We start from the raw sequence: 57,671 nt of genomic DNA, 5'->3' as shown, positions 1-57,671 counted from the left end.
AGCTGGTCGCAGGACCGCAGCCGGACGATCGTGTGCTGCAGGTGCCGCCACGGCACCCTCCTGCTGACGACCACCCTGTCCGCGAGCCGCTGCGCGCCCGGGTCGCCCGGGCCCCGCCCCACGCTGTCACCGATGCGCGCCGCCGCCGTACCGAGGCTTCCGTAGCCGTAGGCGGGCGTCGAACGGCCCTGGTGGTAGAGCGCGAAGAGGAAGGCCATCCGCTCGAACAGGTCGCGGTGGTTGTCGCCGCCGTACCAGCCGGCCCGGATGTGCGCGTTCGTCCGGCCCCCGGCACGGCGCAGGTTGGCCAGGGTGCCGTACTCGCGGTTGCGCACCAGGGTGGTGAGCCAGGCGACCAGTGCGGTGCTGTCGTGCGGGAATGCGTCCTCGACGGGGTACCCGTCTCGGGAACTGTCCTCAGTCATGGGCGGTCTCCCCCCGGAGTTCGGCCGGGGCCTTCGGATGGCTGATGTCGTCCTCGAAACGCTTCAGGGCAACTGCCCTGGCCTGGAAGCCCCGCTCGTTGGGCGGGAGGGTGTCGAGGCGGTAGACGAGGTGGGTGCGGGCCACGTCGGTGAGGGTCTGCGTGTACTCCAGGAGCAGGGCCGCGACCGGGTCTCCCGGGTTGTCGTACCCCTCGTCGATCACTGCCTCCAGCAGCTGGTCGAAGGGCTTGGCAGCCTCGGGCCAGAACATCCACCTCGCGTCGAACCGGGACATGTGCCGGGCCTCGTCGGCCGGCCGCGCTGCCGAGTGGACCTTCTCCGAGGCGAGGATCGCCGCCCGTTTGAGACTCCACGCCAGGTACTCGGCGATGCGCGAGCCCCGCCGGGACGCGCGGTAGAGCTGCGCCTCCATCGCGGGGGCGTAGGGGAAGTAGCCGTCCGTCCAGGAGACGGGCAACGTCTTGTTGGAGACGAGGCCGACAGCCCACAGATGGTAGGGCGCGCCCTGGGAGTCCCGCTTGCGCGGCAGCGAGCGCAGTCGTGCGTACAGGCCGGGCTGCGCGTCCTTCACCGCGCTGTAGAGGGCGTGGGCCTCATACCAGAGGGCGCGCGTGGGCGACGGCCACAGCGGCTTGAGCTCTCCCCCGGTGGTCCGGCTGAACACGGCGTCCTGCAGGTGCTTGTCCGGATCGAGTTCGAGGACCTCGCCGGCTCCGATCAGCACGCGGTCGACGACGATCCCACCGTCCGCACCGCGCTTCGGTCGCAGCAGGACGGAGCGGCCGAGCGCGCTGTGCAGGTCGGCAGGGCTCTGCGGCACCCGGGGGCGGGCCCGCACAGCGAAGTTCCGGCGGTTGACGGAGCCGCTGGTCCAGGAGGTGTTGAGCCGGCCCGGGTCTCCTTCCGGCGGATAGAGGTTGAGCCGCAGGGTCTCGCCGAACGTACGGCCGAGGGGGACGACCCGGATCCGTCCCTGCAGCCGACCGGTGGACAAGTTGGTGACGGTAGGCCCGAGGATCCGGCCTGAAATCCTCGCCCTGCCGTACGTGCCGTACACGTGCTGGGCGAGCATGGCCCGGAACGCGTCCGCCGCGGGCAGCGGCTCGCCGTCCTCCAGGTGGTGCTGATCGAAGAACTGGTTGTAGTCACCGGCCCGCTCGATGACCAACTGCGCGGTCCCCGTGCCGCTCTCGCCGAAGGAGGAGGCCAGGAGGGAGTTCTGGCCGAGAGGCGTATCCGGATGGAACAGGTCCCAGTCCTCGTCCGGCTCACCGGCCAGCCACTCGGCCGCGCAGCGGAGGCTGTGTTCGTCACGGATCCATTCCCGCCACTCCTCGGGCGTGGTCGGGCAGGTACGGGAAGCGAAGCAGATGGCCATGACGAACTCGATGACGGCAACGGTCTCGCCCGGAGTCGGACAGTCAATCGTCGTCAAATCATCTGCTCGATCGAGGAGTTCACACAAGGAGAGCGCAACCCTGGCGCCATCGGGCGTCACGGAGGGAATGCACGGCTCTCGCCGCGGGTCCCAGCTGAGGCGCTGCTCGACCGGGGCCGAAGGGTGCGTTGGCGGCAAGGCTCTGCCCATCACTTCATATGATCGCCGTTTTCTGCAAGGGAGTTGACATTCCCGAGCAGAGCCCGACGCTAGCACCCCGGATTGGATCGTGTAGGTCGATCGACCGGATTGCCCCGCCATCCCGGTCGGGGATGGCGGGGCACCGGACAGCCCCCACAGATGCAGAGGAAAACGGCAGTCGGCACCGCGCCGGACGCGCGCAGTGTGCAGCGGCCGCCCTCCACGCGCTGCGGGCGCCCGCTCACCTGGACTGGCGGCGCCTGGCGAGAATGGCCAGAGTGGACCGGGCGTCGCGGCGGCGGTCCGGGGTCCGGGCCAGGACCGAGGCGAGGGCCACGATCGCGAGGACGACCCCGTACAGCAGGCCGGCGATGGCGGCCAGCACCGCGGCCGCGGTTGCGTCCTGGGTCAGCATGGAAAGCACGCTCATGGGGAGGTCCTTCTGTCGGGGGCCGTCTGCGGCCCGCGGTCGATGGGTCGAGCTTCTGACGACGTGCCGGTGCGCCTCCACGTCCGGGCGGTATTTCCGCTGGTCAGGGGCGCTTTATTCACCAACGCGGGAGCAGAAGTGGTCAGTGGTAGGGCGCCCGGGGCGGCACGCAAGCGCCTCGGTGCGATGCTGCAGGAGTCGATCGACGCCCGAGGTATCAAGCGGCGGGCCGCCGCACGACTCGTCCCGGACGGCGCGTTGCGGGAGTCGGTCCTCCGGAGCTGGTGCCACGGCAAGGCCGCTCCTCACGCGACGGACTCCTTCTGGAGCCTGATCGAGCACTTGCAGGACCCGGACGGCCGACACCTCTATCCCCGCGAGGAATGGGAAGCGGCTCTCCGCGCCGCCCAAGGGGAGACCACCAGGGGTCGGCACGTTTGGAAAGCCGCATCGGAAAGGCGCGGCAGGAAAGGCGAGCGCGCCGCGATGGACGCCTTCGTCCGTGATCGGAGCCCGCAGGCGGCCTCGTACCTGTGGTGGCACGCGCAGCTGCCTGTGGGAAAGACAGCGCTGCTCACCGACTACGCAAGGCAGCCGCCGAAGGACGTCGACCCCCTGATCTGCGTCCTGTCCGAGGAGCACGGGAGGAACACCCGTACCGGATTCCTCGCCGACCTGCGCCAGCAGCTCCAGGTGCCCGAGCCCCGGCGGAAGCAATCCGACGAGGCGGAGTTCACACACCTGCTCACGAAGGCCGCAGGTCGCAGCCGAAAGCAGAAGCGGCAGCTCCTCCTCGTGGTCGACGGCTTGGACGAGGACCTCGCCTGGCCGACGGCCGGGGCGCCTGGTGGGACCGGGGTGGCGAGCATCGCCGCACTCCTCCCGGCCGCTCCTGCGGCAAACGTCCGCGTCATCGTTTCCAGCCGGCGGAGCGGGCCGCTGCCCGCCGACGTCCCCGAAGGGCATCCGCTGCGCGGGCGCGAGTGCCTTCGCCCGCTCGCGGCCGGCGACTGGTCGGAGGTGGTCGAACAGGCAGGCTTCGCGGACCTGGAGCGGCTGCGTACGACCAACCTGGGCCGGGCCGTCACCGACCTGCTCGCCATCACGGACGGCGGGGGCGGCCTGCGCGCGGCCGACCTCGCGGAGCTGACGGGCGCCTCCGTCGAGGACGTGACCGGTCTGCTGCACAGCAGGGAGCGGCGCTGCATCGTCTCGAACGAGGAATCGGCCGGGGCCCAGCTGCTGAGCCACCCCGACATGCCGCACGCCATCCGGCGGGAGTGGGACCAGGCCACCAGGGAGCGCTGCACTCGTCGGCTGCACGCCTGGGCGGAGCGCTGGCGCGAGGCCGGCTGGCCCGAGGGCTCTCCGACGTATCTGCTGACCGAGTATCCGCAGATGCTGGACACGGCCGGTGAACGCGGACGGTTCCTGCTCGACCCGTTGCGACAGCTGCGGGTCAAGGCCGCGTTGGGCCCTCAGGTCGTGCTCGACCAACTACGTCTTCTCAAATCCGAGCTCAAGGCAGTCGAGGTATCGGACCCTGAACAGCAGGAGGCCGGGACCGCCGTCCGGCTGGCCGCCGCGCTGGACCTCGTGCAGCGCCGGGTCGGGCCGGTCCCGCCTCGGGCTCCGGTACTCCTCGTACGGTTGGGGGACGTCGTCCGCGCCTGCACCGTGGCCCGCTCGGAGCCGGAACTCGTGGTGCGGGCCGCCCGGCTGGCCGAAGTCGCCGTCGAAGCGGCACGCGCCTGGCACCCCGATTTCACGGCGATCGCGCGAGAGGCGGCCGACTGCATGGTCCGGGCGGGCCGGTTCACTCCGCGGGCCGGTGGCTTCTTCGAGGACGCCTGTGCGGAGGTGGCCGAGGCAGCGCGCGCGTTGGACACGATCGGCAGGAGGGATGAGGCGAAGGCGCTGTTCCGAGCCGTGGTGCTCAGCGACGCGGCCGACATGGACGCTCTCGCCGACGGGGCGGTCCTCCTCTCCGCAGGCAGCTGCGAGCGATTCGTGGAAGTCCTGGAGGAGCATGCGGAGGAGCTGAGCGAGGCCGACCCTCGGGCCCAGGCCATGGCTGTGGACATCTGGGCGACCATCGCCCGCGCCTCCGGCTCCCGAAGCGTCGCGAACCTGGACCGGATCGAACGCCTCTGCACGGCCATCGACCTGTCCGACGGGCTGATCGTGGTAGACGTTCTCGCCATCGCGGCCCAGGCCCTGGCGACCATGGGCCGCCGGTCGAAGGCCTGGGACGTGCTCAAGACCGCGCGGGACCGGTTGCACGCTGCCCTGGTCGGGCTGGACTCCCCAGCCGACCGGGCCCACCGGGGACGCGAGTTCTCCGGCACGATGGACCGTATGGTCCGCGCCGAGACGGCGGCCGGCACCGGCCTCACACCTCACCTGGACGCCAAGCTGCTGGTGACCGCCCTTGGCCAGGGGGTTCGCACCGGCGTTCTCGGCGACGACCAGCTGGAGCGGGCGGAGGCCTTTCTCTCAGCAGTCGACGAACAGGTGGCAGCAGAGCACGCCGCCCACCTCGCGGCGAAGAAGGAGGAACGACGGGCCCACCGGGCGAAGGTGGAGGCGAGCGCGAAGGCCCTGAAGGAGGAACGGGACGCCAAACGGAACCTCGCTCAGGCTCCCCCGACCCGACGTACACGGCCTCGTGCCCAGGCGGACGAAGTACCCTCACCCTCCACAGTCCCAGGCCGAAGCCCGGCGCTCGGGAACCACGAGCCCGTCATCGGTCCGGTCACCCGGCTCCAGTACGCGGAACAGCTGGTGCACGACGGCAACGTCGAGCTCGGGCGCGAGCAGGTGGAGGCCGCTGTCCGCTCCTCGCTCCCCGACTCTCCGATCGTTCTGAGCCCCCGCTCGGCCGAGGAGTTGCTCCGGGCGCTCGGTACAGCCGGTGAGTTCGGGCGGGCCGAACAGCTGATCAGCTTCTCGACGGAGCCGGGCGACCGCACTCGGCAGTTGGCCGCGCTGTCCATGGGGTGCTCTCTCGGCGGGCGTTCACCGGAGGCGGTTGCTTACGCCCACGAGGCCGCCCGGCTGATCCCTCCCGCTCCGCACTTCGCCGTGCAAGGAGCCGTCGCGCAGGCCCTGGCCCATGCGGGGGACGCGGAAGCGGCACTGTTGGTGGCCCGGATGGACGAGTCGGCGGATGTCAAGGCGTCCTCTTCGGCACGGGGCAGGCGGACTCGACGCGCGCTGCTTCTCGTCGCAGTCGGCCTGGCACGGCACGATCCGGAACGGGCCGCTGAACTGATCGGGCCAGCGGTCCGGCTGGTACAGCGGCGCATCGGCGTCGGCCGCCCGGTCGGCCAACTCCCGGCGCTGGCAGAACTGTTGCTCGCAGTACCCGATCCGATGCGACCGGATCCGGAGCTCAGCGAAGCGATCCGGCTCGCCTCGAAGTTCGTGAACGGGCCTCGACAGACCTGGGACCGGGAGGAGACGGTGCTCCTGGCCCTGCTGCGGCGGCTCGGCTGCGCACCCGCACCGGGACGCGCCGCGGGTGAGCTGGACGAGTGGCTGCGCTCCCTTCGACCCGAACGGGCTCCCCACGCTGAACTCGCCTTACTCAGCGCCCTGGACGGCGATGCCGCGAGTGCCTTGCGCGTCGCGAACGCAGCACCGACACCGACGGCGCGTGCCGTTGCGCTGGCTGCTTCCGCCCATGTCCTGGCTGGGGCGCCCGCAGTCCTGCCCGTCGAGGAGCCTCAGGACAGCACTGTTCGGCTCTGCCTCGCACTCGCTCACGCTCGGGGAGACCGTCACGGCCGCACGGACGCAGACAGGGCGGCAGCCCAGGGCCTTCTCCAGGAGCTGCTTGCCGACGGCGGTTGGACTCAGGCGATCCCGTTGCTGCCGCGGTTGGTTCCCGAGTCCCTACACCCCCTGAGCGAACTCGTCGCCGCACATATCAGCAGCCGAACAAGCATCTGACGACGGAAGCCACCCCGTGAACGGCCAGTGAGTCACAACCAAGGTCTACCTGGGCGACAGACGCAGCAAGAAGACCCGATAATGCACTGCTGGGTATCGGCCCCACGCTCGCATGGGTTGCTCCAGGCAGTCGTGGTGGGGGTTGGCGCCCTGATCGTCCCGCCCCGCCTTCGCGGGGGTTGCTCCGACGAGCTGGTGAACGATCCGCAGTTCACAGCGTCGGCCCCGCACTTGCGGGGATTGCTCCGCGGCGTCGCACGGGCAGCCGTCCAACCGAGTCTTGGAGCGACGGGGGTGTTCCCGTGGACTCCGGCTGGCCGGAGGCGGCCGTGCCGGGGGGTGTGGCACGGCTTCCCTACCTGCCGGCCAGGAACGACTGTAGTGAGGCCGCCTTGGCGCAGACGCCACGGTCCGTTCGGCGGGAGCTGGCCGGCGTGACCGGGGCGAGCCAGTGGGCGTAGTGGCGGGGCGGGCCTGCCCCGCCGCCGCCCGGGTCACCGGTGGTTGCAGTGTCGCCCTCAGACGGTCTGGTCGATGACGGCCCGGGCGGCGCGTTGTAGTGCCTCGTCGTCCTTGACGCTCCCGAAGAAGCCGCCGCTTCGGCGGGCGAGGGCGAGTTCGGCGTGGATCCGTGAAAGGGCAGGTGCGGCGGCGGGTCCCATCCGCTGGAGGCAGTCCACGACGGGGCCTGCGGTCGAGTCGTTCTCCTCCCATGCCTCCAGCAGCACAGGCAGGACGGCCTCGGCCGGGCCGCCGATGTCGTGGATCGCGGCGGCGGAGTGGACCCGGATCCCGATATGGCCGGCTTCGGACAACTGCCGCAGGCGGGGCAGTGCTGCGGCCGCAGGCCCTCCCATCCGGCTGAGGACGTCGGCGGCGTCCTGGTCCTTGCTGGTGTCGAGCAGGGCGATCAGCCGCGGCACGGCATCGGCGGGGTCGCACTCGATGTCCCACAGGGCCTTCACGGCCGCGAAACGTAGGTCCGTGTCCTGGGCGTCGACGAGCGGCCGGACCGTCGTGGGACTCTGACGGCACTTCTCGACTATGGCTTCCGCTGGTTCCGCTTCGACGGATGAAACCGGCACCACGTTCCCGGGCAATCGGCCGGCCCGCCCGAAGACTCGGCGGGCCGATACCTGCTGCTACGCGCAGGTGTCGAGCTTCTCGACGAGCGCGGCCCTCTCGGATGTGGTGGTGCTGAGGCCGTAGAGATACTTGTCGACCCACCGGAGTAGGTACACAAGTACGACCGGAGCGACGGCCGCCAGGCGGCCGGCCCCTTGTCGGCCTTCGCACGTCTCCCGGAGGTGGCCCGTGTCACCGACCTGGTCAACGCTGGCTGTCTCCGCGGTCACGGTGGCTGGAGCGCACCCCCACCATGATGTCTATAGATCGTTTATATGCGTCTTTTGTGTTCTCGGCGTTGCCTGCGAAAGTCGCTCGACGTGAAATTCCAGGATCACCTGAGGTCACTCCTCCCGGGTCGGTCCTCGCACGCCGTCGAAGACCCGCCACCGGTCGCTGGAAGCCCCTCGCGCACAGGCACCGGCCTGACAGCATGTCGGCGTGACTGAAGAAGTGCACAACCACACCCACAACCACAACGAGGGATCGCCTCAGTACCTGCTCCAAGCACACAACGTCTACGGCGCCCATCTGGGCTCTGCCCCTGCCTCCCGGGAAAGACCGTCGGCCTCCGACGACGCCGAGAGCGACATCCTGGATGGATTGGCCCGCAAGGTTCTGGATCAGTGGCGCGACGAGGCCAGTGTCCGTGGTCTGCACCACCGAGTTCCGATGACGATCCCCTGGGAGCTGGAGCAGGCTCACTGGAGCACTCCGAACGCAGAGCGCCCCGAACTGGCCGGACTTGAGGATCTGGTTGCCTGGGTCCGGTCGCTCACGCCACGCCAGCTGGTGGTCACCGGTCCCCGCGAAGCGGGGAAGTCGTCCTTGGCCGTCCTGTTGGTGGTCGAGCTGCTGACAGCCAGGCCCCCCGGCTCCCGGGAGAGCGTGCCGGTCATCCTGTCGATGCCGGACTGGGAGCCGGGCGGCAGCATCAAGAACTGGGTCATCAGTCGCCTCGTCGAGGAGTACGGGGGCCGCGTCAAAGGTCTGGACCGGCCGACCGTGGAGTCGCTGGTGCAGGATCGACGGATTGTTCCCGTGCTCGACGGCCTCGACGAAATGCCACCGCTGGCTCGCGAGGACGCGGTGAAGGAGCTGGAGCACGCACTCGGCGCGACGGACCCCGTGATTCTGACCTCCCGGCCGGAGTCCTTCCAGCCTTTCGCGGACGAGTTGCCGGTGCTGCGCAATGTGCCCGTTCTGCGTCTCTGCCCGGTGCCTCCCGAGGCCGGAAGGGCTTACCTCGCCCAGATGCGCCACCCGGATCGCCTCGGCCCCTGGCAGTCGCTCTTCGACACGATGAAGGACGATCCCGAAGGCCCGGTCGCCGCCACCCTCTCCTCGCCCCTGATGCTCTGGCTCGCGGCAACGGTGTACGCACCGAAGAACGCCGATCCTCGGGAACTGCTCGATGCGACACGGCTGCCCACCCGGACGGACATCGAGGGCCACCTCCTCGACAAGCTGATCCCGACCGTCTGTACACGGGGACCCCGACGGTCCGACCCCGCCAGGCCGGTGCGCCGTTGGAAGTCCAGCAGAGCACCCGGATACTTCCAGTTCCTGGCCGGCGAGCTTCACCGCCGACGTACCCAGGACATCGCGTGGTGGCATCTGCGGAGCCGACTGACCGAGCCGGGTATCTGGGGAACCGTCGTCATCGTCGCCGTCGGCGTCTACGGCACGTCGGTGAGCTATGCGATCGCCGGGCTGGCCGCCCTCGCGGGAGTCGCTCCCCCGCGGCCCGGGCTCGGGGTCCAGGGAGTCGGCCAGGTGCTCGGGGCCGTCGCCGCGGTCGCCATCATCGCAACGGCATTCGGGAGGACGCTCACACGGCACCTGTTCAGCGGCTTCGACGATCGCCCACGACGGCCGGCGCCCGGAAACAGTGGCTGGCTGTTCCTGGCAGTGGCGGCCGCGGCCACGACAGCCGTCGGCATGGCCCTGCCTGGCAGCACGTCGGCGAGCGTGTGCCTCTTCCTTCTTCCTCTGCTCTCCGGTGTGCTCCTGACCCGGTCGGCCGATTCCGACATGGCGGCCAAGCCGAGGCAGTTGCTGCGCGACGAGCGCAGGATCGCGCTTGTCGAATCCGCAGTGGTCGCACCGGCCGTCGCGGGAACCTCTCTGGCGTTCTTCCACTGGCTCAACGGCAATCCGCTCCTCATCGCGGGCGGTCTCGTCATCAGCTGGTCATGCTCGGCGGCGGTGCTGATCGCCCTCAGCCGATGGGGTCGTTGGACGGCCGCACGCCTCATCCTGGCGAAGCGTCGATGCCTGCCACGCGATGTCCTCGGATTCCTTGAGGACGGCCACCGACTGGGCGTGCTCCGGCGGTTCGGCGGGGTCTACCAGTTCCGGCACGCCGCGTTGCGATCGCGGCTCATCGGTGAGCTTCCAGGCCGGCCGCCGGAAGGTGCCACAGGACCACGCGAAGTGGTGCTCAGGAGCAGCGTGCGGAGCATCGGGGCCCTGCGGACCTTGGCATTCGATCTGTGGGGGCTGACCGCCGTGTTCCTCCTGGTGGTCTCCCCGGTGTCCTCGGGATCGGGATTCCAGGGCGACTTGCGCCAGACCTGGCTGCTGACGGTGCGCTGGTGGCCTCTGCTGCTGGGCGTGCTCGGCGTTCTTCTCCTCGGGTCGCTGGCCTTGCGGGCGGTCGCGACGCGGCTGCGCGTCGACAGCGAGGGCATGCTGATCAACGAGGGTCGCAAGCTACGGCTGCGGTGGGAAGACGTGGCGAAGGTACAGGTGATCAGAGTCGGATCCCATAGGGACGGAGGAGCCGGCTCCCCTGGGTTGAACGTCTCGTACTGTCTCGCGATCACGCGGGTGGCCGAACAGGAGACCGGTCGTTCCCTCACCGGCTCGGACGACTGGATCCGGGTATGGGACCTGGGCCCCACCGAGGTGGTGCCGCTCGACCTGGAGGTCGCGCTGACCCGGTTCGCCGGCGACCGCTGGCGCCGTGACGTCTGAGGTCTGAAGGCTGTGGCCCGCGCCAGGAGTGCTCCGGCCCGCCGTGATCGGACGCCCCGCGGAACCGACGGCGGCGGAACTCCCGCAGCTCAACCCTGACCGTCCGCACAGCGCTCCGCGGCTGCTCGGGCCGCCTTGCCTCGCCGCCCTCCGGATGCCTCAGGATTTTCCGCGGAAAATTCCAAGGCATCCGGAGGGGCCCGAGCAGCACCAGGGTGTCGGGGTCCCGGTTCACGCGCTCGTGCGGGGGAGGCTGGACACGTCACTGCCGTGGTCGCACCGGGCACGAGAAATTTTCCGCGGAAAATCGTGTCCGCCTGCCGAGAGCCGCCCGGCAGGGCGATCCGTTCGGTACGGCTTGAGCAGCTGTCGCCACGTGGCTCTGCCGTACGGTCGGCTCCTGCGAGGACCGGCGTCTGGGCGGCCGATCGCTACGGGCCGGGGCATTCGGCGGACATGTACTCGTCCGCGATGGTGAACACGCTGGCACAGCGTGGGCATTCAGCACGGCCGAAGAGATACCTGATCCCGGCGGCGAGTGCCTCCTGCCCGTCCCGGACGGCAGTGTCGTGCATCCATCGGCCAGTCCCCGAGAGTTCCTCACCAGCCGCCGACCGCAGGTCGCGTCGCTCCACGTCGCCCAGGTTCCAGTCCCGGATCGCCGAGTAGCGCCCGTAGTCACCGATGGAGATCGTCACCTCCGCACCGCAGTGGGGGCAGGCCAGGTGGTAGAAGTCGTCCGTGAAGTCCCCCAGGGCGGCGCTCCAGTGGTACTGCGCATTGACCGCCAGCAGGTCGCGGAACGCCGCGAGGTAGTCGTCCGGCCGCGACATCAGGTACTGGTCCAGCAATACACGGAACTCGGCGATCGTCCCGGCGCAGTCGGCGAACAGATCGTCGCAGCCGTGGTGCCCTGCCGCGCGCCGTACGATCGTGCCGGCCAGTGCGCGCGCCCGAGGATCGCTCGACGCGAGCCGCACAAGGCGGGGAAGGGCTGCGAAGCTCGCGGGGAAGACGAGGTCGCCTTCCAGGCACAGCCGGTATCCGAGTTCCATCCACGCCTCGGCATCGCCATCCTGTTCCACGCGTTCCAGAAGCTCGGGAACGCGATCGGCGTCCCCATAGCCGTCGCACATCCGTGTCCAGTTCACCACCCGGGCATTCAATCGTCTGGAGGCCCCCGAGATGAATCCCCGGGTACCGGCCGGCTCTCCTGGTAGCCGATCGGCGGGCCGACCGATGACAGGGACGGACAGCTTCGACCGAACAAGAGCCGCAGAATTTTCTGCGGAAAATCGGTGAGGCCGCGAAACGGCCGACCCCTCGGCGCCGGGAGTGGAACCGCGTCCTGCCGATCCGGGCCGGGCGCGCAGCGCGGCCTGCGGGCACTGTCCGTGCCCGTCCTTAGAGTGTGCCGGTGTGAGATCACCTGAAGAGCTGCACACGATCGACTGGCCGTCTCTGGGACACTTCTTCGGCGACGGCCGTGACGTCCCCGGCTGGATACGCGCCCTGTACTCCGAGGACCGGCACCTGGCGGACAGGGCGCTGTCCGAGTTCTTCGGCCGGGCGTTGCACCAGGGGTCGGTGTCCTCGGCCGCCGTGGCGGCTGTTCCCTTCCTCGCGCACGCGGCGGTGCACGCCCGCCACGAACGGGTGCACGTGCTGGCGGCTCTGGCCGGATGCGGGGGCACCGAGGCGGAGCCGGTGTACGAGGACGAGATACGGGGGTGTGCCCGGGTCGCCGCGGAGGTGGCGGGGCTGCTGCACCTGCTGCGCGACGAGGACCCGCTGGTGCGCCGCAACATGGTGCGCGTCGCCCGCCGTGCCACTGGCGAGACCGTCCCCGTTGTCCTGCGCGAGCTGACCGCCTGCTACACCTCCGACCCTGCCGCCGCTGTCCGCGCCGAGGCGCTCACCGTCCTGACGCTGCTCGACCCGGACGGCGATGCCGCCCGCCGCCGCCTCCGATCGGCCCTGACGGACCCTGTGTCGGCCGTCCGCGCCGCCGGCGCTCTGGCCCTGCTGGAACGTTCAGAGGCGCCCTACCCGGCCGACGTGGTCGCCGTCCTGGCCGAGGCCGGGGGCGACCCCGGCTTCGACGTCAGTGCCGGTGAGTTCGTCCCGGGGATCGGCAACACCGACGAACGCACCTGGATCCTGACCGAGGACGCGGACGCTCTGGCGGTGGTGGCCCGCGGCTGGATCACCCACGGGGACCACCAGGGCCGCGGCACACGCCGAGCCCGACACCTGTCCGGGATGTGGCGCGACCGCGAGGACGAGACCGTCAGCCTGCTCACCGAAGCCCTCCGCCACGAGCACGACCTCTGGGACCTCGGCGGCCTGCTCGACGTGATCTCCCAGTGCCTGTTCGGGGATTCCCGCCCCGACCCGGCGCTCGCCGACAACCTCCTCCCCCACGTCCACACCGACACCCTCGCCGGCCGCCGCGCCCAGACGATCCTCGGTCAGCTCGGCGATCCGCGGCTCCTCGCCCACGTTCCCGAACCGGCGCCGGAGGCACTGGCCGCGCTCGCTCTCCGTACCCGCGCCCCCGAGCACCAGCGCCTCGCCCTGCGGCACCGGGACGCCACCCACCTGGACAGCCTCTACGACGCTCTCTCCGCCGAGGAGGCCCGCACCCATCTGCCCGACCTCACCCGCCTGCTGCGCGACCGCCCCACCCTGACCCTCGTCCGCCGCTTCGGCGATTGGGCGATCCGGGACGCCGGACTCCTCGGCTCTCTGGAAGCCCTCACCCGCGCAACCGATGACGAACTCGCGGCCGCGGCAGCCGTCACCACCGCCCTCCTCACCGACGATCCGGGCGCCGTCCTGCGCCTGCTGGCACACCAGCTCGCCGAGAACAGCCGGCGGCTGGAGGAGGCCGGACGCCTGGGCGATGCGGCCGCTCCCCTGCTGCCGCTGATCGAGTGCTACCTCGACGACGGCTACGACTGGACCCGGCTGCACGCCGCCGAGGCCCACTGGCGGATCACCGACGATCCGTCCGTCGCGCTCCCCGTTCTGACCGCGCTGCTGGATCCGTCCCGCCCCGTGGGTGTGCGGGCCCTCCAGGCAGTCCACCGGATCGGGCCTCCCTATCCGTCCGACCTGCAGCGGCAGCTGCTGCACTGGGCGACCAGTGAGCGCCGCCTGCTGCGCGAGTACGGCACCTGCTTCCCGGCCCAGCGGCACCGTGACGACCAGCTGCGCGAGACGGCGCGCCGGATGCTCGACTGACGCCACCGGGGGCGTGGGGCCGGGCCCCGGAGTTGAGCACGGGTACTCGCTCCCGCGACCACACACCCGTGACATCCGAGGGGGAGTCGGCGCACCTGGCCCACCTCTCCGTACCGGCTCAGGTCCGCCGGGGATGGCCCGCGACCCGCGCGCCGAATTTTCCGCGGAAAATTCGGCGCCCCGGAAGCCCTCACCTCAGGGAGGATTCGAGGGTGATGCAGGATTTTCTGCGGAAAATCGGAAGCCTCCACCAGTCCCCGATGACCAGGCCGACCGGGGCAGCGGTACAACGGTGCAGCGGGCCCCCTGCCTTCCAGCCGTTCCGCCGGTCCCGGATGGATCCGCCGGTCCGGGGGCAGCGAGCAGTCGCACGGTACCGGGGGTTGAGGCCGACGAGGTGTACCGGGAAGGCATGGCCGATAGCCGCCGGACGGTAAAACCGGGAAGCGCACGACTCACCGAAGCACCGCCGACTCCCAGGGCCGGACGCTGGTGAACGGAAAGCCGGCCCGGTCGGTCGGTTCGACGGTCCGGCGCTGACGGTACGTTTCCTACGGCTGAGAATTTTCCGCGGAAAATCGTCCGGCTGCATCCGCGGAGCGACACCGCCGGCCGAGGAGAGGATCTGGGGTCCTCCTCCCGACTGCGCAACCCTTCCCGAGTCGGCTTCCCGCGACGATCATGGGCGGCATGAACAGTGGGCTTGGCGAGGACAGCAGTTCGAACAGCAGCATCTCCCCAGCGAGCTGGATCGAAGAAGTGAGCCTTCGAACCGTGGAGCCGGATGGCTCCCTCCGGCCTGTCGTCCTTCGCATCGGTCCGCCTTCCGGCGCACTCATCGCGCTCCTCGACGACGATGTTCTCACCGAGATCAGCGGAACCGACTACCTCGACTGCCTCGCCCAGGCCCGGCGGCAGCTGGAGCGCGACGGCCGCCTGCTCTGCTGCCAGGGAGCCCGTCCTGACGTTCATCCGTCGGGACAGTTGCGCCAGTTCAGTAACGGACGGCAGGCGTACGTCCGCTTTCCGGACCTTCAAGGCGAGCCCCCTGAGATCGTCGACATCTTCGCCCCGGCCGAGCCCGGAGACGTCGTCGGTCTTGAGGACCAGCGAGCCGCCATCGTCCGAGCCTGGAATACACGGCACCCGGGACATCAGATCTGACCGTCAACCAGTCACGCATGGCAGCACCCGCGTGTCGTACAGGCGGAATTCGGTGGAGGACCGCGACTGGGTCGGGCCATGATCCATGCCATGGAGACGATCGTGGATCTCGACGAGGCGGCTGCGGAGGTGGCTGCGCGGACGTCCGGTTGGCGGGCCGCTGGTCTCGTGGTGGGCGAGATGACATGGCGCGACGAGACGGCACCGTGGCCGCAGCGCCTTGAGACGGACAGGATGCGGGTGGCCAATCCCGACTCGGTGGGGGTACTTGTCTCCGGTCCCGAGGAGACCCAGCTGTCGGTGGTGCTGTTCCGAGGCGGCTGGGCCGACGTCGACTATCTCGCCAGCATCGACGACGCCGGGACGTTTCCGGCTTCGGGGATCGATTCGGCGGTGGCGTTCGGCATCCGGCTCGACGAATGGGTGGTCTGCGTGTTCGGTGAACGGGACGTGTAACGGAACGCCTTCCTCGGTGCCGCGGGTGGCAGCCGGGGAAGGCCCTGCTGTTGTCAGGAGAGATCGCGCCGAGGCCTGACGGACAGACCATCACGCGAACCACTCAGCAGGCTGTCGCCCTTCCTCGATCCCCTTCCGGAGTGAAGGTGACGGAACCGGGTTCGGCCCGTGGGGTGCCGCAGTCCGAACGCGCGCGGGCCCCACAACTGCGCGCCGCGCACGTCCGGGTCGAGCACCGCCGGGACGGACGGCGGGCCAGGCGCGGGCGTGTCCTTGCGTGCACCGACAACGCCATCTCTCCGGGGGCCGTGGAATTTTCCGCGGAAAATCGTCCGCCCTCAGCCTCGAAGCAGCCCCTGCAACCAATGGGGGGAGAGGTGACGGAGGAGGGAGAGTGCGGGGACGGACCCCCGGAACAGGATCCGGCAGAATCACGACCGTGATCGAGAGCAGGAACACCAGTGCGACAACCATCGAGTCCAGGCCCCCGCTGACGGCCGGCCTCACCGGCGACGAACTGCTGCGCTGGTACTGGACGCTGGACGAGCTGACGGCTCTCGCCCGCTCGATGGGCGTCGCGCGGCACGGCGGGAAGGCGGCGCTCACCGCCCGGCTCGCCGCGGCACTGGACGGTCTGCCGCTACCAGCCGCCCCGGCGGGCCGTTCCCGGGCGACCGCGCAGTTGGCCGCGCCCGTTGACGGCGGCACGGTGATCCCGCCGGGCCAGCGGTGCAGCCAGGTCCTACGGAAGTACTTCGTCGAGGCGATCGGCCCCGGCTTCCACTTCGACGCCTTCATGCGCGAGTTCATCGCCCGGGGAGCCGACCTGACCCTGGCCGATGCGGTGGCCCACTGGCATGCCACGCGCCCTGAGACGCTCCGGCCCCGCGAGATCGGGGAGCAGTTCGAGTTCAACCACTTCACCAGCGCCTGGCACCGTACGAACCCGACCGGTACCCGCGCCCAGGCCCGCGAGGCCTGGTACGCCCACCGCGCACTCCCCAAAACCATCACCGGCGGCTGACGGCACTCACTCGCGGGAAGAGCCGAGGGAGCAGGGCATCGATCCGGTGCACGGCCCTCGCCGCGCGCGGGCGCCCAGCGGGCAGGAGCGCGGCGGCCCGAGGAAGCCCCGGCCTGTACGGCATGACTTCGCGGTGCGGGTGGTCGAACGGGGCCGGGCAGCGACAGAGCTGTGAGTCGTGGCTCCGGCCGATCCGGATGCCGGTGTCCTCGTCGGTGTCCCGGTCTTCGACGGGATCCCGGCCGCTGCCGTCGGGAGCACTGGACCTGATCGTCAGCAGCAGGTCCATGACCGGGAGCGGCAGCGCTTCCGCCCTGCCATCGGGACAGGGGGGCGGGGTGCGGTCAGTCCGCGGGACCGGGCACACCGCGTCCGTCGTGCCGGGGGCGGAAGGTTCCGGGCTGCCTCGGGCGTGCAGCCGGGGGTGGTCAGCGGGTCGCGGTGAACAGGCTGTTGAGCTCCGGGTAGTCGATGGTCTGCCGGAGGTGGTCGTAGCCGCCAACGCGGTGCAGTTCGAGTGCCGCATGCCGTGCCACGGCGTAGGCGGCCTGGGCCACGCTCGAACCGAGGCTGACACGGGCCACGCCGAGGGCACCCAGCTCGTCCACCGGCACGGTGTCCGACCCCGCCATGAGGTTGAGGGGGACCGTCAGCCCTTCGGCCAGGTCCTTGATGACGCCGGGGTCCGTGACGCCGGGGACGAAGATGCCGTCTGCGCCGGCGTCGATGTAGGAGCGTGCCCGTTCCAGTGTGTCCTGCAGCCGGGTGGCGGGGTCGCCCAGTCCGAGCAGGTAGGTGTCGATGCGGGCGTTGACGAACAGGTCGACGCCCGCCCTCTGCGCTGCACCGCGGGCGGCCGCGATCCGGTCGACGAGCGTGCCCGGGGGGCGGGTGCCGTCCTCGATGTTGATGCCCACCACGCCGGCTTCCAGTACCCGCGTGACGGTCTCCGCGACCTCGGCGGGGTTCTGTCCGTAGCCGCCTTCGATGTCTGCGGTCACCGGGACGGCGACCGCAGACGCGATGCGGGCGATGGCGTCCAGCACGGTGCCCCGGGGGACGCGGTCCCCGTCCGGGGCGCCGAGCGACCAGGCCACCCCGGCGCTGGTGGTGGCAATCGCGGTCGCCCCCGCGGCTTCGATGACGCGGGCGCTGGCGACGTCCCAGGCGTTCGCCAGTGCGAGTGGGCGAGCGGGCGTGTGGAGGGATCGGAAGAGCGAGGACTTGCTTGCGTTGGACATGCCCCTCAGAGAACCAGCAGGTGAAGCCGTTGTCCGGCGGGAAACCGACACGAACGTGCGCGAGCCCTGGCCACCTCCGATCGACGGGCTTCGCGGTCACGAGAGGCTGCCGGTTCTGGTGATCGGTTCGGTCGGACGCTGCTCGATCTCATGAGCAGCGCCACCGCCGCCGTGCCCAGCGCGGTGATCACGCTCGAACAGCTGTGGCGCGGGCACATCCAGGAGCTCGCCGGCTTCCTCACCGGGACGGTCAGCATCGACCCGGGGATGAAGCGGCCCCGGAAGTCCTGGAGCCGCTCCAAAATCCGCTGGATCCTCCGCCGTCGGCGAGGCACAATCCCGGTGAGCCGTAGCGGGGGAGCTTGTTTGGACGTGTTCGCGTGTGCGGGGTGCTGCACCGAGCTGACGGCACCGGTGTCCCGGGTCGCACTGCCTGTCCACACCGACCACGGTGCCTGGGAGGAACTTCATCCTCCGCTGATGGAGCCGGGGACGTACGCCGTCCACCCCCGGCCCACCGGGCCGCCCTGGCGGTTGTGGCAGGAGGTCGGAGAGGAAGCGGCTGCCCGGCAAGGGGTGTACGCGCCGGTGTACTCCGTCTCCTTCGGCGCGCGGGGCAGGATCGTCATCGCGCCCGGTGACTCCCGGTCGATGGCTCTGATCCTGGAGAAGTGCGAGGGCTACTGCCAGGGCGTGGACGGCCGGGCCGGGCCCAATCTGGCCTGTACGGGGTGCGGACGGGCCGTGGCGACCCGGATCGACGATTGCGGCTCGTGGCAGACCGTGTGGCTGGAGCCCGACGCGGTCGTCCGCCGTTCCTCGGGGCTCCCGGACGGCCCGTTGCCCGGCTGGGCGGACCTGGAGCGTGCCGAACACCGCGTCCCGCCCGTCGAACCCGACGGGTCGTGGAGCCGCCGCTGGGAGGCGGCGGTCGGCGTCGCGCTGGCCCACCTCGTGGCGGCCACCGAGAACCACCCGGTGACCCTCCCCTCCGGCCCTGTCGCCGAGCTGCTCGGCCACGCCGTGGCCCGCTACCTCCCGTCCGGGCCCGACCCCCGCTCGGTGGGACTGGCCGGTCCGGGCATCCCCGAGCCCCGGCCCCGCCCCGATGTCCTCCTCGTCCCCCGCCACCCCGGCACGGGCGAGCCGTGGCGCCCACCCGACCGCGAGGCCACGGTAGTGCCGCTGGACAGCGGAGTCTGGGCGTACCTCACCGGCCCCGGGGAGGAAACCTCACCGACACCCGCCACCGGGGTACTCCCGGCGGGAGTCCTGCGCGACGACTACCCCCTGCCATCGCGCCCCTGGTACCCCCTGGAACCCCACGACGACGCCTTCACGCACACCCTGGTCCGGCTGCCCGCGATCCGTAGCCCCCGGCTGCGCCGGTATCACCACACCGCGTACCAGTCGTGAGCGCCCGTGAGGCGATGTGGGGGGCCGCTCGGGACCATCTCAGCGCCCCTGACCGTCCCTTCGCGGTTGCGGGTGCGAGCTCGGTGTTCGGGTCAAGGAGTCGTTGTCGACTGGCTGTCGGCCTGCGGAAGGAGCTGAAGCACGCTGATCCAGGGGGAGTTGCCGGTCTTCTGGAACGCGCGGACTCGCCGGCGTCCTGCGGGTAGGTGGACGGGGGCTTGGGTCCGGTTCGCCTCTGCCGTCCGGGTAGGGCATGCCGAGGTTCGTGCCGGCCTCGGCGGAGTCCATGAGGACCGCCGGTCCGTCGGTCTCCCAGAGGCCGCACTCCTCCCGCGGCGTCGCCGGGTCGTTCAGCGCCGTTTCGGCAGCGGCGAGCAACTCGGCGGCGGAGTCGGCAGCGAGCCAGCGCATGAAGGCCCTCTGCTCGGGCAGGTAGCGGGTGGTGGCGGGCTCATCGCCCAGCACCAGCGCGGAGACGTCGCCCCGGCCACGCGGGCCGATCACCTCGGCCAGGCCCTCGACCCCGCTGGCCCGGTCGTAGTCGTCCGGCTGGTCGCTGTCAGGTCTCGCGAGATCGTCTGGAAACTGCCGGTGCTGAGTGGGTTCGGGCTGATGGTTCTGGGCTGTGCGCGAGGTACTGCTCCGGCTGGGGGAGCTGCTCTTCCTGTCGGCTCCGGGGATCAGGGTCAAGTCGGTGCAGGACGATGGCGAGGTTCCGAGTTGGTGTCGGATGCCGGACAGCCGGGGCTCGGTGCCCAGGCTGCGGTAGCTGGTCCGGGCGGGTGCACGGCTCCTGCCTGCGTTATCCCGCTGGCCTGCCCGTGGCGGGACGGCGGGTGGTGCTGCGACTTCGTATCCGGTGCTTCACGTGCGAAGTCGTCTCCTGCGGGCGGCGGACATTCGTCGAGCAGGTCGCGGGCCTGACCCGGCGATGCAGCCGACGGACCGAGCGAATGCGTTCGGTGCTGGCCGAGGTCGGCCTCGTCCTGGCCGGTCGCGCCGGTGCCCGGCTGGCCGGTGTCTTCGGGGCGAGGGTCAGCCGGAACACGGTTCTGCGACTGGTCGACGCTCTCCCGGAATCCCCGCCACAGGTCCCGCGTGTGGTCGGCGTCGACGAGTACGCGATGCGCAAGGGCCGTGTCCACGGGACCGTGCTGGTCGACGTCGAGAACCGCAGGCCGGTGGACCTACTGCCGGATCGCGAGGCTGGCACTGTCGCGGCCTGGCTGGCCGAACGCCCGGGATCGAAGACCAGCCCGTGCCCGTCTCGCCCGGCCGAGGGGAAAGCCGTGGACCGCCCAGACAAGGACATGGTCCACTGCGCGCATGAGCTTGTTGGTCGATGTGTTCACCGCTGACGAGAGCGGCGAGTCCCGCTTCCTCGACGTTCCCGAAGGGTCGTCGGATCTTGCTGGCTTCGAGAGCTGGCGCACCGCGGTCTGGGGATCGGACACCGTCTGTTCGCTCGGCGCTCGGTTCTTCCCTCAACTGGCCAACGACACGCTGTGTATCGCCCCAGAAGACGTTCCGGACTTCATCCAGGAAGTCCTCCTACTCCAGGACAACATCGAGTCCATCGCCGCTCGCATGGAGTCGCCCAAGCCCGTCGCGCAGCGCGCCGGCGAGATCAGCGATCGACTGAACAACATCCTCGATGCCGCTCAGCGGGCGTCGCAGATCCGTGGTGGAGTGCAGATCTGGTGATCGAGGACCTGGAGCAACCAAGCAGATCATTCACCGCAACCGACCACAGAAGTCGGCCAGAAGTTGGACCAGGACCCGAGTCGTGAAGTCAGTTCGTCACGAGAACGGGAGGCACCTGCTGGTCCCCGGCAACGGCGCGGGAGTCGCTGCCTCCTGCGCCCGCAACCAGCGCTTTTGCCCCACGCCCCAAGCGAGCAGTGGTCGGTGTCGGCGTACGTCTGAACGTGGCTCTGGCAAGATTTTCGTAGCCGGAGATCATTTCCTGCCGATGGTGGGCAGCCTCTGACGGTGTTCCGTTGACCTGCCCCCGCTGTTGCCGCACTTGGCCGATGTGTCGGTGGTCTCGGTCGATGCGTCCGGTCCCGTCGTGATGGTCCGGGCCCCGAAAGGGCTCAGTTCCCGTGCTGATTCACGCTCGCCGGATGCGAGGCGGCCCGGCGTAATCGGGAGGCATCACGGGCAGGTGATGCGGCACACTTCGCCGGGTGATCGTGATACAGCCCGTCCTAGAGACCCGCGTCCGTGGCGGCTTCGACCTCTGGCCCGTCGCCGAGGTCGGGCCAGGCGCCTTCCTGCCCCTCAGCGGTGGGCTCTTGCCCACCGAAGTCGGGACGGCCGTGATGCGCATCGCCGGCTGCAACGACATCGACCCCGAGGACGGCACCGACAACGACCGCCCGCCCCGGCCTGCCGATCCTCTTGGTTCTTTCCTCCACGGACTGCTGACCTTCGACACCCTTTTCGCAGCCGGCGGTCTGCGGGTCACCGACGACTCCACCGGCACCACGTTCCTGCCGGGCTGCTGCGACGGCCTGGAGGACTGGCGTACCTGGCACCAACTCGTCGACAAGGACGGCGTGCTCTGGTTCGGCCACGACCCCGTGTCACCGGTCGCGGAGCGCTTCGGCGGCACCGTCCGGCTCACGGTCGACGCCGAGCAGAGCGACAGCCCCGTGATCGAACTGTCCGTCACCGAACTCCGCCGCCTGCTAGCCGATGCCGAACGCGACCTGGCTGGCTTCCTCACGCTGGCCACCGACTGGACCCACCGGCACCTACCGCCCGGCCACCGGGCTCCCGTCACCGCAGCCCTCGCCCGGGTCCTCGACCTGCCCGGGCCTGTCGTACCGCCGGAGCAGTAGAACCGCCGGCCGTTGCGTCGGCCATCGAGGATCGGGGCGCCGGTACGGTCGTCATACGTGCCGTGATGAGGATGTTTGCGGCTCTGGCAAGATTTTTCGTAGGCGGAGATCATCCCGGGTCGATGGCAGGTCGGCCCGTGTGCCTACGGCGTAGGCGGGCGATCAGTACGACTCGGTGACGCAGGAGCGGGACACCGGCACCGCCTCCCATAAACCGAACTGCGGCCTCTCTCAGCGGGAAGCGACGACTTCCCAGCACCTGCCCTCGTGGGCCGGCCGCCGAGTCCGATTCGCCGAGTTCCGCTTCGGTACATGACAGAGGGGCGGCTCGTTTCCGAGCCACCCCTCTCCCGCCCCCGCGTCGCCGGGCCGGCCGTCAGGCCTTCGGAAGCGTTATCCCCAGTTCGAGCATGGCGGGGGAGGCCGGGCCGCCCTCGGAGCGCTCGGTCTTGTAGCCCTTGACGCCCGGGGCGACGGTGCGCGGGTCCACGGCCTCGGAGGGGGCGCCGGTGGTGTAGAGGCCCTCGGGGTCCTGGTCGCGGTCGTGCGGCAGGAGCCAAAAGACGCGGCGGCGGAAGGTGCCGGAGGCCCGCGAGGACTTGGCGTCGGGGCCGAGGATCGCGTAGCCGACCATGCGGCCGTCGCGGTGGTAGGCCGGGCGGCCGCGGCGGGTGGTGAGGCGGTCCAGCGACTGACGGACGTAGTCGAGGTCGGAGGTGTCCTCCAGCCAGACGAGGTCGGTTTCGTGGGCGAGCTCGGCCGGGTCGATCAGCGCGCTCACGCGTTGTGCTCCTCTGTGTCGTCGGTGATCAGGCCGATGCCCGGGTAGTACTTGCGGCTGTTGGACAGGACCATCTCCTTGGGAGATGTCATACCCAGTGTCTCTCGAACTCGTGCGGCGAAGGCACGCCCGGATACGGGATTGGCCCCCTCGAAGCCGCACCAACGGGTGTAGGCGCCGAAGAGCTGGGACTGTTCGGCACGCATGCCCTCGCCTGTGACGCACGCCTCCTTGAGGAAACGGCCGACGTGGTCCTCGGTCTCGGCGTAGGCGGTGGTGGCGGTCTGGACGGCCTGGGGGCCGGCGAGGTCCTTCTCCCCGGCGAAGTAGCGGCGGGCGCCCTCGATGAGCCAGGCCAGGATCCCGGGTCCTTCCTCGGCGACGAGGACGTGGGCCAGGTTGTCGATCTTGCGCTCCTCGGGCACGACCCGTTCGAACGGGATCAGGCGCATGCGCCGCCAGAAGGCGAAGCCGCCGGTGCCGACCTCGGGGCGGTGGTTGCCGAGCAGCCAGAGCTTGTGGGTGGGCTCGAAGGAGAAGAAGTCCTGGCGCATCCGGCGGGCCTTGATCTTGTCACCGCCGGTGAGCAGCTTGACCCGGGCCTCGTCGAAGCGGTCGCCGGGCTTGAGCTCGGAGCAGACGATGATGCGGCGGCCGTGGAGCTCGGCGAGGTCGGTGGGGTGGCCGTCGAAGGTCTTGGCCATGAGGAAGCCGGGCGGGGCCGCGTCGGCGTAGTCGCCGAGGAGCTGGATCATGACGTCGAGCAGGACGGACTTGCCGTTCTTGCCCTGGCCGTAGAGGAAGGGCATGACCTGGGCGCCGACGTCGCCGCTGATGGAGTAGCCGAGCAGCAGGTGGAGGAAGTCGCGGGTCTGACGGCCTTCCTTGTCGTCGCCGAAGGTGTCGGTGAGGAAGCGGTTCCAGCGCGGGGTGGGCATCCGGGACGGGGCGAGGGTGGTGGAGCGGGAGTGGTGGTGGACCTTCGGGTCGGGCGGCACGATGGCGCCGGTGCGCAGGTCGACCACGCCGCTCGGGGTGCACAGGGCGTACGCGTCGGCGTCCAGGAGAGCTGCGTTGAGGACCATCCCCGGGGCGGACTTGGCCTGGGCGAGCATGGCGTTCATACCCGAGGTGGACAGGGCGCGGCGGCGGTGCCGACGCAGGTCGGTGTTGGTGTAGACGCCGCGGGGGTCGTGGGTGGCGATGCTCTCGGCCATCTCGCCGGCGGCCCACAGGACGGTGTCGTCCTCGTCGAGCTGCCAGCGGTGGGCGGCCCAGCGGTACCAGCCGAGTCCTGGGACGTGGCGGTAGTCGCGTCCGTAGAGGTGGACGAAGAGCTTGGCGTTTCCGCGGTCCGACAGGGAGTCCGGCAGGAGGCCCTGCGGGCTCGCCTGTGGGCCTGCGGGGGCGGGGGTGGACTGAATGACCGGTGAGGCCGTCGAGGGGCCCTGGACGGCCTGAACAGGCGTCTGCTGGGCCGCCACGGGGGCAGGTTCCTCCAAGAGGCTCTCCTGCACGGCGGTGCCGTGCCAGGGGGCCTGCGAGGGACCCGGGACCGGCGGGTACTCCAGGATCTGCTGCGCTGCGGCCACGGGGTCGAAGACCGTCCTCTTACGGGTGCTGTCGCTCATCCGCGCGCCTTCCCGATGTGCAGGGGCTGCCGGGCACCGGCGGCGAGGCCGGAGCGGATGACGGCGGAGCTGTGCCGGTCCTGGGAGGGGCGGGCGGTGTGTGCGGCATCGGTGAGCAGCCGCTCGGCGGCTGCGTGGGTGAGGTGCCCGGCGGCGACCAGGCCTCCGGCGGTGAAGGCGGCGCGGTTGAGCTTGCCGGTGAACCCGACCCCTTCGGCCGTGCCCGCGCAGTCGGTGACGTCCTGCAGAACGGTGTCGAGGACCCGATCGGCACCCCGCTTGCCGCCACCGGCGGCCACGACGGCCTGACGGCCCCGGTGGGGGACGGCCTGCTGGGGGACGCTGTGCGTACCGGGCTGGTCCTTGAGGTGGCCGGTGCGGATGAGTTCCTCGGCGAGCCACCTGGGGAGCGGCGCGGGGACCGTGGCACCGGGCAGCGGGGTGTAGACACCGTTGGCGGTCGCCGTGACGGGAGCGACGATGTAGCCGCCGTGGGCACGGACGTCGACCTGCCAGGCGAGGGCCCGGCCGGCGGAGGAGCCTGCGGAGCAGGCGAACCGGTGGTGGGCCTGGTCGCGGTACCAGATGTGCAGGCCCCCGGAGGGGGTTCGCACCCTCAGGGTCGCGGTGTCCCCGGCCGGGTCGGGAGCTCCGCGCAGAGCTGCCAGCAGAGCGAGGGTGTGGTAGCCGTTCTCCAGGCCGTCGAGGTTGACGTGCTCGTGGATCGGGATGCCTGGCAGGATCCGGTCCCGGGAGGGGACAGGGCCCGGGTGGCTGTCGACGTCGATGACGACCAGGCCCGCAGGGCCGCAGGCGACGCCCGTACCGAAGTCCGGGTTGACTCGCCACCAGGCGGTGATGACGTCCTGGTCGACGGTGGCGGCGTGGAAGCCGTGGCACCAGCGACCCACCCGGGGGCAGATGCACTCGGTGGGGGAGTGCGGGGAGTCCTGGCAGGCCTGACAGTTGGCCGGCGGGGTCTTGCGTCCGGGAGCCAGCGGATGGACGGGCCACCCCTGGGCGGCACACCAGCGAGCGACGGCGAGCGCCTCCGGCTGACGCTCCGCTCGGTCGCTCCCCACGGCCTTCGGCGCCGTCACGCTGGTCCCTTCCCCTTGGTTCGGTAGCTGATCGGTAGCTCGGTAGCTGCCCGGACTTGAGTCGCTGGCTGAGTCGCTGAAGGCAAAAAGCCAGGTCAGAGCACTGGCGGATGCCGGATCAGCGACTGAAGCGACCGAAGTCCAGAAGATAGCTCACACAGACTAGCCGAGCGAGGACATACGAGCCCGAACCGGCGGAGCCCGTGGGAAGACTGAGCGACCGAACCGTTGGCCAGCGACCGAGTCGCTTCGGTCGCTGGTTCCGGTGCTCCGACGTTTCCGCAGGTAGAAGCCATTTTCCGAGCCCATCAGCGACTGAAGCGACTCAAGCCCGGGTCTATAACGCACACACGCACACGGGAATGTCTTTATATACCCGAGCTTGAGTCGCTTCAGTCGCTGATCGGGTGAGTATATGGGTTCTGACCTGGGGTTTTGTCCAGCGACTGAAGCTCAGCGACTGAAAGCGACTGAGCCCCTCCGGACAGAACGGCGGCGTGTCGCGCGTGTCAAGCACGGCTGAAGGTGTCGGGTTCGGTCGCTTGGGTCGCTTCAGTAGCTCCACCGAGGACGAAGGGAGCCGGCGGACTGCCCAGGAGTTCTGCTGCCGAGGGTTGCCGAGCCGCCGGCACCGGAACCGGTGAACCCCCGTGGGCAGCGACCGAGCGACCGAAGCGACTCTGGTACCGACTTGCCGCAGGATCCGGTTCCGGCTGCCCGGCCTCAGCCGAGGGGAACGAGTCGGTACCGGCCCGAGAGGTCCTCCGGACCCTGCAACGCCAGCACAGGCCGTCGTTCGCCGCGGGCCGGTCGCAGCGTGCGCTGCCGTCGCCGGTGCAGCGTTCGGCCGGGACTGCCGTGGCGGTGGTGGCCTTCGAGGTGTGCCGGCACCCGCCGCACAGACCTGACGTTCCCACCGGGCGGGGGCGTTCACAGCCGGGACAGCACTGGCCGAGCCTCGGGAGGCGGTCAGGCCCGGTGGGGGCGGTGTCGGCGGGTGCCAAGGGCACCACCGGTGGGCGGGACGCGGCCCGGCGGTCGGTGATGACTTCCCGGCACGTCCGGCACGCAGTACCGGAGGACCACAGCACTCCGGTCTCGCAGTCGGGGTCAGGGCACCCCCAGCGGGGCAGTGCGACGCCCAGCAGCCAGCGGCCGACGTCCCGGATGTCCGATGGCGTCGTGGCGGCCAGGCGGGCCGTCAGGCGGGCTCGAAGCCTCGCGTCGTCGGTGCCGGTACGCAGCTGGCGGCCGGCCTCGCGGCCGATGAGCCGCTGGGTGAAGGTGTTGGCCCGGGGCAGGAGCCAGCGGACGGGTTCGAGGGCAGCGTGGATGCGGGGGCTGTAGGTGAGTTCGGGGGCGTTGCTGTCGGGGTGCTGCCCCGCGCGGAGCGCGAGACGCGGGCTCGGCAGTCGAGCCGCCACCGGCTCACCCGGGGGCACCGGTTCCGTGTGCACGGCCGGGCGGCCGTGCACCGACGCATCTACCGGTATCTCGCCTCCGGCGGGTGGGACAAGCGGACGTTCGTCCTCGGGTCGGTCAGTCATAGGGTCTTCTCTGTACGCGAGCGATCCGTCATCAACGCGGGGACCCGATCCGTCACCAACAACAGGAGACGCGGGTGTGGCGAAGAGGTCGAACGGGTCGCCGGGGCGGGGTTCTGGTTCGACCGTGGCGAGGGTGAAGAGATGCCGGCCCTGGGTGCCGGCGCGGCGCTCGACGGTGATCCAGCCGGTGGCCTCCAGGCCGTCGATCACCTTCCCGGCGGCTTCCGTGGTGATCGGGGTGCCCGCGCGGCTGCCCGTGTGGTGGCGCAGGTAGCCGGCGAGCTCGGCCTCGGTCAGGGCGATCTTCAGGGCCACGGCGTAGGCGATGGCGGCGTACGCGCGCAGTTGGCGCGACGTGAGGTCCTCGCAGGCGGCGACGGGCAGCCAGACGAAGCGCTCCGAGGACGTCATCGGCCGCACCCGGCGCAGGCAGGTGGTGCCCCAGCCGCCGGGCATGGAGCGGCGGGTGTTCTCCGGCAGTTCGATCACGCCGTCGGGCGCGCTGGAGCGGAGCTGGGAGATGCCGCGTTCGACGGTGGACTTCGACAGCCCGAGGTAGGACGCGAGGGTGCGGGCGCCGGCGGTGCAGCCTTCGGGGCGCTGGGCGAGTGCCTTGATCTTGACGTAGACGCTGAGCGCCGCGTCCGCGTAGAACGGGGACTCCACGATGCGGATGGGGACTTTGACCCGTTGTCGGCGCTGTCGCGGGGGCAGCCCGTTCCAGGCGGCGATATCGTGCGACGGCTGGAAATCGCGTGGATTTTGCTTCATTATATTGCCTGTACATGTGACATGTCTGGCCCGTACGGGAGTTGGATCACTCCAGTCGGGTGGCACGGTCCCTGTGTTCGTGTCATGTGGATGTCTCCGTATCGGGAGGCAGAAGCCTTCATCGGCTTCGGTTCGGCAGAACCTCGTTGTTGTCCGGGTTGGCGCCCGGACGGGCTCGGCCCACTGAGTTGGCGCTCGGTGGGCGGTTTGATCTCTGGACCGCGTTCCAGGTGCCTGGCAGCGCCTGAAACGCGGTCGTCGGGGCGGCGGCCACCCGTGGCGGGGGCCGCCGCCACCCCGTTTCTGCGGACTGTCAGGCGAGCGGGGCGGTCGCGACCTTGGCGAAGAACGCGAGACGCTCGTTCTGCCAGGCCGTGACGTTCACACAGCGCCCTTCGCCGGAATGCGGGGCGTTGGAGGTGGTCTTGATCCAGCAGGGGCTGTCGAACTCGACGTAGCGGTGGAACACGGCGTCCATCGAGACGGGGACGGTTCCGCTCCTGCCCGGCTCCAGCGAGTGGAGGGCCTGGCGCGCGGCCTCCAGCAGGACCATGCCGGGGACGTGGTCGACGGGGTGGTCGAACAGCACGGGGTGCGCGGTGTCGACCCTGAGCTGCCACCTGCCGGACTGGTCGGTGGGGCTGAGCACGACGTCCCGGGCCCGGTCGCGGCCGACGATGCTCGGGGTGACGGGCGTGGTGGGGGCGGGCGCGTCGGCGAACATGCGCTCGACGTCACCGCGGCCGGTGCGCAGCCGCTGGTAGAGCGCGGGCGCGTGGTTGCCGAAACGGGTGCTGGCCGTGGCCAGCGGGACGCCGTCGCGAAGGACCTGGAAGTCCATGGTCAGGGCCACCGGGACCGAGCGGCGGTAGCTGATCTCCGAGGCCGTCACGTGGAGTTCGATCTCGGCGGGGGCGTTCGTGACGGACATGGCCAGGGCGCCGGGGCTGAGCTCGTAGGAGAAGTGCGACCAGCTCATCTGGTGTCCGAAGGGGACGCCGTAGGCGGTGTGCGTCAGGAGCAGCAGGGTCTGCCGGACCGTCTCGCAGAGCATCAACGGATCGTGCAGTCCCTGCTCCGAGAGGTAGAAGCTGTGGCTGCGCGGCCACTGGGCGGTGACGACGAAGGTGTCCTGGCCGGTGCTGCGCCAGCCGCTGAGGAACACCTCGGAGAGCGCGGCACGGTGGACGTACTCGCGGGCCACCGTGGTCGTGAGGACGGGACCTGTGGCCGTGACCGGACGAACGTGTTCGAGCAGCATGATTGCCTCCCCCTAAGCAAACCAAGGCCTCCGGACGGCAATGACCGGGGCCGGATGTAAAATAAAGGGTGTTCGTTATGTTTGTCGACCGAGGGCGGGAGGACTGATGGCGGAACCCAAGCAGGAACGGGCGCTGAGGACGCGGGAGGTGATCCTGCGTTCGGCGGCGGAGGTGTTCGACGAGTGCGGCTTCAGCGGTGCGAGCATCAGCAAGATCATGGATCGCGCCGGCGTGACCCAGGGCGGGATGTACTTCCACTTCAAGTCGAAGCAGGGCCTCGCCCTGGCCGTGATGAACAGCCAGCAGGACCACGTGGAGATCCCGGCGGGGGAGGAGGGGCTGCAGCGGATCATCGACATCACCTTCCACGTCGCCCGGGAGCTGCGGCGCAACGTCGTGTTCCGGGCCGGTGTCCGGCTCGCCGTCGAGCAGGGGGAGATCGGCCTGCAGGACGCGACCCCGTACGAGCAGTGGGTGGACCAGTTCCACGAGCAGCTGCTGGTGGCGCGAGGCCGCGGCGAGCTGCTGCCCGACGTGGACGAGAAGGAGTTCGCCCAGGTGGTCGTGGGCTCCTACAGCGGCACCCAGCTCTTCTCGCAGATCGCGACCGGGCGGGAGGACCTCGCCCACCGCGTGGCCGCGCTGTGGCGCTACCTGCTGCCGGCGGTCGCCACCCCGGAGGCGCATGCGCGCCTTCGGGCCCGGGTGGAGGAGGCGGAGTGGGCCAAGGCGTAACGGCGCGTCGCGTCGTGCTGACCGGTGCCACCGGCTTCGTCGGTTCGGCGGTGCTGCGCGAACTCCGGGGCCGGCGCGCGGGGGACCGGTCGGATGCCGCCGCGTCACGGACGGTCGTCCGGACGGTCGGCAGGCGCCCTGCGGCCGAGGCCGACGGCGAGTGGTTCGCCGCGGACCTGGCGGACCCGGCCTCGCTGCGCGGGGCCTGCGAGGGGGCGGACGTGCTGCTGCACCTGGCCGCGTCGCTGAGCCCGGACGAGTCCGAGTGCGCCGCGGTCAACGTCGCCGGGACCGAGGCGCTGATGGCCGAGGCCATACGGGCCGGTGTGGGGCGGATCGTGCACCTCTCCACGGCGGCGGTCTACGGGCCGGGGCCGCACCGGGGCGCCGCGATCGGTGAACTCGATCCCGCTCCGGTCTCGGCGGCCAGCCGGACCCGACTCGCCGCCGAGCGGCCCGCGTTGGCTGCCGGGGCGACGGTGCTGCGGCCGGGACTGATCGTGGGCCCGGGGGACCGCTGGGTGGTGGCCGCGCTGGCCGAGCTCGTCGAGCGGGTGCCCGCGCGCTGGGACGGCGGGCGGGGCCTGCTGTCGATGGTCGGCGTGACCGACCTCGCCCGGCTGGTCACCGACCTCGCCGCCCGGCCCGCCCCAGGGGCCGGCGAGGTGTTCCACGCCAGTCATCCGGTGCCGGTGCGCAACCGGGACCTGATGGAGGTGCTGGCCGGACACGGGGTCCTGCCGGGGGTCGAGCGGGACCTCGGCTGGGCCGAGTGCGTGCGGCGCCTGGAGGAGGTACCCGGGCGCGTGAGCGAGCGTCAGTTCGCGCTGCTGGCAAGCGATCACTGGTACCGGTCCGAGGAGGTGTGGACCACGGCCGGATGCCGGCCGGGCCCGGGCCCCCTGGTCCGGATCGGGGAAGCGGCGCGGTGGTACCGCTCGCACCTGGCGGCGCTCCGGTCTGGCTGATCCCGTCCTCCCACCCTCCCGGGTACCCGGGAGGGCGCCTCACCGGCCGGGGTCGGAGATCCGCGGCCGGACGAGGCGCCACACCCGCGTCAGCTCGGCGGTGACGGCCTCGGGGGACGCGTCGGGCCCGTCGTCCCGGATCAGGGTCTCGGCGCCCGCGACGAGCATCCGGGCCAGGGCCGTGACGTCGTCGGGCGCCGCGGGAGGGAGCAACTCCACGTTCTCGTGCGCCAGTTCGGCCAGCCGCTTGATCTCGGGAAGCCAGAACGTCGACCAGTTGGGCGAGTCCGACCGCTCGCGTCCCAGCCGCGCCGTCGCCTGGACGAAGACGTCCTTCTCCAGGAGGCGGGACAGTTCGACCGTCAGGTTGGTGAGCAGGTCCAGCGGCGGGGCCGGCAGCGCTGTCACCCGCTCCAGGGTGCCCTGCACCGCGAACCTTCCTCTCTCCTCCACCGCGTCGGCCAGTTCGCCCTTGGTCTTGAAGTGGAACGTCAGCGCTCCCATCGACAGGTCGGCCGCCTGCTTGATCTGCACCAGGGACGTGCCCTCGTAACCGTTGTGGGCGAACCGCGACGCCGCCGCCCGTACAAGGACGTTGCGGGTACGCATCGCCCTCTCCTGCTTCACCATGCTCTCTCCGAGCCCAAGACCGTTAGCCAGTAGCAAGACTGCGCAGCGCACGAGCCTCCCGGCAAGCGCGAGTTGCCGAAGATGTGCCGGGTTCGATGGAAACCCGGCCGGTTCGGCCGACCGCCGCTGCCCGCGGAGGCGCGCTCCACCCGACGATGCGTCAGTACGACAAGGTACCCCCAACAAAAAAAAGAGGGTGTTCGCTATTATTTTGCCGTGCGCGCCAGTCTAGTGCGAGCACGGGGAGGTCATGTCATGCTCACAACCGCACTGCCGGGCTCCGGTGTCTCGGTCCTGGGGTTCACCGAGAGGATCTTCGACGCGCTGCCGCGCGTGGACCAGCGCCGCTGGGCGCACGTCTACCTGCGCGGCATGCTCGACACCCCGGGGCGCAAGTCGGTGCGGCGCCTCGCGGCCGGGGCCGAGGACGCGCCCAGGGTGCTCCAGTCGCTGCACCAGTTCATCAACGGCAGCCCCTGGGAATGGGCCCCGGTTCGTGCGGAACTGGCCAGGTGGACGGGGCAGGGCCTTGCCGCCCGGGCGCTGGTGATCGACACCGCCGTGCTCCGCAAGCGGGGCGAGCACTCCTGCGGAGTGCACCGCCGCTTCGTGCCCGCCAGCGGCCGCTCGGTCACCTGCCAGGTCGGCCTCGGGGCCTTCCTGGCAACACTCGACGAGGCCGTTCCGGTCGACTGGAGACTGCTGCTGCCGTCCTCGTGGACCGAGGACGCCGAGCGCAGGGAGCGCACGAGGATCCCCGACGACGTGGGCCGCTGCTCGGCGGCGCGGCAGGCGCTCGAACTGGTCGACGCGGTGGCGGCGGCCGGGGCCGCTCCCGTGCCGGTGGTGGCCGACTTCAGCGGCGAGGGCGGGGCCGAGGCGCTGGTGCACGGACTCGGGCTGCGCAAGCGGGACTTCGTGGTCGCGGTCCCGGCGGGCCTGCGGGTCACGGTCGGCGGCCGTGGTGGCGTCCAGTCGCAGCGTGCGGGCGCGGCGCAGCCCGCCGTGGCGGAGGTCCGCTCCCTGCCGTCCGGCGGGTGGGCGGACGCGGCGGGGCGCAGCGCCGTGGTCTCCCCGGCCGGGCAGGCCCGCGTGGTGACCGTCCTGGGCGGCACCGTCGGACTGGCCGACGCACCCGGGATCCCGCGGCAGTACCGGCTCTTCAGCGTCCGCACCCCCGGCTCGCGCGGCCCGGCACGGCTGTGGCTGACCAACCTGACCCACGCCCGGCCGGAGAACCTCTGCGACCTGACGCTCCATCACGCGGTGGCGCAGCGCACGACGGCCCGGCTGGAGGCCGACTTCGGGCTGACCGACTTCGAGGGGCGCTCGTTCCCGGGCTGGCACCACCACATGACGATGGTGTCCGCTTCCTACGCCTACCAGCGGCTCGGCCGGGGCGTCGCCGCGCAGGCGCTGGCAGCGGCAGGGTGAGCCGGCGGGTACGGCTGGGGCCCGGTGACTTCCCGAAGTCGCGGGATGTGCGCCTCCGGGCTCTGAAAACATAGCGAATGTTCTTTATGATTTGAGGGTCGGGTGCACGACCGCCCGGCCAGGATCACGGGTCCACGAGACCCGTCGCTACGGCATGGGGGACGTTGCGTGTCAACGGCAGTGGAATTCCGCATCCTGGGACCAGTGGGCGTCCGCGTCGGCGGGCAGGAGGTCCATCTCGGAGGGACCAAGCCCAAGACGGTGCTCAGCGCGCTGTTGCTGGCCGGGGAGCAGGTCGTCAGCGATGACAGACTGAGCTACGTGCTGTGGCGCGACCGGCCGCCGAGAACCAGCGACGCGCAGATCTACACGTACATCTCGCGGTTGCGGAAGGCCTTCGCCGGACACGCCAACATCGCCCGCCAGGGCCAGGGTTACGCGATGTCCATCGGCGCGGCGATGTTCGACTGGAAGCAGTTCACCCAGCTCTCCGCACAGGGGCGGTCCGCCCTTGCCAACCGCCGGTACCGGCTGGCCTCGCGGTACTTCACCGATGCCCTCGACCTGCAGAGCGGACCGGTGCTCACCGACACCACCGAGTACCTGCTCAGCGAGGAGGCCGCCGCGCTGACGGAGGCGAGGGTGGTGAGCATGGAGGGGCAGATCGAGGCGAACCTGGCCCTGGGACTCTACGAGGACGTGGTGCCCGACCTGTTCCGGCTGGTGGCCAAGTACCCGTTCCGAGAACGGGTGAGGGCGCAGCTGATGCTCGTCCTGCACCGCTGCGGCCGCCAGTCGGAGGCCATCGCCCTCTACCACCAGGGACGCCGGCTCCTGGCCGAGGAACTCGGCGTGGACCCGGGCATCCAACTGCGCGAGGTCTACCAGGGGATCCTGATGGGCCGCCCCGAACTCGGCGACGCGGCCTGATGACCGCCTACCGCCACGAACCGTACGGCCGGCAGACGTGCGCCTGGCAGGCGCAGATGACCGCGGCTGCCACCCACATCGCCGCCAGCGGGCCGGGGCTGTCCACCAGTGCCACGGACAGCCCGGACACGATCGCGACCAGCACGACCATCAGCAGCCAGGACCGGCGGCGGTACCGGCCGAGCCGCCCGGCGACCGCCGCGTCGAGGCTGTCGTCGAGCAGCGCGTCGACCGCCTCCGCGACGCGGTCGTCGATCAGGTCGCCGAACTTGTCGTTGAGATCACCACGCGACGTCTGAGCGGTCGTCATCATCGGCCTGTTTCCCGTTCTCGGCTGGTTGGTCGGTACGTCCACAACTCTGCCGGTCGCGGTCACCGCGGGCAGTCATGGAGACCCACGGACCCGCGGTGGGTTTTCCCTACCCCATGTCCGTGGGTTGCCCTTGTGCCGCCGACGCGGCCCCCACACCTACTGTTTCCCGGAGTTCAGCAGATGGATGAGCAAGGAGCGTGGGCTGGCCGTGGACGAGCAGAAGCGCCGATGGGCCGGCCCCGACGGACGACGGGGCTGAGAACTGATGATGGACAACCCGAGGCCGACGGCCGTACCCGGGAGCCGGGGCCTGTCGCACAACCCCCTCAGGGCACTGCGCACCCCCGAACTGTGGCTGGCGTCCGCGCACCTGGCCACCGACGGGGTCATGGCGCTGGCCGGCTTCGCCGTCCTGGCGCTGCTGGCGACCGGCATCATGCTGCTGCCCGTCGCCCTCACCGGAATCCCCCTCGTGGTCGGCGCCGGATGGGCGCTGCACCGGTTGGCGCGGGTCGAACGCAGCAGGTTCGCCATGCTCACCGGAGTGGAGATCGCCGGGCAGGAGGCCCCCGAGCTGTCGATGCGTCCGCTGCAGTCCACTGCCTCGGTCCTCGGCAGCGAGCCGGTCTGGCGGCAGGCCGCGTACTTCACCCTGCTGATGCCGGTGTCGCTGCTGAACATCTTCGCGGTGGCGCTCCTGTGGGCCGGCCCGGTGATGCTGGCGCTGCTGCCCTTCTACTACTTCGGCCTGCCGAACGGACAGGCGGCGATCGGCCCGCTGGTCGTCGACAATCCGCTGACCGCCCTGGCGGTCGCGATGGCGGGCCTGATCCTCGGTGCTACGGTGTCACCGGTCGCGGTTCGCGCCCTGCTGGCCATGGACACGGGCATCGCCCGGTCCCTGCTCGCCCCGGGTCGGGACGTGGAGCTCACCCGCCGGGTCGAGTACCTGACGCAGAGCCGGGCCAGGGCCATGGACGCGGCGGAGGCCGAACGCCGGCGCATCGAGCGGGATCTGCACGACGGTGCGCAGCAGCGGCTGGTCGCCATGGCGATGACCCTGGGACGGGTCAGCTCCCGGCTCAAGGGTTCCGGCCAGGAGGCCACTGCGGAACTGGTCGACAGTGCTCGCGACGAGGCCCGCCAGGCCATCGTCGAGCTGCGGGACCTGACCCGGGGCCTGCACCCGCCGGTGCTCACTGACCGGGGCCTGGACGCCGCGCTCTCCGCGGTGGCCGCCCGCTCGCCGATCCCGGTGACGGTCGACGTCGAGGTGGAGCCGAGGCCGTCCGCCACCGTCGAGGGAGCCGCGTACTTCGTGGTGACCGAGGCACTGGCCAACGTCGGCAAGCACTCCGCGGCGACCAGCGCCTGGGTGCTGGTGCGGCGGATCGGCGACCGGCTGATGGTCGCGATCGGCGACGACGGGATCGGCGGTGCCGATCCCGCCCGGGGCAGCGGCCTCACCGGTCTGGCGGACCGGGTGGCCGGGCTGGACGGAAAGCTGACGGTCACGAGCCCGGTGGGCGGACCGACCACGATCGAGGTGGAAATGCAATGCGTGTAGTGATCGCCGAGGATTCCGCACTGCTGCGGCAGGGCATGGTGCTCCTCCTCGAGGAACAGGGCATCGAGGTCCTGGCGGCGGTCGGTGACGGAGAGGCCCTGCTGCGGGCGGTGGCCACACACCGGCCCGACGTGTGCGTGGTCGACGTGCGGATGCCGCCGACCTTCGTGGACGAGGGCCTGCGCGCCGCGCTGGTGATCCGCAACCGGTGGCCGGATGTCGGGGTGCTCGTGCTGTCCGCGTACGTCGAGCAGAGCTACGCCGTCGACCTGATCGGCGACGACGGGCAGGGAGTCGGCTACCTCCTGAAGGACCGCGTCTCGGACGTCGACGAGTTCGTCGGCGCGCTGAAGCGGGTGCTGTTGGGGGACACCGTGCTGGACCCCGAGGTCGTCAAGCAGATGCTGGCCCGCAGCCGCAGGAAGGACCCGCTGAGCTCGCTGTCCCCCCGGGAGAAGGACGTGCTGTCCGCCATGGCGGAAGGCCGCTCCAACTCGGGGATCGCCGCCCAGCTGGTCGTCGGGCCCGCCGCAGTCGAAAAGCACATCAGCAACATCTTCACGAAGTTCGGCCTGCACCCGGAGGACGGCGAGAACCGCCGGGTCCTGGCTGTCCTACGCTACTTGGGAGCTTGAAAGCATGTCCTCTGGCAAGAACAACAAGTCACTCATCACGGGTACCGCGCTGCTCGTCCTGCTCGTCGTCATTGGGGCGGGCGCCTGGACGATGCTCAAGGTGCTGCCCGGTCGCAAGGACTTTTCCCAGACCGACCAGGCCGACGCAGCCTCCGTCACGCTGCTGACCGTCAACACGGCCAACGCGGGCGTCTCACTGAGCCCCAGCAACGACTCCGCGGTGCACGTCACGGCGACCGGCAAGTACACCGACAGCCCGCCGACCGTCACCACCAGTACGTCCGGCGGGACCATCACCGTCTCGCAGTCGTGCTCGGGCGACTGCGACATCAAGCTCGACATCACGCTGCCCGCCCAGCTCGCGGCGAAGGTGTCCTCCGGTGACTCCTGGACCACCGGGCACGACCTGGCCGGCAGCCTCGACATCACCACCCGCTCGGGCGCCATCGACCTCACCAACCCCTCCGGCCCGCTGACCCTGAAGAGCGGCAGCGGCCAGATCAAGGTGGCAGGCGCGGGCTCGGACACGATGGACGCGACGTCGAAGGACGGCGAGGTCCGGGCCGCCTTCCGTGCCGCCCCGACCACGGCGAACGTGACCACCCACGACGGTGGCGTGGACATCACCCTGCCGTCCTCGGACTACTACATCCAGGCGCAGAGCGCGAACAGCTCCCCGAAGATCGACCTGCCGATCGACCGGAACTCCAAGCACAGCGTCACGGTGAAGACCAACAGCGGCGGTATCGACATCCACCGCTGAGAGACCACCGCCACCGGTGAGCAGCACGGCGACCGCCATTCTCGCGGCCGCCGGAGCCGGTGGCGGTCCGGACGGAGCCCAGACCATTACCCCCGGTGGTCTGGGCTCCGTCACCACCCTTCCCGGGGACAGACGGACGCCCCCGGTCCGCGCGGGGAGCGGCGGCCGGAGGCGTCGTGACGGGCAGGGTGTCGAGCAGTGGGTGTTCAACCGCTCCCGGCGAGTGCCGGGTCGGCGGGGACGGTGACCGCCGTCACCAGGAGTCCGCGGCAGGCGGACCAGGCCCCCTCGAAGCCGGCCAGCCGCACACCCGACACGACGGGGCCCGGTACCAGCAGACGGGCCGTGAAGACCGGGGAGTCGGCCTCGAAGGTGATGACGGCCTGGTCGAAGTCCAGCCAGTTGCCGGTCAGTGGGTACCAGGCCTTGTAGACGCTCTCCTTGGCGCTGAAGAGCAGTCGGTCCCAGCGCACGTCGGGGCGGCGGTCGAGGAGGACCGCCACCATCGACCGCTCCTCCTCGACCGCCACCATCCCCAGCTTGAAGGGCAGCGGTTCGTCGGGTTCGGCGTCCAGGCCCAGGGAGGCCACCGTGGCCGCGGGTGCCACCGCGGCGGCCCGGTACCCGGGGCAGTGGGTCATGGAGCCGACAAAGCCGGGCGGCCAGGACGGGGCGCCGGACGGCCCCGGCACCAGAGCCGCCGGGGCCGTCCCCAGCCGTGCCAGCGCGGTTCGGGCGCAGGCGCGGACGGTGGCGAACTCCCGGCGCCGACGCCGCACGGCGTGCGTGAGAACCGCTCGCTCCTCGGGGAAGAGCGGGACCCCGTCGAGGTCGGCGAACGCCTCCGCGACCTCGACCGGCGGGGAGAACAGGTCCGCGACCAGCGCGCCGCCGCTCACACCAGGACGCTGCCGTTGCCGGGCCGCCGTCCGCGGGTGCGGCGGTTGTCCAGGTTCACGAAGGTGCGGTGCAGCCAGCGGTCGAAGCCGTCGTAGCTCGGCTCGAACGCGGTGCGTCCGTGGAGGGTGACCCGGTTGTCGACGAAGGCCATCTCGCCCTGCTGGAGGACGAGCGTGCGCGCGGTCCGCAGGAAGGCGTCGCGCAGCGCGGTCAGGGCGGACCCGGCCTCCTCGTCCAGCGCCTCGGTGGCGTGGAAGTCGACGCGGACGTTGGGGTCCGCCGGGCTGCCGCTGAACACCGGGTGCACCGGGCCGGAGTCCCCGCTGCCGAAGGACGGCGGCGGCGCGGTGCGGAAGCGCGGCTGGCCCAGCACCTCGACGACGTGCTCGGGCAGCAGGCCCAGGGTGTTGCGCACCGAGGTGACGAGCGTGCCGGCGGTGCGGGTGCGGTCGTTGCGCAGGCACAGCAGTCCGACGAAGTCGGGGCGGTGCGGGTGGAACGCGTTCTCCACGTGGAGTTCGAGCGGGACGGAGCCGGCGTTGCTCTGTGAGGTCTCCCGGCCGGGAACGGGCACGACGTTCTGGACGAGGGCGCCGAACTTCTCCTCGTGGTAGGCGACGATCTCCCCGAGGTTCAGCGCGACGAGCGCGGCGATCGCGGCCGGCACGGCTGCCTCGCGCTCGACCGAGTCCGGTACGGCCGGGGTGAACGGCAGCTCCTCCTCGACGACCGGCAGGTTGCGCAGCGCGAGGATGCCGTCCTCGCCGGGGTCGTGGCGGTAGGCGCGGATCACCTCCTGCAGGCGGTGCGGCAGCCGGCACGAGAGCTCCCGTGCCGCCTCCACCCACACGGGGTCGTCGATCAGCCGCGGCGCGGTGTAGGCCAGTTGCGTCGCCAGCAGCGCGACCTCGCGCCGCTCCTGCTCGGACAGCGTCAGCGTGAGCCGGTTGTCGGCGGGCGCCAGAACCGGTTCAGGCAGCAGTGTGGTCATGGGGTTTCCTCTTCTCCCGATCTTCTAGGGGCCGTACGGGCGGTCAGGGCCTCAGCTGGACATCGCCACCAGGACGCGGCGGTCGCCGGTGAAGGGCCGGCGGCCGTGGGCGACCAGGAGGTTGTCGATCAGCAGCAGGTCGCCGGTGCGCCAGTCCACGTCGACCGCGGCCTCCAGACCGCGGTCGCGGATCTGGGTGACGTACTCGGGCGGGATGGCGCCGCCGTCGGCGAAGCTCACCGACTGCGGCAGCTCGTCGGCGGGCATCACCCTGGCCAGGGCGGCGGCGTCCGCGCCGAGCATCGCCGGGTGCCACTGGTCGGCCTGGTTGAACCAGACCTCCGCGCCGGTGACCGGGTGCCTCACGGTGGCGGGGCGGTTCTGGACCACGCGCAGGGCGTTGCCGGGACGCCACTGCCACTCGGCCTCGGCGCCGGCCAGGAACCGCTCGACCTCCGCCGGGTCGTCGGTCTCGAAGGTCTCCTGCCAGCTCTTGCCGAGACCGCGGCCGCCGTGCAGGTTCTGGGTGTAGCGGACGCCGCCCGCGAAGGCCTCGCGCACCTCGGCGTCCAGCGACTCCAGCCACAGCGCGGCGTCGACCACCGGGGTGGCCCCGCCGGTCCCGGGCTGGACGGCGCAGAAGAACAGCAGCCGCTCCGGCCAGGCATGGGCGTACGAGAGCTCGTTGTGCATCGAGATGACGAACTCGGCCGGGTACTCCGTCGAGGTGTACACGTTCCGGCCGACCTTGGTCCGCGGTGAGTTCCCGTGGACGTAGGCCGCCCGGTTCGGCAGCAGTTCGTCCATGACGGTGCCGAGCGTCTCCTCGGTGATGCCGAAGCCCCGGAACACCAGTGCCTTCCGTTCGGTCAGCAGCGCGGCGACATCCGTTCGCCGGAGCTCGGCGAGGAGCCCCTCCGCGTCGCCGGCCACGCCCGAACTCTCCGGGCCGATCTCCAGGGGCTTCCACGCCAGGCGATCCGTCATCACAGCCTTTTCCCTTTCTCCGCCATCGGCGGCACCTCCGCCGCGAGAAGCGCACGGAATCACTGAGTAGAGAGGATCTTTCGCTTTTCTATATTCCGTCTACAAAATTCAATCCTTTGAATATAGGGCCGATCCAACCGCTCTGACCTGGGCATATGTGCAAATTCTTAGTGTCCATGTCATATATCTGGAGGCTCGTCCGCGCCGCTCGGGGTGAGATATAGACCACCTATAGGGCCACTCGGAGAGTAGGTATTCAAGCATTGCCGCCGTCCGTCACCAGACGGACGAAGACACGTATTGGGAGCGAAATGTCCGAGCAGAACGCGCAGGAGTACCTGGTCGTGCTCAACGACGAGGAGCAGTACTCGATCTGGCGGGCCGAGCGTGAGCTGCCCGCCGGCTGGCGCGCCGAAGGTACCCGCGGGGCCAAGGAGGAATGCCTTTCCCACATCGGCACGGTGTGGACCGACATGCGCCCGCTGAGCCTGCGTCAGCGCATGACCGAGAACGCCGCCTGACCCTCCCCCCTCCCCACCCCCTTTCCCTGTCCCTCCTGACCACGCTCGGAGCACTCGTGGCACGTCAGACGCCCCTCACCCGTCTCATCGCGGACCTGGCAGCCCAGGCTCCGGACACGGTCGCCGTTCGCCACGGCAACCAGGAGATCACCTACGCGGCGCTCGACGAGGCGGCCAACCGGCTCGCGCACTACCTGCGCGACGCCGGTGTCCGCCCGGAGAGCCTGGTCGGCACCCACCTGCCGCACAGTGCCGAGCTGCCGTCGGCCGTCCTCGGCGTCTGGCGGGCCGGCGCGGTCGCCGTGCCGCTGGACGCCGACGGGCCGGCCGCGCACCTGCGCCGGATCCAGCAGGGCAGCGCCGTCGGCGTTGTCCTCACCCTGGAGCGGTTCGCGGCCGAGGTGGCGGGCGAGGGCGTGCGGGTGGTGCTCCTGGACGCGGACGAGGAGGACATCTCGTTCTTCCCGGCGACCGACCCCGGGGCGACCTCGGAGAGTGCCTGGGTGAGCCGGGGCCCGGACGGCACGGCTCTGGTCGTCGAGCACGCGGCCCTGGCCAACCAGGTCCGCTGGACGGCGCGCCGGCACGGGATCGGCGCCGCCGACCGGATCCTCCACCTGGACCGCGCCGTCGACGCCCCGTGGCCGGTGTTCACCGCACTGGCCGCCGGCGCGACCGCGGTGCTGGCGACGCCGGAGGAGGCCGCCGAGCCGGGACGGCTGGCGCACCTCGTCGCCGGACAGCGGGTGACCGTCCTGCCGGCCACTCCCGACCTGCTCGCCGACCTGGTGGGCGGCCAGGAGACGGCGGACCGCTCCGCCGTCAGGCTCGTGCTCGCCGTGGGCACCCCGCTGGAGGCAGACCTCGGCCGGTCGGTTCTCAAGGCCCTGCCCGGGGCCGCGCTCTGGCACGTCTACGGACCGGGCGCCCTCGCCGTCACCGCCCACCCCTTCGACGCCGGGCAGGACGCGCCCCACGCCATCCTCGGGCGTCCGATCGACAACGTCCGCGTCCTCGTCCTGGACGAGGAGGGCAGCCCGGTCCCGCCGGGTGTCCCCGGCGAGATCCACGTCGCCGGCCTCGGTGCCCCCCACGGCTACCTGGGCGCCCCCGCCCTGACCGCGGCGGCCCTCGTCCCCGCCCAGTACGGTCCCCCCGGCTCCCGCCTCCACCGCACCGGCGACCTGGCCCGCTGGCGCACCGACGGCGCCCTGGAGTACCTGGGCCGCACCGGAGAGGTCACCGCCACCGCCGGCGACGACCGGAAGGCACCGCGCACCGCGGGGCGCCCGCCCTACACGGCCCCCGCCACCGAGGCCGAGCAGATCGTCGCCCAGGCGTGGTCCCGCCTCCTGGAGGTGGAGCGGGTCGGCGCCGACGACAACTTCTTCCAGCTCGGCGGCTACTCGCTGGTCATCACGCAGCTCGCCGAGCAGCTGCGCGCGGCGACCGGCCGTCAGATCGCCCTCACCGACCTGTTCACCGCGGTGACCGTGCGCGAGCAGGCCCGCCTGATCGATCCCGACGGCGGCGCCGACCGGGCGACCCCGCCCGCCGTCACCGCCGTGCCGCGCGACACCGCGCTGCCGCTGTCCTACGGCCAGCGCCGCCTGTGGTTCATGGACTCGATGCAGCCGCAGAGCCCGGAATGGGTCTCCTCGCTGTCCCTGCGTGTGGCCGCGGACACCGGGCCGGAGGCCGTCCGGGCCGCCCTCGACGCCCTCGGCGAGCGCCACGAGGCCCTGCGCACCCGCTACCTGAGCCAGGACGGCGAGCCGCTGCAGGTCGTCGAGGCCCACCGGCCGATCGAGCTGAAGGTCGTCGAGGGCACCCGCGAGGAGCTGCTCACGGCCTGCCAGGAGCAGTTCGACACCGGCTTCGACCTCTCCTCCGGGCGCCTGTGGCGGGCCCTGCTCTGCGGTGAGGGCGACGGCGACCAGCTGCTCCTGATCACCTTCCACCACATCGCCTGCGACGGCTGGTCCACCGCGGTCCTGGAGAGCGAGTTCCGCGAGCTGGTCGAGGCGCACCGCGCGGGCCGCAGCGCCGAGCTGCCCGAACTCCACCTGCAGTACGCCGACTTCGCCGCCTGGCAGCAGGAGTGGCGCAGCAAGGAGAGGCTCGCCGAGAGCCTCGACCACTGGCGGACCGCCCTGGCCGGGGCCGCCCCGCTGGAACTGCCCGTCGACCACCCCCGCCCGGCCGAGCGCGACGGGCGCGGCGGCGTCGTCACCTTCACCGTCCCCGGCCCGCTGGCCGCCGCGGCCAAGGCGTTCGGCCGCCGGCACGAGGCCACCCCGTTCATGACCCTGCTCACCACCTTCGGCACCCTGCTCGCCCGGCACACCGGGCAGTGGGACGTCGTGGTGGGCGCGCCGGTCGCCGGCCGCACCCGTGCCGAGACCGAGCCCATGGTCGGCTTCTTCCTCAACTCCCTGGTGCTGCGCTGCCGCCTCGACGACCGGCAGTCCTTCGCCACCGCCCTGCAGGACGTCCGCACCTCCTGCCTGTCCGCCTTCGCCCACCAGGACCTGCCGTTCGAGCACCTGGTCGAGGAGCTGCGGCCCGAGCGCGACCTCTCCCGGACCCCGCTGTACCAGGTCGCGTTCAACATGCACGACGAGCAGCTGGCCGCGGGCATGCCCGACCGCGAGGACATCGGCTTCCTGCGCGACGCCCGCCGGGTCGCCAAGACCGACCTGACCCTGTACGTCCGCGCGGAGGCCGACGGCAGCTGGACCGGCGCCTTCGAATACGCCAGTTCGCTGTTCGAGCACGCCACGATCGAGCGGCTGGCCGACCACTTCCTGCGGCTGCTGGAGTCCGCCGTCACCGACCCCGGTTCGGCGCTCGCCGAGCTGGACATCCTCACCGACGCCGAGCGCGAGGAGCTGTCGACCGGCTGGAACGACACCCGGCAGACGTGGGAGCCCGGCTCGGTCATCGACCTGTTCGAGGCCCGTGCCGCCGAGACCCCCGACGCCCCCGCCCTGATCAGCGGCGGACAGGTGCTCACCTACCGGGAGCTCGACGAGCAGGCCAACCGGATGGCCCACCACCTCATCGCCAACGGTGCCCGCCCGGACACCCTGGTCGGCGTCTGCCTGGAGCGGGGCCCCGGGCTGGTCACCGCACTGCTCGGCGTCTGGAAGGCCGGGGCCGGCTACGTCCCGCTGGACCCGGCCAACCCGGCCGAGCGGCTGAGCCACGTCCTGGCCGACTGCGGCGCCCCCGTCCTGGTCACCGAGTCCCCGCTCACCGCCCTCACCGAGTCCTTCGCCGGCGCCCGGGTCTTCGTCGACCGGGACGAGCAGGCCATTGCGGCCCGCCGCGCCGACGCCCCGGCGCGTCCCGGCGACCCGGACCACCTCGCCTACGTCATCTACACCTCGGGCTCGACCGGCAAGCCCAAGGGCGTCATGGTCACCCAGCACGGCCTGGTCAACCACCTGCGCTGGGCGGCCCGCGACCTGGTCACCGGCGAGGGCGGCGCCCCGCTGTTCTCCTCCGTCGCCTTCGACCTCCCGGCGACCAATCTCTACGTCCCCCTGATCACGGGGCAGCCGGTGCACGTCCTGCCGGCCGACCTGGACCTGTCCGGCCTCGGCCCCGCCCTCGCGGCGGCCGGCCCGTTCAGCTTCGTCAAGCTCACCCCCGGCCACCTGGAACTGCTCAGCCACCAGCTCACCGCCGAACAGTGCGAGCGGCTCGCCCGGCTGATCCTGGTCGCCGGTGAGGCGCTGACCGCCCGCACCGCCAACCACTGGCGGGAGATCCTCGGCGCAGGCCGGCTCATCAACGAGTACGGGCCGACCGAGGCGTCGATCGGCTCCACCGCCCACCCGGTGGTCACCGCCTACGACCAGCCGGTGCCGCTGGGCGGCTCCCTGCCCAACACCACCGGCTACGTCCTGGACGGCAACGGCCGGCTCGCCCCGGTCGGGGTCGCCGGCGAGCTCCACATCGGTGGCGACGGAGTGGCCCGCGGCTACCTCGGCCGGCCGGACCTGACCGCGGAGAAGTTCGTTCCGGACCCGTTCGGCCCGGCCGGCTCCCGGCTGTACCGCACCGGCGACCTGACCCGCCGGCTCCCCGACGGCGCCATCGAGTTCCTCGGCCGCATCGACGATCAGGTCAAGCTGCGCGGCTACCGGATCGAACTCGGCGAGATCCAGGCCCAGTTGACCGCGATCCCGGGCATCAGGGACGCCGTGGTCGTGCTGCGCACGGACGACCGGGGGGAGAAGTCCCTCGCCGCCTACGTCGTCCCCGAGAGCGGCACCGCCGACCCGCAGGCCATCCGCGCCCACCTGGCCGGGGCGCTGCCGGAGTACATGGTCCCCGCCACCGTCGCGGAGCTGCTGGCCATCCCGCTGACCTCGAACGGGAAGCTGGACCACCGGGCCCTGCCCGCCATCGAGGCTCCGGCCGGCGACCACTGCGCGCCGGCCACCCCCACCGAGGAGCGCATCGCCGAGATCTGGGCGGACATCCTGGGCCTGGAACGGGTCAGCGTCCTGGACAGCTTCTTCGAGATCGGTGGCCACTCGATCCTCGCGATCCGCATGACCGCGCAGCTCCAGGACGAGTTCGACGTCAACCTCACCATTCGAACGGTGTTCGACATGCCTACGGTCCGCGGACTGGCCGAGGCGATCGAGAACGAGATCAAGGCGGAGATCGAGCGGCTTGCCGACTCCGAGCTCATCGACAACTAGCGCTGGCGGGAGACCAGGGATCATGAACACCGGCGACAAGTCGTCCACCAAGCAGAACGCGGCCAACCTGCGGGAGGAGCTGCTGCGCCGCCGCCTGGCGGGCAAGCGCGGCAACCACCGGCCGGCCATCACCGCCGCCGACCGCGAGCAGCCGCTGCCGCTCTCGTTCGGTCAGGAGCAGATGTGGGTCCTCAACCGGATGGACCCCGAGAGCCCTGAGTACCTCGTCCCGTTGGCGCTGCGGCTGACCGGCGCGCTGGACGTCGGCGCCCTGCGCACCGCCTGGGACCGGATCGTGGCACGGCACGAGATCCTGCGCACCCGGTACGCGCTGGTGGGCGAGCGCCCGGTGCAGCGGGTCGACGCGGCCCGGCCGCTGGACATCGCCGTCGTCGACCTGTCGCACCTCCCGGCCGACGACCGGGAGGTGCGGGCCCGCGCCCTGGCGGAGGAGGAGGCCGCCGCCCCCTTCGACCTGGAGCGCGAGTGGCCGGTGCGGGCGAAGCTGTTCACCCTGGCCGACGACGACCACCTGCTCGTTGTCACCCTCCACCACATTGCCTGCGACGCCTGGTCGGTGGGCATCGTCACGCGGGAGCTGGACCGGTTCTACCGCGCGGCCGTCACCGGCCAGGACGACCAGCCGGCCCCGCTGCCCCTCCAGTACGCCGACTATGCGGCCTGGCAGCGCGGCGAACTGAGCGGCCCCGCCCTGGAGCGCCAGCTCTCCTACTGGCGCGAGCAGCTCGCCGGTCTGCCGGTACTGGACCTGCCCACCGACCGTCAGCGGCCCGCCCTGCGCGACCCGAGCGGCGCCTCGGTGCCGTTCAGCATCCCGGCCGACCTGGCCGGGCGCGTCGGCGAACTCGCCCGTCGGCACGGCGTCACCCGCTTCGTCGTCCTGCTCACCGCCTACCAGGTGCTGCTCTCCCGCTACACCCGCAGCACCGACATCCCGGTCGGCGTGACCGTCTCCGGACGCAACCGCCCCGAGCTGCAGGAACTCGTCGGCTACGGCATCAACGTCCTGGTGGCCCGCGCCGCCTGGACCGGCGACCCGTCCTTCGCCGAACTGGTCACCGCCGGCCGCGGCACCGTCCTCGACGCGTACGAACACCAGGCCGTGCCGTTCGCCCGCCTCGTGGACGAGCTGCAGCCCGAGCGCGACCTCTCCCGCACCCCGCTCTACCAGGTCGACTTCATCATGCGCGAGCAGCGTGACGCCGGCCTGGAGCTGCCCGGCGTCTCCGTGCGGCGCGAATCCGGTGAGGGCATCGCCAAGGTCGACCTCACCCTGGACGTCGAGGACGTCCAGGACGGCCCGCTCAACGCCCGGCTGGACTTCGCCACCGCGCTGTTCGACCGGACCACCGCCGAGCGCTTCGCCCGCCAGTACGTCCAGGTGCTGGAGAGCGCCACCGCCGACCCCGGGGCGCCGCTGTCCACCTTGGAGATCCTCCCCGAGGAGGAGCGCCGCCTGGTGCTCGGCAGCTGGGCCGACGGCGGAGCCGCCGAGCGGCCGCAGCTCACCGTCGACCTGATCCGCGCCCAGGCCGCCGCCACCCCCGACGCGGTCGCCGTCGTCGTCGGCGAGGAGCACCTCACCTACCGCGAGCTGGACGAGCAGTCCAACCGGATCGCCCGGTGCGTGCTCGAACTGGGCGCCCGCCCCGACATGCTCATCGGCGTCTGCCTGAACCGCGACGTCCACCTCGTCCCCACCCTGGTCGGCATCTGGAAGGCCGGCGCCGCCTACCTCCCGCTGGACCCGAGCGTCCCCATCGACCGCCTCCGCTTCATGCTGGAGGACACCCAGGCGTCGATCGTGGTCACCACCGGCCAGCACATCCCCACCCTGGCCGGCATCCACTACGGCACCTTCCTCGTGCTGGACCAGGACCAGTACCTCGTCGACGAGCAGCCGGACACCGACCCCCTCGTCCCGCTCGACCCGCAGGCGCTGGCCTACGTCATCTACACCTCCGGCTCCACCGGGCGCCCCAAGGGCGTCATGATCCACCAGCACGGCCTCGCCAACTACCTGCGGTGGACAGTCGGTTCGTACGCCGCCCACGGGAACGCCGGCGCGCCGCTGTTCTCCTCCATCTCCTTCGACCTCGGCATCCCCGACCTCTTCACCCCGCTGATCACCGGCCAGTCGGTCCACCTCATGCCGATGGACCTCGACACCGCCACCCTCGGCCCCGCCCTCGCGGCGGCCGGCCCGTTCAGCTTCATCAAGCTCACCCCCGGCCACCTCGACCTGCTCACCCACCAGCTCACCCCCGAGCAGGCCCACGGCCTCGCTGGCCTGGTGATCGCGGCCGGCGACACCTTCCCCACCTCGCTCGCCGACCGCTGGCAGCGGCTCGCCGGCCCCGGCGGCACCATGGTCGGCTCGGAGTACGGCCCGACCGAGATCACCATCGGCAACTCCGGCAGCCCGATCACCGACCTGCCCGCGGCCGAGCTCATCCCGCTCGGGGAGCCCATCCCCAACAGCACCATGTACGTCCTCACGGACGACCTCGCCCCCGTCCCCGTCGGGGTGCCGGGCGAGATCTACATCGGCGGCGACGGTCTGGCCCGTGGTTACCTGGGCCGCCCGGACCTGACGGCGGAGAAGTTCGTCCCCAACCCCTTCGGCCCGGCCGGCTCCCGCCTCTACCGCGCCGGCGACCTGGCCCGCTGGCTCGCGGACGGCTCGCTGGACTTCCTCGGCCGCATCGACAACCAGGTCAAGATCCGCGGCTACCGCATCGAACTCGGCGAGATCGAGGCCCGCCTGCGCCTGCACCCGACCGTCGGGGACACCGTCGTCAGCGTGCGCGAACCCAGCCCCGGCAACAAGCGGCTCACCGCCTACGTGGTCGCCGCCGACGGCGACACCTTCGACCCGGAGGTGCTGCGCGCCCACCTGGCCGCCGCGCTGCCCGAGTACATGGTGCCGACCGCCTTCGTCGCCATCGACAGCATCCCGCTGACCGGAAACGGCAAGGTCGACCACCGCGCGCTGCCCGCCCCGGGCGAAGCGGCCGCCGGCGGCCACCGCGCGCCGGCCACCGCCCTCGAGGAGGAGCTGACCGGGATCTGGGGCGAGGTGCTCGGCCTGCAGCGCATCAGCGTCCTCGACAGCTTCTTCGAGCTCGGCGGCGACTCCATCGGCGTCGTCCGCCTGGTCGGCGCCCTGCGCACCGCCGGCTACGACCTCACCGTCCGGGACGTCTTCCAGCACCGCACCGTCGCGTCCCTCGCCGAGCACCTCGCCGGCCAGGCCACCGACGGGTCGCTGGTCACCGCCGTGGAGTCGTTCGCGCTGATCGGCGACGAGGACCGCGTCGCGCTGCCCGAGGGCGTCGTGGATGCCTACCCGCTGTCGCAGATCCAGACCGGCATGCTGGCCGAGATGCTGGCCGCCCAGGACGACGGCGCGGGCAAGGACGTCTACCACAACGTCAACCTCTTCCGGATGGCGGACGGTCGCCCGCTCGACCAGGACGCGCTGCGCGGAGCCCTGCGGGAGGTCCTGAACCGCCACCAGGTGCTGCGCACGTCCATCCACCTCAACGGCTACTCCCAGCCGCTCCAGCTCGTCCACGCCGAGATCGGTGACCTCCCGCTGCGCGTCGAGGACCTGCGCGGCCTGGACACCGCGGAGCAGGAACGCCGCGAGGCCGCCGGCCTCGCCCACGAGCGCGACAGCGCCTTCGACCTGACCGTCGCCCCGCTGCTGCGCGTCGGCGTGAACATCGAGTCGGACGACGCCTGGTCGCTCACCCTCAGCCACTGCCACGCCGTCACCGACGGCTGGACCCTGAACACGCTGCTGATGGAGCTGGTGGAGTGCTACCGGGAGCTGCGCGACGGCCGTGAGCTGCCCGCCTACGAGGCGCCGGCCGTCCGGTTCGCGGACTTCGTCGCGGCGGAGCTGGAGTCGCTGGCCTCCGAGGAGGACCGTGCCTTCTGGCAGGACGTGGTGGCGGAGCACGCGCCGCTGCGGCTGCCGGAGTCGTGGGCCGACCCGCAGGGCGGTACGCGCGACCGGCACGGCGTACGGGTGCCCTTCCTCGACCTGGAGGAGGAGCTGCACCGGCTCGCCAACGACGCCAAGGCCTCGGTGAAGAGCGTGCTGCTGGCGGCGCACCTGAAGGTGCTGGGCATGCTCAGTGCGGAGGAGGCCATTCACGCGGGCGTGGTCTACCACGGGCGTCTGGAGGCGCCGGGTGCGGAGCGGGTGCTGGGCATGCACCTGAACACGCTGCCGTTCCCCGCCACCCGCGCGTCGGGCACCTGGCGTGAGGTGGTGGAGCGGGTCTTCGCGCAGGAGGCGGAGATCTGGGCCCACCGCCGCTACCCGCTGCCCGCCATCCAGCGCGACAGCGGCACCCGCGAGCGGCTCGTCTCCGTCCTCTTCGAGTACCAGGACTTCGGCCAGCTCGGCACCGCGAGCGTCGGCACCTCGGTCCAGCAGGACATCGGCGGCAACGAGTTCGCGCTCAACGTGACCGCCTCCGACGGGCACATCGCCCTCAACACGACGTCGGACGTCGTGAGCCGGGCCGCACTCGAGCGGCTGGGTGCGCTGTACCGGTTGGTGCTGGAGGCGATGGCGGCGGATCCGGACGGTGACGCGTCGGGTGTGGTGTTGCCGGAGGCGGAGCGGGTCGCGCTGGTGCGTGGTGGTTCGTCGGTGGAGTGGGGTGCGGGTTCGGCTCTGGAGTTGTTCCGGGCTCGTGCGGCGGCTGCGCCGGATGCGGTCGCGGTGGTGTTCGGTGAGGAGCGGGTTTCGTATGGCGAGCTGGACGCGTGGTCCTCGCGGATCGCGGGCCGGCTGCGTGGGCGGGGGGTCGGGTCCGGATCGGTTGTGGGTCTGTTTGTGGACCGTGGTCCGGGTGTTGTGGCGGCGATGCTGGGTGTGTGGAAGGCGGGGGCTGCGTATGTTCCGGTCGATCCGTCGCTTCCGGCCGAGCGGGTGGGCTACATGCTCGCCGACTCGGGTGCCGCGCTCGTTCTGACCGACGCCGACCCGGCCGGCCGGCTCGGTGAGTACGCGGGTCCGTGGCTGGAGCTGGCAGGCGGTTCCGAGGAGAGCTGGGAGGGCGTCACCCCGGCCGCCGACGAACTGGCGTACGTGCTCTACACCTCGGGTTCGACCGGTCGCCCGAAGGGTGTGATGATCGGGCACGGTGCGCTGGTGAACCTGCTGGGTTCGATCCGTGACGACGTGACTCCGGGTGCTCCGGGCACGTGGCTGGCTTCGACGTCGGTGTCGTTCGACATCTCGGGTCTGGAGCTGCACCTGCCGTTGATCTCCGGCGGGAGCATCGTGCTGGCCTCGGCCGAGCAGGCGAAGGATGCCGCGGCGCTGGTGGAGCTGGTGGCCCGTAACGAGGTCACGCATGTCCAGGCGACTCCGTCGGGCTGGCGCCTGCTGCTGGCGGCGGGCTTTGAGGACGTGTCGGTGACCGCCCTGGTGGGCGGCGAGGCGTTGACCGCCGGCCTGGCGCGGGAGCTGCTGCCGCAGGTCGGCCGCCTGGTGAACGTCTACGGTCCGACCGAGACGACGATCTGGTCCGCCCAGGGTGAGGTCCCGGACGGGGTGGAGCGGGTCTCGATCGGCGGCCCGCTGGCCAACACCCGGCTGCACGTCCTGGACGGTGGCCTTCAGCTGGTGCCGCAGGGTGTGACGGGTGAGCTGTTCATCGGTGGTGACGGTCTGGCCCGTGGTTACCTGGGCCGCCCGGATCTGACGGCGGAGAAGTTCGTTCCGAACCCCTTCGGGCCGGCCGGCTCCCGCCTGTATGCGACGGGTGACCTGGCCCGTGTCCTCGCGGACGGCACCCTGGAATGCCTGGGCCGCATCGACGGCCAGGTGAAGGTGCGCGGTTACCGCATCGAGCTGGGCGAGATCGAGAGCGCCCTGCGCGAGCACGCCTGGGTTCGTGACGCCGTCGTGACGGCCCAGGAGGACGCGCACGGGGACAAGTCCCTGGTCGCCTACGTCGTCAGTGCCGACGACTCGGCTCCGGACACGGTCGCGCTGCGGGAGTTCCTGTCCCGCTCGCTGCCCGAGTACATGGTCCCGGCCGTCTTCGTGACCTTGGACGTCATCCCGCTGACCAACAGCGGCAAGGTCGACCACAAGGCCCTGCCGGTTGTCGACCAGACCGCTTTCGCCAGCGCCGAGATCGTCGCCCCGCGCACCCCGCTGGAGGAGCGTCTGGCCGCCATCTGGTCGGACGTCCTGGGTGTCGCCCGGGTCGGTGTCGAGGACAGCTTCTTCGAGCTCGGCGGCGACTCCATCCGCGTCGTCCGTCTGGTCGGCGCCCTGCGGGCCGCCGGCTACGAGGCTTCCATCCGGACGGTCTTCACCCACACCACCATCGCCGGCCTCGCCGGTGTTCTCGCCGGGAACGGCGGCGCATCGCTGGTCACCGCGGTGGAGCCGTTCGCGCTGATCGGTGACGGGGACCGGGCCGCGCTGCCCGAGGGTGTCGTGGACGCCTACCCGCTGTCGCAGATCCAGACCGGCATGCTCGTCGAGATGATGGCCGCTCAGGGCCGGGGCGAGTCCGCCTACCTGAACATCAACTCCTTCCGCATCCCGGACACCACGCCCTTCGACCTCGACGCCCTCACGAAGGCCGCCGCCGTCGTGACCGGCCGCCACGAGGCCCTGCGCACCTCGCTGGACTTCGAGACGTACAGCCAGCCCCTGCAACTGGTGCATGCGGAGACGACGATCCCCGTCCGCATCGAGGACCTGCGGGGTCTGACGGCCGACGAGCAGCGTGCCGCGCTACTGGCCTTCACCGCCCGGGAGGAAGCCGAGTCGTTCGACCTCGGGACCGCTCCGCTGCTGCGGATCGCGATCCACCTGGAGTCGGACGAGGCCTGGCGACTGACCTTCACCTACAACCACGCCATCGCCGAGGGCTGGAGCTACCACTCGCTGCTCATGGAGCTGCTGGCGTCCTACCAGCACCTGCGCGACGGCCGTGAGCTGCCCGCGTACGAGGCGCCGGCCGTCCGCTACGCGGACTTCATCGCGGCCGAGCTGGAGTCGCTGGCCTCCGAGGAGGACCGCGCCTTCTGGCGGAACGTCGTCGCCGACCACACGCCGTTCGAGCTGCCGTCGGGGTGGCGCGCCCAGGGCGGTGCGAAGGAGCCCTACCGCCTGGAGGTCGACTACCGCGACCTGGAGGACGGGCTGCGCCGGCTGGCGCGCCGCACGAGCACCTCGCTGAAGAGCGTGCTGCTGGCCGCCCACCTCAAGGTGCTGAGCATGCTCAGCCCGGAGCGGGCCTTTCATACCGGCGTGGTCTACCACGGGCGTCTGGAGGCGCCGGGTGCGGAGCGGGTGCTGGGCATGCACCTGAACACGCTGCCGTTCCCCGCCACCCGCCCGTCCGGCACCTGGCGCCAGCTGGTGGAGCAGGTCTTCGCGCAGGAGGCGGAGACCTGGGCCCACCGCCGCTACCCGCTGCCCGCCGTCCAGCGCGACAGCGGCACCTCCCAGCGCCTGCTCACGGTGATGTTCGACCACCAGAACTTCCACCAGGTCGACACCGGCACCGTGGACGCCGGCGCGGGGCTGGGCGTCGGCGTCAACGAGTTCGCGCTCGCGGTCATCGCCACCGGCGGTGTCCTCGCGATCAAGTCCAGCACGGACGAGCTCGGCCGGGATCGCGCCGAACAGCTCTCCGCCATGTACCGGCTCGTACTCGAAGCCATGGCCTCGGACCCCGAAGGCGACGCCACCGCCGCCTACATACCCCACTTGGAGCAGACCGCAGTGCCTCGGATGCGTACGGAACCAGACCAGCGCGAGCTGTCCCTCGACCTCTTCCGCGCTCGTGCGGTTGCTTCGCCGGATGCGGTCGCGGTGGTGTTCGGCGGGGAGCGGGTGTCGTACGGCGAGCTGGACGCGTGGTCCTCGCGGATCGCGGGCCGGCTGCGCGGGCAGGGGGTCGGGTCCGGATCGGTGGTCGGTCTGTACCTCGACCGCGGCCCCGGTGTCCTGGCGGCGATGCTGGGCGTCTGGAAGGCGGGTGCCGCCTACCTCCCGGTCGATCCGTCGCTTCCGGCCGAGCGGGTGGGCTACATGCTCGCCGACTCGGGTGCCGCGCTCGTCCTGACCGACGCCGACCCGACGGACCGGCTCGGTGAGTACGCGGGTCCGTGGCTGGCGCTGGACGGCGGTTCCGAGGAGAGCTGGGAGGGCGTCACCCCGGCCGCCGACGAACTGGCGTACGTCCTCTACACCTCCGGATCCACCGGTCGTCCCAAGGGTGTGATGATCGGCCACGGTGCGCTGGTGAACCTGCTGGGTTCGATCCGCGACGACGTGACCCCCGGCCGCCCGGGCACCTGGCTGGCCTCGACCTCGGTGTCGTTCGACATCTCGGGTCTGGAGCTGCACCTGCCGCTGATCACCGGCGGGAAGATCGTCCTGGCCTCGGCCGAACAGGCCAAGGACGCCGCCGCGCTCGTCGAGCTGGTGGCCCGGAACCGGGTCACCCACGTCCAGGCGACTCCGTCGGGCTGGCGCCTGCTGCTCGAGGCCGGCTTCGACAACTACGCCGTCACCGCGCTCGTCGGCGGCGAGGCGCTGACCGCCGGCCTGGCGCGGGAGCTGCTGCCGCAGGTCGGCCGCCTGGTCAACGTCTACGGTCCGACCGAGACGACGATCTGGTCCGCGCAGGGCGAGGTCCCGGACGGCGTCGAGCAGGTCTCGATCGGCGGTCCGCTGGCCAACACCCGGCTCCACGTCCTGGACGTGGACCTGAACCCGGTGCCGCAGGGTGTGACGGGCGAGCTGTTCATCGGTGGTGACGGTCTGGCCCGCGGGTACCTGGGCCGCCCGGACCTGACGGCGGAGAAGTTCGTCCCGAACCCCTTCGGGCCGGCCGGCTCCCGCCTCTACGCGACCGGCGACCTGGCCCGTGTCCTCCCGGACGGCACCCTGGAGTGCCTGGGCCGCATCGACGGCCAGGTGAAGATCCGCGGCTACCGCATCGAGCTCGGCGAGATCGAGAGCGCCCTGCGCGAGCACACCTCCGTCCGCGACGCCGTCGTGGCCGCGCACGAGGACGCCCAGGGTGACAAGTCCCTGGTCGCCTACGTGGTCCCGGCCGGCGGCTCCGGCCTGGACACGGCCGCGCTGCGGGAGTTCCTGGCCCGCTCGCTGCCCGAGTACATGGTCCCCACGGCCTTCGTCGCTCTGGACGTCATCCCGCTGACCAATAGCGGCAAGGTCGACCACAAGGCCCTGCCCGCCCCGGACGCCGACGCGTTCGCGCAGTCCGCGTACGTGGCGCCGCGTACCCCGGTGGAGGAGAGGCTGGCGGCCGTCTGGTCGGACGTCCTGGGCGTCACCCGGGTCGGCGTCGAGGACAGCTTCTTCGACCTCGGCGGCGACTCCATCCGCGTCGTCCGTCTGGTCGGCGCCCTGCGCGCCACCGGCTACGACGTGACGGTGCAGGATGTCTTCGAGCTGCGGACCGTCGCCCGCCTGGCTCAGAAGCTGAGCGGTCAGGAGGCCGGCGCATCGCTGGTCACCACGGTGGAGCCGTTCGCGCTGATCGGTGACGAGGACCGGGCCGCGCTGCCCGAGGGCGTCGTGGACGCCTACCCGCTGTCGCAGGTCCAGACCGGCATGCTCGTCGAGATGATGGCGAACCCGGGCACCGCCGTCTACCACAACCTCAACTCCTTCCTGATCCCGGACACCCGGCCCTTCCAGCCGGAGACGCTGCGCGCCGCCCTCGCGCACGTCGTGCAGCGGCACGACATCCTGCGCACCTCGGTCGAGATGACCGGCTACTCGCAGCCGCTCCAGTTCGTCCACGCCACCGCCGAGCTGCCGCTCTCGCTGCACGACCTGCGCGAGCTCGACGCGGCCGGGCTCGACGCCGCCCGCGCGGAGTTCGCCGCGCTGGACCGCGCCACCCCGTTCGACGTGACCGCCGCCCCGCTGGTCCGGCTCGCCGTCCACCTGGAGTCGGACGAGGCCTGGCGCCTGGTCCTCAGCCACTGCCACGCGGTGACCGAGGGCTGGACCGCCAACTCCCTGATGACCGAGATCGTGGCCGCCTACCAGCAGCTGCGCGACCGGGGCGAGGCCACTGACGAGGAGGCGCCGGCCGTCCGGTACGCCGACTTCATCGCGGCCGAGCTGGAGTCGCTGGCCTCCGAGCAGGACCGCGCCTTCTGGCGGGACGTCATCGGCCGGCACGCGCCCATGCTCGTGCCCGCCGGCTGGGGCGAGAGCACCGGCACCGTCGAGCGGCACTGGGCCCACGCACCGTTCGCGGACCTGGAGGAGGACCTGCGCCGACTCGCCGCCCGCGCGCGCACCTCGCTGAAGAGTGTGCTGCTGGCCGCGCACCTGAAGGTGCTGGGTTCGCTGACCTCGGAGGAGGCCTTCCACACTGGTGTGGTCTACCACGGGCGTCTGGAGGCGCCGGGTGCGGAGCGGGTGCTGGGCATGCACCTGAACACCCTGCCGTTCCCGGCCACCCGTCCGTCCGGCACCTGGCGTGAACTGGTGGAGGGCGTGTACGCCCGCGAGTCGGAGATCTGGGCCCACCGCCGCTACCCGCTGCCCGCCATCCAGCGCGACAGCGGCACCGGCGAGCGCCTGATCACGATGCTCTTCGACCACCAGGACTTCCACCAGGTCGACACCGACACCGTCGACGTCGACGCCAACATCGGCGACGGCGTGAACGAGTTCGCGGTCAACGTCACCGCGGCCCGCGGCCGGATCTCCATCGGCAGCACCACCGAGGTGCTGAGCGGGTGGAACCTGGCGCGGCTGGCGGAGATGTACCGGCTGGTGCTGGAGGCGATGGTCGCGGACTTCGACGGGGACGCCTCGGTGGCGTGCCTGCCGGGGGCGGAGCGGGCCTCGTTGGTGGGTGAGTGGAACGCCACGGTGGAGGTGCCGGTCGACGGTTGCCTGCACGAGGTGTTCGCGGAGCAGGCGGTCCGTACTCCGGACGCGGTCGCGGTGGTCTTCGGCGCCGAGTCGCTGACGTATGCACAGGTGGACGAGCGGGCCAACAGGCTGGCGCAGCGCCTGGTCGCGCTGGGTGCCGGCCCGGACGACCTCGTGGGTGTCTCGTTGGAGCGCGGTCTGGACCTGGTTCCGACTCTGCTGGGTGTGATGAAGTCGGGTGCGGCCTACCTGCCGCTGGACCCGGTGAACCCGGACGAGCGCCTGTCCTACATCCTTCAGGACGCGGGTGCCCGGATCCTGGTGACCGAGTCCTCGCTGGCCGGCCGGCTGACGGGCTCGTTCGAGGGCCGGGTCGTGGTGCTGGACGACGAGGCGGAGCAGGCGCTGATCGCCGGGCTTCCGGCCGTCGCGCCGGCCACCGCGGTCACCCCGGACAACCTGATCTACGTCATCTACACCTCCGGCTCCACCGGAAAGCCCAAGGGCGTCGCCCTCAGCCACGCCAACGTCCTGCGCCTGTTCACCAGCAGTGAGCGTCACTACCACTTCGACGCCCAGGACGTCTGGCCGCTCTTCCACTCCTATGCCTTCGACGTGTCGGTGTGGGAGATGTGGGGCGCCCTGCTGCACGGCGGCCGCCTGGTGGTCGTCCCCGCGACGGTCACCCGCTCGCCCGACGAGTTCCTGAGCCTGCTGGTCGGGACCGGGGCCACCATCCTGTGCCAGACCCCGACCGCGTTCCGCTCGCTGGTGGCCATGGCCGCCGAGGGTGACCCGCGCATCGACCGGCTCAACCTGCGCGCCGTCGTCTTCGCGGGCGAGCGGCTCGACCTCGCCCAGCTGCTGCCGTGGACCGACCGGGTCGGTGCGCAGCGCCCCGCGCTGATCAACATGTACGGCATCACCGAGACCACGGTGCACTCCACCTTCCGCCAGATCACCGAGGAGGACCTGGCGCACCCGGCGGACAGCCCGGTCGGCATCCCGCTCGACGACACCGTGATCCACGTCCTGGACGCGGCGGGGCAGCTCGTCCCGGTCGGTGTCCCCGGTGAGATCTTCGTCGGCGGGCCCGCCGTGGCCCGCGGCTACCTGGACCGCCCCGAGCTGACCGCCGAGCGGTTCACCCCCGACCCGTTCGGTCCGGCCGGCTCGCGCCTGTACCGCAGTGGCGACCTGGCCCGCCGGCTGGCCGACGGCACCCTGGAATCGCTCGGCCGCATCGACGGCCAGGTGAAGATCCGCGGCTACCGCATCGAGCTCGGCGAGATCGAGACCGCGCTGCGCGCCCACCCGAGCGTCGGCAGCGCCGCCGTGATCGCCCGCACCTCCGAGGACGGCGAGAAGGTCCTGGTCGCCTACGTGGTCCCGGCCGAGGAGAGCGGATCGGACGCCGCCGACCTGCGGGCCCACCTGCGCGGTTCGCTGCCGGACTACATGGTCCCGGCCGCCTACGTCGCGGTCCAGGCGATCCCGCTGACCCCCAACGGCAAGCTCGACCACCGCGCGCTGCCCGCGCCGGACCGCTCGGCGTTCGCGGCCTCGCGGCACGTGGCGCCGCGCACTCCGGTGGAGGAGCGCTTCGCCGAGGTGTGGGGTGAGGTGCTGGGCCTGGAGA

37 protein-coding genes and 1 pseudogene (1 of these 38 running past the window's edge) are annotated in these 57,671 nt (G+C 71.3%); 21 read left to right on the top strand and 17 right to left on the bottom strand.

The features are described from left to right. From casB to ACFVUY_RS38830, 3 genes are all read right to left on the bottom strand, one after another. Positions 1-425: the 5' portion of a type I-E CRISPR-associated protein Cse2/CasB gene (casB, locus tag ACFVUY_RS38840; RefSeq protein ID WP_387736805.1), read on the bottom strand. Its footprint begins 142 nt before the window's first position; the window shows 425 of its 567 coding nt (coding positions 1-425); its start codon is at positions 423-425; its stop codon lies beyond the left edge, outside the window. Then, positions 418-2,034 carry a type I-E CRISPR-associated protein Cse1/CasA gene (locus ACFVUY_RS38835; RefSeq protein WP_387736804.1) on the bottom strand — a complete coding sequence of 539 codons (1,617 nt, stop codon included), beginning with the start codon at positions 2,032-2,034 and terminating at the stop codon, positions 418-420. Before ACFVUY_RS38835 ends, casB begins: the two co-directional genes overlap by 8 nt. A 232-nt stretch (positions 2,035-2,266) precedes the next feature. Beyond that, complete coding sequence (locus ACFVUY_RS38830; protein WP_387736803.1) at positions 2,267-2,455, bottom strand: hypothetical protein; 189 nt, start codon at positions 2,453-2,455, stop codon at positions 2,267-2,269. A gap of 186 nt (positions 2,456-2,641) precedes the next feature. Here ACFVUY_RS38830 and ACFVUY_RS38825 point away from each other — a divergent pair, with 186 nt between their 5' ends. Beyond that, positions 2,642-6,409 (top strand): hypothetical protein, encoded by a 3,768-nt coding sequence (locus ACFVUY_RS38825; protein WP_387736802.1) that lies wholly within the window; start codon positions 2,642-2,644, stop codon positions 6,407-6,409. 518 nt (positions 6,410-6,927) lie between these two features. Here the strand turns inward: ACFVUY_RS38825 and ACFVUY_RS38820 are convergent. Then, positions 6,928-7,374 carry a hypothetical protein gene (locus ACFVUY_RS38820; RefSeq protein ID WP_387736801.1) on the bottom strand — a complete coding sequence of 149 codons (447 nt, stop codon included), beginning with the start codon at positions 7,372-7,374 and terminating at the stop codon, positions 6,928-6,930. A gap of 601 nt (positions 7,375-7,975) precedes the next feature. Here ACFVUY_RS38820 and ACFVUY_RS38815 point away from each other — a divergent pair. Then, positions 7,976-10,513: a hypothetical protein gene (locus ACFVUY_RS38815; RefSeq protein ID WP_387736800.1), complete on the top strand. Its 2,538-nt coding sequence runs from the start codon at positions 7,976-7,978 to the stop codon at positions 10,511-10,513. A gap of 431 nt (positions 10,514-10,944) precedes the next feature. Here ACFVUY_RS38815 and ACFVUY_RS38810 read toward each other — a convergent pair whose 3' ends face one another. Then, positions 10,945-11,667 (bottom strand): hypothetical protein, encoded by a 723-nt coding sequence (locus tag ACFVUY_RS38810; protein WP_387736799.1) that lies wholly within the window; start codon positions 11,665-11,667, stop codon positions 10,945-10,947. 265 nt (positions 11,668-11,932) lie between these two features. Between ACFVUY_RS38810 and ACFVUY_RS38805 the strand changes: the two genes are divergently transcribed. From ACFVUY_RS38805 to ACFVUY_RS38790, 4 genes are all read left to right on the top strand, one after another. After that, positions 11,933-13,759 carry a hypothetical protein gene (locus tag ACFVUY_RS38805; RefSeq protein ID WP_387736798.1) on the top strand — a complete coding sequence of 609 codons (1,827 nt, stop codon included), beginning with the start codon at positions 11,933-11,935 and terminating at the stop codon, positions 13,757-13,759. A 690-nt stretch (positions 13,760-14,449) separates the two neighbouring features. Continuing rightward, positions 14,450-14,923 carry a hypothetical protein gene (locus tag ACFVUY_RS38800; RefSeq protein ID WP_387736797.1) on the top strand — a complete coding sequence of 158 codons (474 nt, stop codon included), beginning with the start codon at positions 14,450-14,452 and terminating at the stop codon, positions 14,921-14,923. Positions 14,924-15,013: 90 nt separating this feature from the next. Then, the gene (locus ACFVUY_RS38795; RefSeq protein ID WP_387736796.1) at positions 15,014-15,379 is read left to right on the top strand and encodes a hypothetical protein; all 366 of its coding nucleotides are present in this window, start codon (positions 15,014-15,016) and stop codon (positions 15,377-15,379) included. A gap of 439 nt (positions 15,380-15,818) precedes the next feature. Continuing rightward, positions 15,819-16,403: a DUF6434 domain-containing protein gene (locus ACFVUY_RS38790; protein WP_387736795.1), complete on the top strand. Its 585-nt coding sequence runs from the start codon at positions 15,819-15,821 to the stop codon at positions 16,401-16,403. 428 nt (positions 16,404-16,831) lie between these two features. Here ACFVUY_RS38790 and ACFVUY_RS38785 read toward each other — a convergent pair whose 3' ends face one another. Continuing rightward, positions 16,832-17,644: an isocitrate lyase/phosphoenolpyruvate mutase family protein gene (locus tag ACFVUY_RS38785; protein WP_387736794.1), complete on the bottom strand. Its 813-nt coding sequence runs from the start codon at positions 17,642-17,644 to the stop codon at positions 16,832-16,834. Between the two features lie 366 nt (positions 17,645-18,010). Between ACFVUY_RS38785 and ACFVUY_RS38780 the strand changes: the two genes are divergently transcribed. After that, positions 18,011-19,060 carry a hypothetical protein gene (locus ACFVUY_RS38780; protein WP_387736813.1) on the top strand — a complete coding sequence of 350 codons (1,050 nt, stop codon included), beginning with the start codon at positions 18,011-18,013 and terminating at the stop codon, positions 19,058-19,060. Between the two features lie 39 nt (positions 19,061-19,099). On the opposite strand, the gene ACFVUY_RS38775 is transcribed toward ACFVUY_RS38780, so the two are convergent. Then, entirely contained in the window at positions 19,100-19,750 is a 651-nt protein-coding gene (locus tag ACFVUY_RS38775) for an Imm21 family immunity protein (protein ID WP_387736793.1), read from the bottom strand. A 14-nt stretch (positions 19,751-19,764) separates the two neighbouring features. Between ACFVUY_RS38775 and ACFVUY_RS38770 the strand changes: the two are divergent. The 4 genes and pseudogenes from ACFVUY_RS38770 to ACFVUY_RS38755 form a co-directional block, all read left to right on the top strand. After that, positions 19,765-19,875, top strand: a pseudogene (locus tag ACFVUY_RS38770) (hypothetical protein); the annotation flags it as partial. Positions 19,876-20,013: 138 nt separating this feature from the next. Then, complete coding sequence (locus ACFVUY_RS38765) at positions 20,014-20,418, top strand: hypothetical protein (protein ID WP_387736814.1); 405 nt, start codon at positions 20,014-20,016, stop codon at positions 20,416-20,418. Beyond that, positions 20,387-20,764: a hypothetical protein gene (locus tag ACFVUY_RS38760; protein WP_387736792.1), complete on the top strand. Its 378-nt coding sequence runs from the start codon at positions 20,387-20,389 to the stop codon at positions 20,762-20,764. Before ACFVUY_RS38765 ends, ACFVUY_RS38760 begins: the two co-directional genes overlap by 32 nt. Before the next feature lie 593 nt (positions 20,765-21,357). Beyond that, positions 21,358-21,906, top strand: a complete 549-nt coding sequence (locus ACFVUY_RS38755) for a hypothetical protein (protein ID WP_387736791.1) — start codon at positions 21,358-21,360, stop codon at positions 21,904-21,906. A 376-nt stretch (positions 21,907-22,282) separates the two neighbouring features. Here the strand turns inward: ACFVUY_RS38755 and ACFVUY_RS38750 are convergent, their stop codons facing one another. The 5 genes from ACFVUY_RS38750 to ACFVUY_RS38730 form a co-directional block, all read right to left on the bottom strand. Further along, the gene (locus tag ACFVUY_RS38750; RefSeq protein ID WP_331768794.1) at positions 22,283-22,687 is read right to left on the bottom strand and encodes a DUF6009 family protein; all 405 of its coding nucleotides are present in this window, start codon (positions 22,685-22,687) and stop codon (positions 22,283-22,285) included. Next, on the bottom strand, positions 22,684-24,318 hold the full coding sequence (locus tag ACFVUY_RS38745) for a phage/plasmid primase, P4 family (protein ID WP_387736790.1): 1,635 nt from the start codon (positions 24,316-24,318) through the stop codon (positions 22,684-22,686). Before ACFVUY_RS38745 ends, ACFVUY_RS38750 begins: the two co-directional genes overlap by 4 nt. Next, entirely contained in the window at positions 24,315-25,418 is a 1,104-nt protein-coding gene (locus ACFVUY_RS38740) for a bifunctional DNA primase/polymerase (protein ID WP_375875786.1), read from the bottom strand. Before ACFVUY_RS38740 ends, ACFVUY_RS38745 begins: the two co-directional genes overlap by 4 nt. A 509-nt stretch (positions 25,419-25,927) precedes the next feature. Continuing rightward, a complete protein-coding gene (locus ACFVUY_RS38735) occupies positions 25,928-27,802 on the bottom strand; it encodes a hypothetical protein (protein WP_387736789.1) in 1,875 nt (624 codons plus the stop codon). Positions 27,803-28,049: 247 nt separating this feature from the next. Beyond that, positions 28,050-28,997, bottom strand: coding sequence for a ScbA/BarX family gamma-butyrolactone biosynthesis protein (locus ACFVUY_RS38730; protein WP_387736788.1), 948 nt, complete (start codon positions 28,995-28,997; stop codon positions 28,050-28,052). A gap of 106 nt (positions 28,998-29,103) precedes the next feature. On the opposite strand from ACFVUY_RS38730, the gene ACFVUY_RS38725 reads away from it, so the two are divergent. Together ACFVUY_RS38725 and ACFVUY_RS38720 are read left to right on the top strand one after the other, a co-directional pair. Continuing rightward, positions 29,104-29,733 carry a ScbR family autoregulator-binding transcription factor gene (locus ACFVUY_RS38725; RefSeq protein WP_375875783.1) on the top strand — a complete coding sequence of 210 codons (630 nt, stop codon included), beginning with the start codon at positions 29,104-29,106 and terminating at the stop codon, positions 29,731-29,733. After that, the gene (locus ACFVUY_RS38720) at positions 29,718-30,701 is read left to right on the top strand and encodes an NAD-dependent epimerase/dehydratase family protein (RefSeq protein WP_387736787.1); all 984 of its coding nucleotides are present in this window, start codon (positions 29,718-29,720) and stop codon (positions 30,699-30,701) included. The genes ACFVUY_RS38725 and ACFVUY_RS38720 overlap by 16 nt, the downstream gene beginning before the upstream one ends. A 39-nt stretch (positions 30,702-30,740) precedes the next feature. Here ACFVUY_RS38720 and ACFVUY_RS38715 read toward each other — a convergent pair whose 3' ends face one another. Then, positions 30,741-31,310, bottom strand: coding sequence for a TetR family transcriptional regulator (locus tag ACFVUY_RS38715; RefSeq protein ID WP_387736786.1), 570 nt, complete (start codon positions 31,308-31,310; stop codon positions 30,741-30,743). A 276-nt stretch (positions 31,311-31,586) separates the two neighbouring features. Here ACFVUY_RS38715 and ACFVUY_RS38710 point away from each other — a divergent pair, with 276 nt between their 5' ends. Then, entirely contained in the window at positions 31,587-32,765 is a 1,179-nt protein-coding gene (locus tag ACFVUY_RS38710; protein WP_387736785.1) for an IS701 family transposase, read from the top strand. A 204-nt stretch (positions 32,766-32,969) separates the two neighbouring features. Then, positions 32,970-33,695, top strand: coding sequence for a BTAD domain-containing putative transcriptional regulator (locus ACFVUY_RS38705; RefSeq protein WP_375875779.1), 726 nt, complete (start codon positions 32,970-32,972; stop codon positions 33,693-33,695). A gap of 7 nt (positions 33,696-33,702) precedes the next feature. Here ACFVUY_RS38705 and ACFVUY_RS38700 read toward each other — a convergent pair whose 3' ends face one another. Next, complete coding sequence (locus tag ACFVUY_RS38700; protein ID WP_375875778.1) at positions 33,703-34,008, bottom strand: hypothetical protein; 306 nt, start codon at positions 34,006-34,008, stop codon at positions 33,703-33,705. A gap of 265 nt (positions 34,009-34,273) precedes the next feature. Here ACFVUY_RS38700 and ACFVUY_RS38695 point away from each other — a divergent pair, with 265 nt between their 5' ends. The 3 genes from ACFVUY_RS38695 to ACFVUY_RS38685 are packed head-to-tail and all read left to right on the top strand — an operon-like array spanning position 34,274 to position 36,973. Continuing rightward, positions 34,274-35,575 (top strand): sensor histidine kinase, encoded by a 1,302-nt coding sequence (locus ACFVUY_RS38695; protein ID WP_387736784.1) that lies wholly within the window; start codon positions 34,274-34,276, stop codon positions 35,573-35,575. Beyond that, entirely contained in the window at positions 35,566-36,210 is a 645-nt protein-coding gene (locus ACFVUY_RS38690; RefSeq protein WP_380660045.1) for a response regulator, read from the top strand. The genes ACFVUY_RS38695 and ACFVUY_RS38690 overlap by 10 nt, the downstream gene beginning before the upstream one ends. 4 nt (positions 36,211-36,214) lie before the next feature. Then, positions 36,215-36,973: a DUF4097 family beta strand repeat-containing protein gene (locus ACFVUY_RS38685; RefSeq protein ID WP_387736783.1), complete on the top strand. Its 759-nt coding sequence runs from the start codon at positions 36,215-36,217 to the stop codon at positions 36,971-36,973. Between the two features lie 206 nt (positions 36,974-37,179). Here the strand turns inward: ACFVUY_RS38685 and ACFVUY_RS38680 are convergent, their stop codons facing one another. The 3 genes from ACFVUY_RS38680 to ACFVUY_RS38670 are packed head-to-tail and all read right to left on the bottom strand — an operon-like array spanning position 37,180 to position 39,851. After that, positions 37,180-37,872: a 4'-phosphopantetheinyl transferase gene (locus ACFVUY_RS38680; protein WP_387736782.1), complete on the bottom strand. Its 693-nt coding sequence runs from the start codon at positions 37,870-37,872 to the stop codon at positions 37,180-37,182. Beyond that, positions 37,869-38,864 (bottom strand): TauD/TfdA family dioxygenase, encoded by a 996-nt coding sequence (locus ACFVUY_RS38675; RefSeq protein ID WP_387736781.1) that lies wholly within the window; start codon positions 38,862-38,864, stop codon positions 37,869-37,871. Before ACFVUY_RS38675 ends, ACFVUY_RS38680 begins: the two co-directional genes overlap by 4 nt. A 51-nt stretch (positions 38,865-38,915) precedes the next feature. After that, the gene (locus ACFVUY_RS38670; RefSeq protein WP_375875771.1) at positions 38,916-39,851 is read right to left on the bottom strand and encodes a TauD/TfdA family dioxygenase; all 936 of its coding nucleotides are present in this window, start codon (positions 39,849-39,851) and stop codon (positions 38,916-38,918) included. A 311-nt stretch (positions 39,852-40,162) separates the two neighbouring features. On the opposite strand from ACFVUY_RS38670, the gene ACFVUY_RS38665 reads away from it, so the two are divergent. From ACFVUY_RS38665 to ACFVUY_RS38655, 3 genes are all read left to right on the top strand, one after another. After that, positions 40,163-40,372, top strand: coding sequence for an MbtH family protein (locus ACFVUY_RS38665; RefSeq protein WP_387736780.1), 210 nt, complete (start codon positions 40,163-40,165; stop codon positions 40,370-40,372). A 56-nt stretch (positions 40,373-40,428) separates the two neighbouring features. Continuing rightward, positions 40,429-45,090: an amino acid adenylation domain-containing protein gene (locus tag ACFVUY_RS38660; protein ID WP_387736779.1), complete on the top strand. Its 4,662-nt coding sequence runs from the start codon at positions 40,429-40,431 to the stop codon at positions 45,088-45,090. A 22-nt stretch (positions 45,091-45,112) separates the two neighbouring features. Beyond that, positions 45,113-57,671, top strand: a 12,559-nt coding sequence (locus tag ACFVUY_RS38655) for an amino acid adenylation domain-containing protein (protein WP_387736778.1), incomplete at its 3' end; no start/stop codon positions are given.

It is taken from the genome of Kitasatospora sp. NPDC058063, from assembly GCF_042885395.1.
In the GTDB taxonomy this organism is placed as follows: domain Bacteria; phylum Actinomycetota; class Actinomycetes; order Streptomycetales; family Streptomycetaceae; genus Kitasatospora; species Kitasatospora lactacystinica.
This window is presented reverse-complemented; position numbering and strand designations above follow the sequence as displayed.

Excerpts from the sequence above, each read along its gene's own strand:
- ACFVUY_RS38835 (WP_387736804.1), bottom strand. The coding sequence starts at position 2,034 with ATGGGCAGAGCCTTGCCGCCAACGCACCCTTCGGCCCCGGTCGAGCAG.
- ACFVUY_RS38830 (WP_387736803.1), bottom strand. The coding sequence starts at position 2,455 with ATGAGCGTGCTTTCCATGCTGACCCAGGACGCAACCGCGGCCGCGGTG.
- ACFVUY_RS38825 (WP_387736802.1), top strand. The coding sequence starts at position 2,642 with ATGCTGCAGGAGTCGATCGACGCCCGAGGTATCAAGCGGCGGGCCGCC.
- ACFVUY_RS38800 (WP_387736797.1), top strand. The coding sequence starts at position 14,450 with ATGAACAGTGGGCTTGGCGAGGACAGCAGTTCGAACAGCAGCATCTCC.
- ACFVUY_RS38795 (WP_387736796.1), top strand. The coding sequence starts at position 15,014 with ATGGAGACGATCGTGGATCTCGACGAGGCGGCTGCGGAGGTGGCTGCG.
- ACFVUY_RS38785 (WP_387736794.1), bottom strand. The coding sequence starts at position 17,644 with ATGTCCAACGCAAGCAAGTCCTCGCTCTTCCGATCCCTCCACACGCCC.
- ACFVUY_RS38765 (WP_387736814.1), top strand. The coding sequence starts at position 20,014 with ATGCGTTCGGTGCTGGCCGAGGTCGGCCTCGTCCTGGCCGGTCGCGCC.
- ACFVUY_RS38760 (WP_387736792.1), top strand. The coding sequence starts at position 20,387 with ATGAGCTTGTTGGTCGATGTGTTCACCGCTGACGAGAGCGGCGAGTCC.
- ACFVUY_RS38745 (WP_387736790.1), bottom strand. The coding sequence starts at position 24,318 with ATGAGCGACAGCACCCGTAAGAGGACGGTCTTCGACCCCGTGGCCGCA.
- ACFVUY_RS38730 (WP_387736788.1), bottom strand. The coding sequence starts at position 28,997 with ATGCTGCTCGAACACGTTCGTCCGGTCACGGCCACAGGTCCCGTCCTC.
- ACFVUY_RS38725 (WP_375875783.1), top strand. The coding sequence starts at position 29,104 with ATGGCGGAACCCAAGCAGGAACGGGCGCTGAGGACGCGGGAGGTGATC.
- ACFVUY_RS38715 (WP_387736786.1), bottom strand. The coding sequence starts at position 31,310 with ATGCGTACCCGCAACGTCCTTGTACGGGCGGCGGCGTCGCGGTTCGCC.
- ACFVUY_RS38710 (WP_387736785.1), top strand. The coding sequence starts at position 31,587 with ATGCTCACAACCGCACTGCCGGGCTCCGGTGTCTCGGTCCTGGGGTTC.
- ACFVUY_RS38700 (WP_375875778.1), bottom strand. The coding sequence starts at position 34,008 with ATGATGACGACCGCTCAGACGTCGCGTGGTGATCTCAACGACAAGTTC.
- ACFVUY_RS38695 (WP_387736784.1), top strand. The coding sequence starts at position 34,274 with ATGATGGACAACCCGAGGCCGACGGCCGTACCCGGGAGCCGGGGCCTG.
- ACFVUY_RS38690 (WP_380660045.1), top strand. The coding sequence starts at position 35,566 with ATGCGTGTAGTGATCGCCGAGGATTCCGCACTGCTGCGGCAGGGCATG.
- ACFVUY_RS38685 (WP_387736783.1), top strand. The coding sequence starts at position 36,215 with ATGTCCTCTGGCAAGAACAACAAGTCACTCATCACGGGTACCGCGCTG.
- ACFVUY_RS38675 (WP_387736781.1), bottom strand. The coding sequence starts at position 38,864 with ATGACCACACTGCTGCCTGAACCGGTTCTGGCGCCCGCCGACAACCGG.
- ACFVUY_RS38670 (WP_375875771.1), bottom strand. The coding sequence starts at position 39,851 with ATGACGGATCGCCTGGCGTGGAAGCCCCTGGAGATCGGCCCGGAGAGT.
- ACFVUY_RS38665 (WP_387736780.1), top strand. The coding sequence starts at position 40,163 with ATGTCCGAGCAGAACGCGCAGGAGTACCTGGTCGTGCTCAACGACGAG.